At 67.7% G+C, this 56,959-nt stretch carries 54 protein-coding genes, 1 tRNA gene and 1 pseudogene (1 of these 56 running past the window's edge); 46 read left to right on the forward strand and 10 right to left on the reverse strand.

Annotated elements, in window-relative coordinates:
• The coding region (locus BLQ50_RS06030; protein WP_139185778.1) for an integrase core domain-containing protein at positions 1-321 on the forward strand (321 nt) is incomplete at its 5' end.
• Between the two features lie 24 nt (positions 322-345).
• Here BLQ50_RS06030 and BLQ50_RS06035 read toward each other — a convergent pair.
• Positions 346-969 carry a hypothetical protein gene (locus tag BLQ50_RS06035; RefSeq protein ID WP_093182073.1) on the reverse strand — a complete coding sequence of 208 codons (624 nt, stop codon included), beginning with the start codon at positions 967-969 and terminating at the stop codon, positions 346-348.
• Positions 970-1,734: 765 nt separating this feature from the next.
• On the opposite strand from BLQ50_RS06035, the gene BLQ50_RS06040 reads away from it, so the two are divergent.
• The 5 genes from BLQ50_RS06040 (at position 1,735) to mgtE (ending at position 8,910) form a co-directional block, all read left to right on the forward strand.
• A complete protein-coding gene (locus tag BLQ50_RS06040; protein ID WP_093182075.1) occupies positions 1,735-3,108 on the forward strand; it encodes an HNH endonuclease in 1,374 nt (457 codons plus the stop codon).
• A gap of 137 nt (positions 3,109-3,245) precedes the next feature.
• Entirely contained in the window at positions 3,246-4,250 is a 1,005-nt protein-coding gene (locus BLQ50_RS06045; RefSeq protein WP_093182076.1) for a phosphodiester glycosidase family protein, read from the forward strand.
• Between the two features lie 9 nt (positions 4,251-4,259).
• Positions 4,260-5,369, forward strand: a complete 1,110-nt coding sequence (locus BLQ50_RS06050) for a glycosyltransferase (RefSeq protein ID WP_093182078.1) — start codon at positions 4,260-4,262, stop codon at positions 5,367-5,369.
• A 51-nt stretch (positions 5,370-5,420) separates the two neighbouring features.
• Complete coding sequence (locus BLQ50_RS06055; protein WP_093182079.1) at positions 5,421-7,253, forward strand: carbohydrate-binding domain-containing protein; 1,833 nt, start codon at positions 5,421-5,423, stop codon at positions 7,251-7,253.
• A 280-nt stretch (positions 7,254-7,533) separates the two neighbouring features.
• Complete coding sequence (gene mgtE / locus BLQ50_RS06060) at positions 7,534-8,910, forward strand: magnesium transporter (RefSeq protein ID WP_093182081.1); 1,377 nt, start codon at positions 7,534-7,536, stop codon at positions 8,908-8,910.
• 2 nt (positions 8,911-8,912) lie between these two features.
• On the opposite strand, the gene BLQ50_RS06065 is transcribed toward mgtE, so the two are convergent.
• Positions 8,913-9,833, reverse strand: coding sequence for an AEC family transporter (locus BLQ50_RS06065; RefSeq protein WP_093182082.1), 921 nt, complete (start codon positions 9,831-9,833; stop codon positions 8,913-8,915).
• Between the two features lie 66 nt (positions 9,834-9,899).
• Entirely contained in the window at positions 9,900-10,136 is a 237-nt protein-coding gene (locus BLQ50_RS06070) for a hypothetical protein (protein ID WP_093182084.1), read from the reverse strand.
• 60 nt (positions 10,137-10,196) lie between these two features.
• On the opposite strand from BLQ50_RS06070, the gene BLQ50_RS06075 reads away from it, so the two are divergent.
• Together BLQ50_RS06075 and BLQ50_RS19000 are read left to right on the forward strand one after the other, a co-directional pair.
• Positions 10,197-11,255: a threonine aldolase family protein gene (locus BLQ50_RS06075; protein WP_093182085.1), complete on the forward strand. Its 1,059-nt coding sequence runs from the start codon at positions 10,197-10,199 to the stop codon at positions 11,253-11,255.
• A 70-nt stretch (positions 11,256-11,325) separates the two neighbouring features.
• Positions 11,326-11,577, forward strand: a pseudogene (locus tag BLQ50_RS19000) (ribosomal maturation YjgA family protein); the annotation flags it as partial.
• 58 nt (positions 11,578-11,635) lie between these two features.
• On the opposite strand, the gene BLQ50_RS06085 reads toward BLQ50_RS19000, so the two are convergent.
• Positions 11,636-13,072: a glucose-6-phosphate dehydrogenase gene (locus BLQ50_RS06085; protein ID WP_245700929.1), complete on the reverse strand. Its 1,437-nt coding sequence runs from the start codon at positions 13,070-13,072 to the stop codon at positions 11,636-11,638.
• Between the two features lie 174 nt (positions 13,073-13,246).
• Here BLQ50_RS06085 and BLQ50_RS06090 point away from each other — a divergent pair, with 174 nt between their 5' ends.
• Positions 13,247-15,304, forward strand: a complete 2,058-nt coding sequence (locus BLQ50_RS06090) for a nuclease-related domain-containing DEAD/DEAH box helicase (protein ID WP_093182090.1) — start codon at positions 13,247-13,249, stop codon at positions 15,302-15,304.
• 29 nt (positions 15,305-15,333) lie between these two features.
• Here the strand turns inward: BLQ50_RS06090 and BLQ50_RS06095 are convergent, their stop codons facing one another.
• Positions 15,334-17,958 carry a phosphoenolpyruvate carboxylase gene (locus BLQ50_RS06095; RefSeq protein ID WP_093182599.1) on the reverse strand — a complete coding sequence of 875 codons (2,625 nt, stop codon included), beginning with the start codon at positions 17,956-17,958 and terminating at the stop codon, positions 15,334-15,336.
• Between the two features lie 156 nt (positions 17,959-18,114).
• Here BLQ50_RS06095 and BLQ50_RS06100 point away from each other — a divergent pair, with 156 nt between their 5' ends.
• A complete protein-coding gene (locus tag BLQ50_RS06100) occupies positions 18,115-18,984 on the forward strand; it encodes an MYG1 family protein (RefSeq protein WP_093182091.1) in 870 nt (289 codons plus the stop codon).
• Between the two features lie 93 nt (positions 18,985-19,077).
• On the opposite strand, the gene BLQ50_RS06105 is transcribed toward BLQ50_RS06100, so the two are convergent.
• From BLQ50_RS06105 to BLQ50_RS06115, 3 genes are all read right to left on the reverse strand, one after another.
• The gene (locus BLQ50_RS06105) at positions 19,078-20,256 is read right to left on the reverse strand and encodes a TerC family protein (RefSeq protein ID WP_093182093.1); all 1,179 of its coding nucleotides are present in this window, start codon (positions 20,254-20,256) and stop codon (positions 19,078-19,080) included.
• A 138-nt stretch (positions 20,257-20,394) separates the two neighbouring features.
• On the reverse strand, positions 20,395-21,174 hold the full coding sequence (locus tag BLQ50_RS06110; protein WP_245700930.1) for a uracil-DNA glycosylase: 780 nt from the start codon (positions 21,172-21,174) through the stop codon (positions 20,395-20,397).
• A gap of 44 nt (positions 21,175-21,218) precedes the next feature.
• Entirely contained in the window at positions 21,219-22,283 is a 1,065-nt protein-coding gene (locus tag BLQ50_RS06115; RefSeq protein WP_093182094.1) for an adenosine deaminase, read from the reverse strand.
• A gap of 137 nt (positions 22,284-22,420) precedes the next feature.
• On the opposite strand from BLQ50_RS06115, the gene BLQ50_RS06120 reads away from it, so the two are divergent.
• Entirely contained in the window at positions 22,421-22,927 is a 507-nt protein-coding gene (locus BLQ50_RS06120; protein ID WP_175559042.1) for a flavodoxin domain-containing protein, read from the forward strand.
• 79 nt (positions 22,928-23,006) lie between these two features.
• Here BLQ50_RS06120 and BLQ50_RS06125 read toward each other — a convergent pair whose 3' ends face one another.
• Together BLQ50_RS06125 and BLQ50_RS06130 are read right to left on the reverse strand one after the other, a co-directional pair.
• Complete coding sequence (locus tag BLQ50_RS06125; protein ID WP_093182097.1) at positions 23,007-23,876, reverse strand: ABC transporter permease; 870 nt, start codon at positions 23,874-23,876, stop codon at positions 23,007-23,009.
• Positions 23,873-24,790, reverse strand: coding sequence for an ABC transporter ATP-binding protein (locus tag BLQ50_RS06130; protein WP_093182099.1), 918 nt, complete (start codon positions 24,788-24,790; stop codon positions 23,873-23,875). Before BLQ50_RS06130 ends, BLQ50_RS06125 begins: the two co-directional genes overlap by 4 nt.
• Positions 24,791-24,938: 148 nt before the next feature.
• Between BLQ50_RS06130 and BLQ50_RS06135 the strand changes: the two genes are divergently transcribed.
• The 35 genes from BLQ50_RS06135 to rplR all read left to right on the forward strand — a co-directional run.
• A tRNA-Trp gene (locus BLQ50_RS06135) sits at positions 24,939-25,011 on the forward strand.
• A gap of 103 nt (positions 25,012-25,114) precedes the next feature.
• A complete protein-coding gene (gene secE, locus BLQ50_RS06140; RefSeq protein WP_093182100.1) occupies positions 25,115-25,393 on the forward strand; it encodes a preprotein translocase subunit SecE in 279 nt (92 codons plus the stop codon).
• 153 nt (positions 25,394-25,546) lie between these two features.
• Positions 25,547-26,362 (forward strand): transcription termination/antitermination protein NusG, encoded by an 816-nt coding sequence (gene nusG / locus BLQ50_RS06145; protein WP_093182102.1) that lies wholly within the window; start codon positions 25,547-25,549, stop codon positions 26,360-26,362.
• Positions 26,363-26,428: 66 nt separating this feature from the next.
• A complete protein-coding gene (rplK, locus tag BLQ50_RS06150; RefSeq protein ID WP_093182103.1) occupies positions 26,429-26,860 on the forward strand; it encodes a 50S ribosomal protein L11 in 432 nt (143 codons plus the stop codon).
• A gap of 106 nt (positions 26,861-26,966) precedes the next feature.
• Entirely contained in the window at positions 26,967-27,683 is a 717-nt protein-coding gene (rplA, locus tag BLQ50_RS06155; protein ID WP_093182105.1) for a 50S ribosomal protein L1, read from the forward strand.
• 204 nt (positions 27,684-27,887) lie between these two features.
• Positions 27,888-28,517: an RNA polymerase sigma factor gene (locus BLQ50_RS06160; RefSeq protein ID WP_093182106.1), complete on the forward strand. Its 630-nt coding sequence runs from the start codon at positions 27,888-27,890 to the stop codon at positions 28,515-28,517.
• The gene (locus tag BLQ50_RS06165) at positions 28,514-29,014 is read left to right on the forward strand and encodes a hypothetical protein (protein ID WP_093182108.1); all 501 of its coding nucleotides are present in this window, start codon (positions 28,514-28,516) and stop codon (positions 29,012-29,014) included. Before BLQ50_RS06160 ends, BLQ50_RS06165 begins: the two co-directional genes overlap by 4 nt.
• A 58-nt stretch (positions 29,015-29,072) precedes the next feature.
• Complete coding sequence (locus BLQ50_RS06170; RefSeq protein WP_093182109.1) at positions 29,073-30,941, forward strand: S8/S53 family peptidase; 1,869 nt, start codon at positions 29,073-29,075, stop codon at positions 30,939-30,941.
• Positions 30,942-31,048: 107 nt separating this feature from the next.
• On the forward strand, positions 31,049-33,820 hold the full coding sequence (locus BLQ50_RS06175; RefSeq protein ID WP_093182110.1) for a CHAT domain-containing protein: 2,772 nt from the start codon (positions 31,049-31,051) through the stop codon (positions 33,818-33,820).
• A 262-nt stretch (positions 33,821-34,082) separates the two neighbouring features.
• The gene (gene rplJ / locus BLQ50_RS06180; RefSeq protein WP_093182112.1) at positions 34,083-34,613 is read left to right on the forward strand and encodes a 50S ribosomal protein L10; all 531 of its coding nucleotides are present in this window, start codon (positions 34,083-34,085) and stop codon (positions 34,611-34,613) included.
• A gap of 80 nt (positions 34,614-34,693) precedes the next feature.
• Positions 34,694-35,077, forward strand: a complete 384-nt coding sequence (rplL, locus tag BLQ50_RS06185; RefSeq protein WP_093182113.1) for a 50S ribosomal protein L7/L12 — start codon at positions 34,694-34,696, stop codon at positions 35,075-35,077.
• A 485-nt stretch (positions 35,078-35,562) separates the two neighbouring features.
• Positions 35,563-39,075 carry a DNA-directed RNA polymerase subunit beta gene (gene rpoB / locus BLQ50_RS06190; RefSeq protein WP_093182115.1) on the forward strand — a complete coding sequence of 1,171 codons (3,513 nt, stop codon included), beginning with the start codon at positions 35,563-35,565 and terminating at the stop codon, positions 39,073-39,075.
• Between the two features lie 126 nt (positions 39,076-39,201).
• Positions 39,202-43,083, forward strand: a complete 3,882-nt coding sequence (locus BLQ50_RS06195; protein WP_093182116.1) for a DNA-directed RNA polymerase subunit beta' — start codon at positions 39,202-39,204, stop codon at positions 43,081-43,083.
• Between the two features lie 491 nt (positions 43,084-43,574).
• Positions 43,575-43,949: a 30S ribosomal protein S12 gene (gene rpsL / locus BLQ50_RS06200; protein ID WP_012867951.1), complete on the forward strand. Its 375-nt coding sequence runs from the start codon at positions 43,575-43,577 to the stop codon at positions 43,947-43,949.
• 1 nt (position 43,950) lies between these two features.
• Positions 43,951-44,421 (forward strand): 30S ribosomal protein S7, encoded by a 471-nt coding sequence (gene rpsG, locus BLQ50_RS06205; protein WP_093182118.1) that lies wholly within the window; start codon positions 43,951-43,953, stop codon positions 44,419-44,421.
• Positions 44,422-44,539: 118 nt separating this feature from the next.
• Positions 44,540-46,642 carry an elongation factor G gene (gene fusA, locus BLQ50_RS06210; RefSeq protein WP_093182119.1) on the forward strand — a complete coding sequence of 701 codons (2,103 nt, stop codon included), beginning with the start codon at positions 44,540-44,542 and terminating at the stop codon, positions 46,640-46,642.
• Between the two features lie 133 nt (positions 46,643-46,775).
• On the forward strand, positions 46,776-47,966 hold the full coding sequence (gene tuf, locus BLQ50_RS06215) for an elongation factor Tu (protein ID WP_093182120.1): 1,191 nt from the start codon (positions 46,776-46,778) through the stop codon (positions 47,964-47,966).
• Positions 47,967-48,484: 518 nt separating this feature from the next.
• Positions 48,485-48,793, forward strand: a complete 309-nt coding sequence (gene rpsJ / locus BLQ50_RS06220; RefSeq protein WP_093182122.1) for a 30S ribosomal protein S10 — start codon at positions 48,485-48,487, stop codon at positions 48,791-48,793.
• A gap of 20 nt (positions 48,794-48,813) precedes the next feature.
• Positions 48,814-49,473 (forward strand): 50S ribosomal protein L3, encoded by a 660-nt coding sequence (rplC, locus tag BLQ50_RS06225; RefSeq protein WP_093182123.1) that lies wholly within the window; start codon positions 48,814-48,816, stop codon positions 49,471-49,473.
• Between the two features lie 4 nt (positions 49,474-49,477).
• Positions 49,478-50,182, forward strand: a complete 705-nt coding sequence (rplD, locus tag BLQ50_RS06230; RefSeq protein WP_093182603.1) for a 50S ribosomal protein L4 — start codon at positions 49,478-49,480, stop codon at positions 50,180-50,182.
• Positions 50,179-50,502, forward strand: coding sequence for a 50S ribosomal protein L23 (rplW, locus tag BLQ50_RS06235; protein WP_245700931.1), 324 nt, complete (start codon positions 50,179-50,181; stop codon positions 50,500-50,502). Before rplD ends, rplW begins: the two co-directional genes overlap by 4 nt.
• A 32-nt stretch (positions 50,503-50,534) precedes the next feature.
• Positions 50,535-51,374: a 50S ribosomal protein L2 gene (gene rplB / locus BLQ50_RS06240; RefSeq protein ID WP_093182127.1), complete on the forward strand. Its 840-nt coding sequence runs from the start codon at positions 50,535-50,537 to the stop codon at positions 51,372-51,374.
• A 12-nt stretch (positions 51,375-51,386) separates the two neighbouring features.
• Positions 51,387-51,668 (forward strand): 30S ribosomal protein S19, encoded by a 282-nt coding sequence (gene rpsS / locus BLQ50_RS06245; protein WP_066464673.1) that lies wholly within the window; start codon positions 51,387-51,389, stop codon positions 51,666-51,668.
• A 60-nt stretch (positions 51,669-51,728) separates the two neighbouring features.
• Complete coding sequence (gene rplV, locus BLQ50_RS06250) at positions 51,729-52,100, forward strand: 50S ribosomal protein L22 (protein ID WP_093182129.1); 372 nt, start codon at positions 51,729-51,731, stop codon at positions 52,098-52,100.
• Entirely contained in the window at positions 52,100-52,930 is an 831-nt protein-coding gene (gene rpsC / locus BLQ50_RS06255; protein WP_093182131.1) for a 30S ribosomal protein S3, read from the forward strand. The genes rplV and rpsC overlap by 1 nt, the downstream gene beginning before the upstream one ends.
• A gap of 3 nt (positions 52,931-52,933) precedes the next feature.
• Positions 52,934-53,353, forward strand: coding sequence for a 50S ribosomal protein L16 (gene rplP, locus BLQ50_RS06260; RefSeq protein ID WP_093182132.1), 420 nt, complete (start codon positions 52,934-52,936; stop codon positions 53,351-53,353).
• Positions 53,353-53,592, forward strand: a complete 240-nt coding sequence (rpmC, locus tag BLQ50_RS06265) for a 50S ribosomal protein L29 (protein ID WP_093182134.1) — start codon at positions 53,353-53,355, stop codon at positions 53,590-53,592. Before rplP ends, rpmC begins: the two co-directional genes overlap by 1 nt.
• 7 nt (positions 53,593-53,599) lie before the next feature.
• Entirely contained in the window at positions 53,600-53,902 is a 303-nt protein-coding gene (rpsQ, locus tag BLQ50_RS06270) for a 30S ribosomal protein S17 (RefSeq protein WP_093182136.1), read from the forward strand.
• 178 nt (positions 53,903-54,080) lie between these two features.
• On the forward strand, positions 54,081-54,449 hold the full coding sequence (gene rplN / locus BLQ50_RS06275; protein ID WP_066464661.1) for a 50S ribosomal protein L14: 369 nt from the start codon (positions 54,081-54,083) through the stop codon (positions 54,447-54,449).
• Between the two features lies 1 nt (position 54,450).
• Positions 54,451-54,801 (forward strand): 50S ribosomal protein L24, encoded by a 351-nt coding sequence (rplX, locus tag BLQ50_RS06280; RefSeq protein WP_093182138.1) that lies wholly within the window; start codon positions 54,451-54,453, stop codon positions 54,799-54,801.
• Positions 54,801-55,370, forward strand: a complete 570-nt coding sequence (gene rplE, locus BLQ50_RS06285; RefSeq protein ID WP_093182139.1) for a 50S ribosomal protein L5 — start codon at positions 54,801-54,803, stop codon at positions 55,368-55,370. The genes rplX and rplE overlap by 1 nt, the downstream gene beginning before the upstream one ends.
• A 1-nt stretch (position 55,371) precedes the next feature.
• Complete coding sequence (locus BLQ50_RS06290) at positions 55,372-55,557, forward strand: type Z 30S ribosomal protein S14 (protein WP_012867931.1); 186 nt, start codon at positions 55,372-55,374, stop codon at positions 55,555-55,557.
• Positions 55,558-55,633: 76 nt separating this feature from the next.
• Positions 55,634-56,032: a 30S ribosomal protein S8 gene (gene rpsH, locus BLQ50_RS06295; RefSeq protein ID WP_093182141.1), complete on the forward strand. Its 399-nt coding sequence runs from the start codon at positions 55,634-55,636 to the stop codon at positions 56,030-56,032.
• Positions 56,033-56,056: 24 nt separating this feature from the next.
• Positions 56,057-56,596 carry a 50S ribosomal protein L6 gene (gene rplF, locus BLQ50_RS06300; protein WP_093182143.1) on the forward strand — a complete coding sequence of 180 codons (540 nt, stop codon included), beginning with the start codon at positions 56,057-56,059 and terminating at the stop codon, positions 56,594-56,596.
• 2 nt (positions 56,597-56,598) lie between these two features.
• Positions 56,599-56,959, forward strand: the 5' portion of a protein-coding gene (gene rplR, locus BLQ50_RS06305) for a 50S ribosomal protein L18 (RefSeq protein WP_093182144.1). It continues 11 nt past the right edge of the window; only the first 361 of its 372 coding nucleotides appear in the window; its start codon is at positions 56,599-56,601; the stop codon falls past the right edge of the window.

The raw sequence follows: 56,959 nt of genomic DNA on the forward strand, positions 1-56,959 counted from the left end.
GCGGGATCTCAGTACACGTCGATCAAGCTCACTGAGCACCTCGCCCTAGCCGACATCCGCCCCTCCATCGGGACCGTGGGCGATGCCTATGACAACGCCCTGGCCGAGACGATCAACGGGCTCTACAAGGCCGAATGCATCCGCACCACAGTCTTCCAGAGCGGCCCCTACAAGACCATCGCGGACGTCGAATACGCGACTGCCGGCTGGGTCGACTGGTACAACAACCGGCGCCTGCACGGGAGCCTGGGCCACGTCCCACCCATCGAGTACGAACACGTCCACTACGCTTCACTCACCGAGCAGTTTCAACCCGCATAGAAGCGGCACGAAACCTGGGGCGCTTCACACCGACCCGAAGTGCGAGACCCGGTCGGCGGTGAGCGCAGCGACGGCGTTGGTTCGCACGTGGTGCTCGCACGAGAACACGAACGGCACAGGCAGCGCCTGACCGGGCTGGGCTGGCCAGACGCGCTGGACGGCCGCGGTGACCGCCAGGTTGTCGTCGGAGATCACGGTCGTCGGCGGCTTCGGTAGGTTCAGGCTCGTCAGGAGGGTGACCCAGTCTGAAGCTTGGGCCGTGTAGGAGGCGTGGATGCCCCACGCGCGTGGCCTGGGGTCGGCGGCTCCGGGTCCGGGGTGGCCGTAGGCAATGAGGACCGCGAACTCAGGTCGGCGACGGTTCGTGCGCGCGTTGGTCCACCAGAAGTCGGTCAAGTCGAGGACGAGGGTCTCGGGCCAGTCCGTCTCGGCGAGCGTCGCGATGACGATAGGAGCCCAGGCGTCGGTCCACTCCGAGACCAGATGCCCGGCGCCGGAGCCGAAGACGGGATCGCGGCCGGCCCCGACCCGCGCGCGGTTCGAAGCACGGACGTAGGAGGCACCGCCCCCGACCTGAACGAGCGCGTCCGCAACAAGTCGGAGCCGATGAAGGTAGTCGCGGCCGACGACGGGTCCGGTGTGGGCCACCAACGTCGAGTCGCACGAGTCGCATACGCCATCGTGGTTGTGCTCGCGCGGGAGCGTAGGGGCGAAGCGATGCCGGGCACCGTCTGGCGCGATGCACGCGTAGAGCTACCGCTTCGCAGGACCACCGTAGGTACCAGCCTTGCGTACCGAGTACCCATCGTGCGACACGTGCCCTCGAGGACAGAGAGGCGGATTCAACAACGACGGTCGCGGCACGACAGGCAGTCTACATAAAGCCAACGCTATCTCATCGGGGGCGCTCGCCAACGTGACGATTGAAGCGGTTGACTCTCATTAACGCTCGATCGAAATGGTCGACGCTGCGCCCAACTCAATATCGAGATCCCTTGTCGAATGGCCCCGAATTCGATAGACTGCGCAATAGGTGGTGAGGTATATATTTGCGAAGACGGGAGGCGTATCATGAGGTCGATTAATCTATTCGATCGCGATCTCGCGCCCGCCGTCGAACGCCTTGAATATGGTCCCGGCATGTGGTGCGACGTGGTCGCCGGTTCGGCGGCCACCCTTGTCGAGGACCACTTCGAGGCTGCGTTCGAGGACCTTGTCCGCTCGAACTGGTCCGCCGCTCCTGAGGGACCGTCGTTCTGGACACATGGTGCTGAGGCGACGAGGCCCGCGCTGGCCTCGTCCGCTGGTTCTTCCCCGGCGGCCGCGCGTGTCGCCCCTTCCGCCCCTTCCGCCCCTTCCGCCCCTTCCGCCCCTTCCGCCCCTTCCGCCCCTTCCGCTCCTGAGGTTTCGGACGTGCCGGAGGGGTTGTTGGCGCAGCTGGACCTGGTGGACGCGGTGACCGAGAAGATCGCCTCGACGGACCTGTCGGGGTTGGCGGGGTCGTTGGCGGCGGAGGTTTCCCAGCGGGTGCGCCGGGCGACCGACCGGTTGGCGGCGCAACGGTTGGTGTTGATCGGTCAGATCGAGGCCGAAGGGTCGTGGCGGGTGGAGACGATGCATTCCTTCAGTTCGTGGCTGGCCTGTTCGGAAGGGTTGTCGACGGCGTTGGCGAAGCGCACCGTCGCGGCGGCGCGGGCGTTGCGTGACCACCTGCCCGCGACCGCGGCGGCCGCTTGTGCCGGGGAGATCACCGCTGAGCACGTGTCGCTCATGGTGAAGGCGACGGTCACGGAGACGTTGTGTGAGGTGCTGGCCACGCCGGTGACCAGTGATACCCCGGCGGGGCCGGTGTGCACGGGTGAGCAGATGCTCCTGGGGCACGCCGGGGCGTTCAAGGTGGATGAGTTCGCCAAGCTCATCAAGAGTTTCACCGTGGTCAGTGATCCGCAGGCGCAGGAGAAGGCGTTCAAGGACGCGGTCGAGTGGGAGTTCCTGCAGATCTCCCCCACGATGGGTGGGATGCAGATCAGCGGGTTCGTCACGACCGAGCACGGCCAGGCCTTCAACGCCGCGCTCCGCGCAGTTGCTGGCGTGCCGGCCGCCGACGACCTGCGTCCGGCGGACCTGCGCAAGGTCGATTCCCTCGTGGACCTGGCCCATCTGGTCCTGGACGGCGGGATCGCCGGCAAAGGCGCCAACGTCCGCCCGCACCTCTCGGTCCACATCACCTGGGAAGAGTTCAAGAACCTCCACGCCCACGCCCACGCCCACGCCACCGACGGTGGCGGCGACGGCGACACGGACGGTTCTAGCTCCCAGACATGGTCACCAGAGGACGTGGAAGCCCGCCTTCTGGCCGGGTTCGCGACCTGGGAAGACGGCACCGGCCCCATCCCCGACGCGGTCCTGCGACGCATCGCCTGCGACGGGGAGATCACCCGGATCATCTTCGGACCCGACTCCCAAATCCTCAACATCTCCCGGACGAAACGCACGTTCACGAAGGAACATCGCCGCGCCATCGTCGCCCGCGACCGACACTGCGTCTGGGAGGGGTGCGACGCCCCACCCCACGTCTGCGAGATCCACCACGCCATCCGCCACTGGGCCGACGGCGGAGAGACCACACCCTCCAACGGCGCACTCCTCTGCCGCCACCACCACCACCGGGTCGACGGCGAGAACATCGCCATGATCTACGACGACGGCTGGCACTTCGCCGCACCCGGCAGCTACCAACCGGGTAGCGACCAGGCCGGCCGCCGACCAGGTGCCCAAGCGACCTGACTCGGCCAGACCCGATCCGCCCGATCCTGAGCTCGGATCCTGACCTACGGGTAGCGGCACCTCCACGGCATCGGGTCCACAGCAAACGCTCAACCGGCACCTGCGCGGGGCATATCTGCGCTGCATAGAACTGGGTGATGAACTCATCCATCCAGCATCTCGACAAGCCCGGGCGCCCCGCGGGGCACCGCAGCCTGCGTCGACGCATCCTGTTCGGCGCGTTGGCCCTTCTGCTCGCCATCTTGCTGGCAGTGGGCTGGGCGCTCAACCGCTACGTCTTCGAGCACGTGGCCATCTCCGACGTCGCGGCCTACGAGGCCGCGCACTCCGTCGCAACTGTCGACGCCGACCCCGACGCCGCCAGCTCTACCGCCGCCTCGACCGACGCCGTCACCACCGCGACTACCTACACCTCCGACCAAGCCGGCATCACCATCTCGACCGTGACGACCGGCACCGGCGATGCGACCGTCACGTACTACGTCGCCGACGTGACGCTCACCGATGCGACCACGTTGCGCTCGGCCTTTGCTCAGAATGCCTTCGGGCAGAACATCACTGAAGACACCTCCGACATCGCCGCGGACAACGACGCTGTATTCGCCATCAACGGCGACTACTACGGCTTCCGCGATACCGGGATCGTCATCCGCAACGGGGTGGTCTACCGCGACGACGGGGCCCGCGAGGGGCTGGCCTTCTACCGCGACGGCACGGTCAAGGTCTATGACGAGACCGCCACCACCGCGACCGACCTGGTGGCCGCAGGGGTGTGGAACACGCTCTCCTTCGGGCCCGCCCTGCTCGCCGGCGGGCAGGTCGTCAGCGGGATCGACGACGTCGAGGTCGACACGAACATCGGCAACCACTCGATCCAGGGGGACCAGCCGCGCACCGCGATCGGCGTCGTCGACGACAACCACCTCGTCTTTGTCGTCGTCGACGGCCGCAGCCCCGGCTACAGCGCAGGCGTGTCGCTGACCGGCCTCGCCGAGATCATGCAGGGGCTGGGCGCCACGACCGCCTACAACCTCGACGGCGGCGGCTCCTCGACCATGTACTTCGACGGCGAGCTCGTCAACGACCCGCTCGGCAAGGGCCAGGAGCGTGGCACCTCCGACATCCTCTACATCGGGAGCTGAGGGGTCACCATGATCGTCCTCATCCCCTCCTACGAACCCGACGCGCGCCTCGTCGACCTGGTCCGGGCCCTGCGCACGGCCGACGCCGGGCTCACCGTCCTCGTTGTCGACGACGGCTCTGGCCCGGCCTACCGCGCAGTGTTCGACGCCGCGCGCGCCTTGGGCGCCGAAGTCCTGACCCAGCCCAGGAACGTCGGCAAGGGACACGCGCTCAAGGCCGGCTTTGCCCACATCGAGGCCAACCACCCCGGAGCCGGTGTCGTGTGCGCCGACTGCGACGGGCAGCACAGCGTCGTCGACATTCTCCGGGTGGCGACCCGGGTGCGGGACTCACAAGCAGCGATGGTGCTCGGCGCCCGCCAGTTCAGCGGGAGCGTCCCAGCCCGCAGCCGCGCGGGCAACGCCATCACCCGGCGGATGTTCGCCCTCGCCACCGGCCACCGCCTCCACGACACCCAGACCGGCCTGCGAGGCTACCCCGCGTCGGCGCTCGAGTGGTTGCAGACCGTGCCGGGGGACAGGTTCGAGTACGAGCTGAACCTCCTGCTCGAGGCGACATCCACCCACCGCGAGATCGAGGAGATCGCGATCGCGACGATCTACCTGGACGGAAACACCTCCTCCCACTTCCGCCCGGTCGCGGACTCGGTGCGGATCTACGCGCCGCTGCTGAAGTTCGTGGGCTCATCCCTCGCCGCCTTCACCGTGGACACCGTGGCGCTCCTCGTACTTCACGCGCTCACCGGATCGCTCCTGGTCTCCGTGCTCGGGGCGCGGGTCGTGAGCTCGGCGGTCAACTTCGCCATCAACCGGTCGTTCGTCTTCGACCACGGCAGGTCGCGGCGCCTGGGTGCGGCCGCGCTGCGCTATTACGCGCTGACGCTCGCCCTGCTGACCGCAAACCTGGCATCGCTCTGGGTGCTCACCGCGGCGGGGGTGCCGCTGCTCGGGGCGAAGGTGGCGACCGAGGCAGTCCTGTTCGTCGCGAGCTATCGCGTGCAGCGCGCCGTCGTCTTCGCCGCGCCGCACGCGCTTGCGGCGCCGACCGGACCCACCTCCGTCTCGCCAGGCACGCCAGCCTCACAGGAATCTCACAAGCGACGGCGATCCCACGCATAGCCGTTCCGCGTAGACCTGACACATACAGTCACCGACCTCTGGAGCAACACCATGCGACGTCCGACCCGCACCGCCCTACTGGCCCCGGTCCTTGCCCTCGCGCTGCTGGCCGGCTGCGCCTCCGAGGAGGCTGGCAGCACCGGCACATCCACCACCAGCTCGACGACCAAGACCGAACAGGTTGCCGACGCCGCCGAGGCGACCAGCGACAACGCCGCCGACCACGACGAGGATGCCGACTACGTCTGGGACGCAGCCGACGAGGTGGCGGTCACACTGACCGGCGACTCCGCGACGTCCGCCAGCTCGGACGTCACGATCGACGGCTCGACCGTGACGATCACTGCGGCCGGCACCTATCGGCTCTCCGGCACGCTGACCGACGGGCAGGTCGTCGTCGACTCCGCCGACGACGCCATCGTCCGGCTGATCTTCGACGGCGTCGACCTGACCAGCTCGACGACCGCACCGATCGTGATCACCAACGCCGCGAAGGCGATGATCGTCCTGGCCGACGCCACGACCAACACCGTCTCGGACGCGAGCACCTACGTCTACCCCGACGCCGAGACCGACGAGCCGAACGCCGCGATCTTCTCCACGACCGACCTCACCATCACCGGCTCCGGCGCGCTCACGGTCGAGGGCAATGCCAACGACGCGATCACGAGCAAGGACGGCCTCGTCGTCTCCGGCGGGATCATCACGGTCACCGCGGCCGACGACGGCATCCGCGGCAAGGACTACCTCGTCATCAAGGAACGCGAGTCCGCCCCGCAGATCACCGTGACCGCAGCCGGCGACGGCCTCAAGTCCGACAACGACGACGACGCCACCAAGGGCTACGTCTCCGTCAGCGCCGGCGAGGTGACCGTCACCGCAGGCGACGACGGGATCCAGGCGCAGACCGATGTGATCGTCTCCGCCGGCACCGTGACGGCCACCTCCGGCGGCGGCGTTGGCGCGACGATCTCCGAGGACGCCTCGGGCAAGGGCATCAAGGGCGACGTGAGCGTCGTCGTCACCGGCGGCGCGATCACGGTCCGCTCGGTCGACGACGCGGTCCACTCCAACGGCCTCGTCTCGATCTCTGGGGGCACGCTGACCCTCGCTGCGGGAGACGACGGCGTGCATGCCGACGCCGTCCTGACCATCACCGGCGGGACGGTCGACGTCACAGAGTCTTACGAAGGCCTCGAGGCAGCCCAGATCACGATCGACGCGGGCGACATCCGGGTGGTCGCCTCCGACGACGGCATCAACGTCGCGGGCGGGACCGACTCCTCCGGGATGGGCGGCCCTGCCGGTGGCGGCGGCCAGGGTGGCGGCCCTGGTGGCGATGGGGGAGGCGCCCCCGGCGGCATGGGCGGCGAGGAAACCTTCACAGCCGACGCCGACTACTTCATGGCCATCTACGGCGGAACGATCGTCGTGGACGCGGGCGGCGACGGCCTCGACGCGAACGGGTCGATCGAGATCGCCGGCGGCACCGTCGTCGTCTCCGGCCCTACGGACAACGGGAACGGTGCGATCGACGCAGACGGCGGGGTGCTCATGACCGGGGGCGTCCTCGTGGCCGCCGGCAGCGCCGGGATGGCAGTCTCGCCGGCCGCCTCCTCGCCGCAGGCCTCGGTCCTGGTGAGCTTCGACTCCGTCCAGAAAGCGGGGACGATCGTCCACCTGGTCGCCGCGGACGGCACCACGGTCGCATCCTTCGAGTCCTCCAAGGACTTCCAGACGATCGTCGTCTCCACCCCGCAGATCATCAGCGGCCAGACGTACACGATTACCGTGGACGGCACGGTGACCGGCGACCTCGTCGGTGGGCTCTCGCTCACCGGGGACTCGACCGGCAGCCGGGAGGCCGGCTCGGTGACCGCGTGAGCCTATAGTGGGCTGTGCCCCAACGGGCCCCGACCTCAGGAGGTGACGACCATGGACCCAGCGAGTAGCTATCCGCCTGACCCACCCATGGCGTCGGTGCTCCTCGGCTCGTCCCGAGCCTGAACCCGGTTCTGCCCTGCTCGCGCGGGGCACCCAGCAGTGCGCTGGCGCCTGACCGATCCCGTCCGTCACCGCGCCCGCGCGGCGGCTCCTCTCACCCGCGACCAGGGGGAGGGGAGCAAGTCGTTGTGCCCGGTGGCTGCCCGCACGAGGGAGCGCCATGCGCCAGAACCTGCCTACCCGCTCGAACACGCCCGACCTGCGCGACGTCATCGCCGCCGGGACACTGACCGCCGTCGACCGGTGGCTGCACGAGATCCCCGGCTCGTGGCGCCGCTCGGAACAGGTCGACGACCTGACCGACGCCGAGATCCGCCGGCTCGTGGCCCTGCTCACCCCGCAGACTGCCCGCGAGCTCTTCGACTCGATCGACACCCCGGCCGTCGTCGGCGTCCTTGAGGTCCTGCCCCCGGTCGTCGCCGCGGGTCTGCTCGACGCCCTCGACGACGACCGGTCCGCGGAGATCCTGCGTGGGCTTGACGACGACCATCGCCAGCAGGTCCTCGCCGGCACGGGTGCGGTGCGCTCGGCGACGCTTCGCGGTCTGCTGTCCTGGCCCCAGGACAGCGCCGGATCCCGGATGAACCCCGACGTCGCGTCGGTCAGTGCATCGATGACGGTCTCTGACGCGATCGAGGCGATCCGCGCCCGGGCCGCCGAGACGACGCTGGGCGAGGGGGACGTCCTGGTCACCGCATCGCCCGACCACCGCCTGGTCGGCGTCGTCTCCTACCTCGACCTCGTGCTGTCCCAGCCGCACACCCTCATCGCCACGATCATGGACCCGGAGGTGGTGAGCGTCAGCGCGCTCGAGGACCAGGAGGTCGCGGCCCGGCTGCTCGCCGACCACGACCTCTCGGCCGTTCCCGTCGTGCACGACGGCGCGCTGCTGGGCATCATCTCTGCGGACGACGTGGTCGACATCCTCGAGGCCGAGGCGACCGAGGATGCGGAGCGTCAGGGCGGTTCGGCCCCGCTCGAGGTCCCGTACCTGCGCGCCTCCCCGTTCCTGCTCTGGCGCAAGCGCATCGTCTGGTTGCTGGTGCTGTTCCTCGCCGAGATGTACACGGGGACAGTGCTGCGGATGTTCGAGGACGAGCTCTCGACCGTCGTCGCGCTGACGTTCTTCATCCCGCTGCTCATCGGCACGGGCGGCAACACCGGCACGCAGATCACCACGACGATGATCCGCGCCATGGCGATGGGCCAGGTCGAGATGCGCAACATCCTGCGGGTCGTGCGCAAGGAGGTCGCGACCGGCGTGCTCATCGCGGCGACCATCGCGGGCATCGCGTGGGTGCGGGCGCTGACGCTCGGGGTGGGGGAGGAGGTAGCCATCACGGTCGCGATCTCGGTCGTGGTGATCGTGCTGTGGACCTCGCTCGTCGCCTCGGTCCTGCCGCTGCTGCTCAATCGCCTGGGCGTCGACCCGGCCGTGGTCTCCGGGCCGATGATCACGACCGTGGTCGACGGGACCGGGCTGATCATCTACTTCACGGTCGCGCGCCTGGTCATCACCCAGCTCGGTGCTGGGTAGCGCTAGCGCAGGAGGGCCGCGACGACGATGAGCACGGGGACCGCGCCGATGGTCGTGACGAAGATCGCGTCGCGGGCCAGCGTCTCCCCGCGCCGGTAGCGCTGGGCGTAGTTGAAGACGTTCTGGGCGGTGGGCAGCGCGGCGAGGGCCACGACCACAAAGAGGTCGTGGCCGGTGAGCCCGAAGACGAACCGTCCGCACAGCCAGGCGACGGCTGGCATGACCAGGAGCTTGAGCGCCGACGCGAGCACGGCGTCACGGCGTTCGACGCCCGGCTCGAGGATCTTCTGACCGTGCAGGGACATGCCGTAGGTGATGAGCATGAGCGGGACCGCGGCCGCGCCTATGATCCGGAACGGTTCCATGACCGAGTCCGGCACCTGCAACCCGGTGAGCGTGACCACCAGGCCGAGCGCGGAGCCGATGATGATCGGGTTGCGCAAGGGCTGGCTGATCAGGCGGCCCACCGAGGCGCGGCCCTGCTGCTGGACGTCGAGCACGGCGAGCCCGAGCGGGGCGAAGAGCAGCAGCTGGACGAGGATCACCGGCGCGGAGTACGCGGCGTCACCGAGCACGTAGACGGCGACCGGGATGCCGATGTTGTTCGCGTTCACGTACCCGGCGGACAGCGCGCCGATCACGGCGTCGGACGCGTCCCGGTGCCACGCCACCCTCGCAACCGCGATGTAGACGGCGAACGTCACCGACGCCGCGATCAGGGAGACGACCATGAGCGGGGAGAAGAGCTGGGCGACCTCGGCGTCGGCCAGGATCGTGAACAGCAGGCTGGGTGCCAGGACGAAGAAGACCAGACGCGCGATGACCTGCCTGGCGTCGGGTCCCAGCAGGTTCACCCGGCCCACGACGTACCCGACGGCGATGATGGCGGCGATGATCGCAAACCCGGTAAGGACTCCTGTCACGGTGCCATCGTGCGCCGATCCGGCGGGATCCGGGTCACCGTCTCACGCCAGCCTGCGCTGAGCGCCTCAGCGCACCTCGGTGACCTCGACCTCGTACATGTACCCGTCCAGCAGCTCGGCGGCGTGCTGGGATGCGGCGATCTCCGCAGTGGTCGAGTCCGGGGCCTCCCCGGGCACCACGAAGACGATTCGGTCGACGTGGACCTCTGGGTCACCGAACGCGCCGAGGGCGTCAGCCATCCCGGTGACCTGGTCGTCGTCGAGATCGTCGCGGACGGTGATGTGGGCAAGATAGGCGGCCATGGTCCCATCCAACACGAGCCCACCGACATCTGCGTCCGCCGTCGGACGTAGGCTGATTCTGTGCCCCATCACTCCTTTGCCTCAGACAACTACGCCGGCGCCCACCCCGAGGTCCTCGCTGCGCTCGCGGCCGCGAACACCGGCCACGCCCGCGCCTACGGCGCCGATCAGTGGACCAGTCGCCTCCAGGACGTGATCAAGACGCACTTCGGCGACCAGGCGAGCGCCTATCCGGTCTTCAACGGGACGGGTGCGAACGTCGTCGCGCTGATGTCGATGCTGCCGCGCTGGGGGGCCGTGATCACGAGCCGCTACGCCCACATCCACAACGACGAGAACGCCGCACCCGAGCGGGTGGGCGGCATGAAGCTGCTCACGGTCGATGCCCCGGACGGCAAGCTCACCCCTGCCGCGATCGACGAGCACGCCTGGGGCTGGGGCGACCAGCACCGGGCGCAGCCGCTTGTCGTCTCGATCACCCAGTCGACCGAGCTCGGCACCGTGTACACACCCGACGAGGTGCGGGCGATCGCCGACCACGCGCACTCCCTCGGCATGAGGGTCCACATGGACGGTGCCCGGCTGGCCAACGCGGCCGCCTACCTCGGCGTGCCCCTCGCCGCCATCACGACCGACGCCGGCGTCGACGTGCTCTCCTTCGGCGGCACCAAGAACGGCCTCGTGTTCGGGGAGGCCGTGATCGTCCTGGACCCCGCCGCGGTCGAAGGTATCGACTACGTCCGCAAGATGACCATGCAGCTCTCCTCGAAGATGCGCTTCGTCTCCGCACAGCTTCTTGCGCTCCTTGACGGCGGACTCTGGTTGCGGTCCGCCTCGCACGCCAACGCGATGGCCTCCCGGCTGCGTTCAGGGCTCGACGAGCTCATCGCGGCGGGTGCGGCACCTGGCCTCGCCTTCACCCAGGAGACCCAGGCGAATGGAGTCTTCGCGATCCTGCCGCCCGCCTCCGTCGAGCCCCTGCGTGAGCAGTTCGGCTTCTACGACTGGAACGCAGCCCGCGGGGAGGTCCGGTGGATGTGCTCCTTCGACACGACCGAGCGCGACGTGGACGCTTTCGTGGCGGGCGTAGGGGCCGAGCTGGACCCGCGCGGTGCCTGACGCCGCGCGCCGGGTCAGGCGCCTACCGCTCGCCGCCGCGGCTGCAGTCACCACGGCCGCTGGCCTCGCCGTGGCCACGGCCGGCAGCGGCACGCTCGCCGACGCCGCCGGCGACGTCCTCTACGCGGTCCTCGTCTACCTGGTCCTGGCGTTCTGCGTGCCCGGTCAGCGCAGGGCCGTCCTGACCGTCGTCGCCTTCGGTCTCTGCGCGGTCATCGAGCTCTCCCAGCTCACCGGCGTCCCGGCTGCGCTCGCGGGCGCCTGGGAACCGCTGCGGTTCGTGCTCGGCACGACCTTCAATGCCGTCGACCTGGTGGCCTACGCGCTCGGAGCGGTTCTGGGCGCACTGGTCCACCGGCTGCTCGGTCGCCGAGCACCCGTCAGTCCCCGAGCACCCAGCCCCCCGGAGCGGCCAGCGCACGAGCCTCAGCCGGCCCCCATGACCCGGGCCGATACGGGAGCGGCTGCGGGCGATCCGGCCCGAGCAGGGGGGCAAAGGCCCGCCACGCGTCTCTGAGTCCGGCCGGGGTGGTGAACAGGCTGCGATCACCGATGATCACGTCGTGCACGAGTGAGGCATAGGGCGACAGCGGTTCTCCGGGTGCGACGTCGTCCAGCGCGAGCCGGGCGGTCCCAGTTCCGAGCGTGAGGTCGGGTCCTGGGCGTTTGACGGTCGTCGTGATCTCGATCGCTCCGTCCCCGCTCAACGACAGGCTGATCCGGTCGGGCCCCACCTCCTCGCCGAAGAGCTCCTTCGGTGTGCGCAGCACAAGCGTCACCCGCTGGGCCGAGACCGCCATCCGCTTGCCGGTGCGCAGCAAGAACGGCACGCCTCGCCACCGGTCGTTGTCGATCCACAGGCGGGCCGCCACGAAGGTGTCGGTCGTCGAGCCATCCGCGATGCCCGCGACGGCCTGGTAGCCGTCGAACTGCCCCAGCACCACGTCGTGAGCGAGGTCGAGCGGACGGAAACAGCTGATCGCGGCCTCGCGCGCGGGCGAGACGTGATCGGCGTCGAGCCCGTGGGGTGGCTCCATCGCGACCTCGGCGGCTACCTGGAACAGATGGGTGACCAGCATGTCCAGAGCCGCGCCGGTCGCGTCGTAGAACTCCGCGCGGTCGGTGATGTCGAGCGTCTCCGGCACGTCGATCTGCACCTGTTCAACATGCTCACGGTTCCAGACGCCGCCGAACAGCTCGTTGGCGAAGCGCAGCACGTGCAGGTTCTGGGTGGCCTCCTTACCGAGGAAGTGGTCGATGCGGAACACCTGCTCCTCCTTGAGGACACCGTGCACGACGTCGTCAAGCTCGCGGAAGGAGTCCGGAGACGTGCCATAGGGCTTCTCGTAGACGACCCGCGACCCCTTGGTGAGGCCGTGCTCGCCCAGTGCGCGCGTGATCGACACGAAGGTGGTCGGCGGCACGGCCAGGTAGTGGATGACCAGGACGTCGTCCGGAGTGTTGTCGCCCGTGGCGAGGGTGTGGCGCAGGGCTGCGACCGCGCCGGTGAGCGCGCCGTCGGGCTCACCTTCGACGACCTCCTGGGCGTAGCTGGCGCGAGCCGTCAGGGCGTCTGCCGCCTGGGTGGCGGCGGCCTTGTCCGCAGGTCCGAATGTCTCGAGCGAGCTACGGACGATCTGGGCGAAGTCTGCGGAGTCGATCGCGGCGCGACCTGTCCCTAGCAGTGCCCACCGCTCGGGCAGCAGGCCACGGGCGCTGAGCTCGGCCAGTCCGGGGATCACCATGCGTTTGGCGAGGTCACCGCGGGCGCCGTGCAGGACGAAGATCACGGGACGCTCAGGTGCGGTGGTGGTCACGATGGCCTCTTGACGTCGGCGGTGGCTGGTCACCCACGCTACGACCGTCTGCGGGGCGTCGCGCGAGGAGCAGGCCGGCGCGGACCCGCCATTGTTCATCCTCTGCGCGCCGTCGACGTCCTCAAGGGCGCGGTCGCCCCTGCCGATATCCCCGGCAGAGAGCGAGGGGATCACATGCCAGCGGGACGGTCAGCAGGCGTAGGGGCGCGCCGCGAGGCCTTGCTCGCTGGCGCCCACGCGGCCGAGGTCTCGGAGAAGGCGACCGTCGCGGCGCTCGGACGGCTCGCCGGGGTGGGTTACCACCTCCTGGCAGACCGCCGATGGCCGGGCAGCCGGACGGCCAACGTCGACCTCGTGGTTGTGGGGCCAGGCGGAGTGTTCATCGTGGACACCAAGTGGTGGGCCGACGTGTCCGTCGCGCAGGGACGCATCTTCCGTGGTCAGGACGACGTCACCGAGGAGCTCTATGCCCTCGCCGACCTGGGCCAGACCGTCGAGGCGGACCTTGCCGACGTGGGCCTCTCGCCCAACGAGATCCACCCGGTCGTCGTCCTGCACGGACGGTCCGGGATCAGCGAGACGGTGGCCAGCGTGCGCGTCCTCGGGGAGGGTGACGCGCTGCGCTTCATCGCCGGTCACGGCCAACGACACACCCCCGCCGCGGTCGACCTGCTCCTCGCCCGCTGCCTCGACCTGTTCCCCGCGATGGGCAACGCCGACGCCGCGGCACACGCTGTCGCCGTCGACCCCGTCCGCCCGGCCGACCGCGCGTGGGAGGAACCGCTGCTCTCCGATCGGGAGATCGACGCGGCCCTCTTCGACTCGCTGCTAGCCAGCCCGGTCGAGGACTGGATGGCGTTCCTGCACCCGGCCCAGGCCAAGCTCGTCCGGCGCAGCTTCAACGGGCCGTCGCGGATCCGCGGGTCGGCCGGCACCGGAAAGACCGTCGTCGGGCTGCACCGGGCCGCCTATCTCGCGCGGATGAACCCTCACGGGAAGGTGCTCGTGACGACCTTCGTCAACACCCTCCCGGGCGTCATGGCCCAGTCGCTCGCGCGCCTGGCCCCCGAGGCCGTCGACCGGGTCATCTTTACGAGCGTGCATCGCTTCGCGCGCCGGGTGCTCGACGCCCGCGGGGTCACAGTCCGCGTCGACCCCGGCAAGGCGCTCACCGCATTCAACCTCGCGTGGGTGCGCACCGGCCGCCACAGCGTGCTCGGTGGGATCGACCTGCCGGTCACCTACTGGCAGGAGGAGGTGGTGGTGGTGCTCCGCGGGCGGGGGATCACGGACTTCGACGCCTACGCCGACCTCGCGCGCACCGGACGCAAGCACCGCCTGTCCCTCGAACAGCGCCGCGGCGTCTGGGAGCTGCACCTCGCCTACGACGCGCAGCTGCGCGCCCTCGGGATCACCGACTTCGCCGGCAGCATCCTGCTGGCCGAGGCGGCGCTGCAGTCAGTTCCCTACGGCAGCGCCCCGGGCGAGGAGTCGATCGCGGCGGTCATCGTCGACGAGGCCCAGGACCTTACCTGCGCCCAGATCCGGCTGCTGCACGCCCTCACCGGCGACGCCCCCGACGGCCTGACCCTCATCGGCGACGGCCAGCAGTCCATCTACCCCGGTGGGTACACCCTCGCCGAGGCGGGCGTCTCGCTCGCGGGGCGCGGCGTCGTCATGGATGTGAACTACCGCAACACGGCCCAGATCGTCGAGTTCGCGAGCCGGCTCGTCGACGGTGACGAGTTCGCTGACATCGAGGGTGCGACCAGCCGAGCCGACCGCACCGACCGGGTCACCCGCACCGGTCCGGAGCCAGTGCTCTGGCGTGGTCCCCAGCCCGACGCCGCGGCCGCCCTGGTCGCCCGGGTGCGCGAGGTGCTGACCGGGGTCGGGACGGATGCCGCCGACATCGGCGTTCTCAGCCCCACCCATGCGGGCGTGCAGGGTGCCCTGCGCGCCCTCGCGGCCGCGGGCATCCCCACGATCAACCTTGCCGACTACGAGGGCGTTCCGGTCGACGCGGTCAAGGTCGGGACGATCAAGAGGGCCAAGGGCCTGGAGTTCAAGCAGGTCCTTGTGTGTGCGGTGCCCGCAGCGCTCGTCGCGGCAGACGCCCAGCCGCCCGCGGCCGACGCCGACCGCGAACGCTGGGACCGGGACCGCCGCGAGCTCTTCGTCGCGATGACCCGGGCCCGTGACGGACTGTGGGTCTCGACCACGGGGACCTGACCATCGCCCTCAGACCACCCTGCCTCAGATCACCCTGTGTTCTGCAGGCCGGCGGCCACCCCGTTGACGGAGAGCAGCAGCAGTCGCTGCAGCTCGGGGATGTCCTCGGCCGGTGCGCCGCGGCGCAGCGCCCGCAGCGCGCGAAGCTGGATGAGGGACAGTGCGTCGACGTAGGGGCTGCGCAGCTGCACGGCCCGCCCGAGCACCCGCATGTCCGCGAGCATCCGCGTCTTGCCGGTCACCTTGAGCACCCACTCCTTGGTGATGGCCATCTCGGCCAGCACGAGGGTGGCGAGGTCCTCCCGGTCGCCCAGGGCGAGGTAGCGCTCGGCGATCCGGTCGTCCGTCTTGGCCAGCGACATCTCGACGTTGTCGATCATCGTGGAGAAGAGCGGCCACTCACGGTAGGCGGCCTGGAGCTCGTCGAGGTCGCCCACGCCGGCCAGCGCGGTGCCGAGGCCGAACCAGCCGGTCAGGTTGATCCGCGCCTGGGTCCAGGCGAACACCCACGGGATGGCGCGCAGGTCGTCGAGGGAGTTGACCGACAGCCCACGCTTGGCCGGACGGGAGCCCAGGGGCAGCAGCCCGATCTCCTCCTGCGGGGTGACCTGGGCGAACCACTTCGGGAAGCCCTCGGCGTGCACCAGCTCGAAGAAGCGTTCCCGGGACACGGCGTCCAGCGTCGCGGCCACGCCGGAGAAGCGTTCGGCGGCTGCCGCGTTGTGCTCCCCGACCGACGGCAGCGACTGCAGCAGGGTCGCCGCGGCGACCTGCTCGATGTGCCGGGTGGCGATCACCGGGTCGCCGTAGCGGGCCGCGATGACCTCGCCCTGCTCGGTGAGCTTGAACCGGCCGTCGACCGAACCCGGCGGCTGGGCGAGCACCGCGCGGTTGGCGGGGCCGCCCCCGCGTCCGAGCGCACCGCCGCGACCGTGGAACAGAGTCAGCGTGATGTTGTTGTCCTGCGCCCACTTCGAGATCCGGCTCTGGGCGTCGTACAGGGCCAGCGTGGCCGAGACCGGGCCGACGTCCTTGGAGGAGTCGGAGTACCCGAGCATGACCTCCATGCGCCTCTCGGTCTGGGCCAGGCGAGCGACCACCCGCGGATGGTCGACGATCTCGGTGAGGATCTCCGTGGCGGCCTGCAGGTCGGCGAAGGTCTCGAAGAGCGGGACGACGTCGAGCACGGGCATCTTCTCGGGGGACCCGAGGGCGTGGTCGGCCAGCGTGTAGACGTTGGCGAGGTCGTCCGCGCACTGGGTGAAGGACACGATGTACCGGCGCGCGGCGGGGGTCCCGTAGCGCTGCTGGATCGAGGCCATCGCCCGGAAGGTGTCGAGGACCTCGACGGTCCGTTCGCTCAGCGCGGGGCTGTCGGCCCCGTGCTCGGCGATCTCCGCGAGGGCCTCGCGGTGCACCTGGGAGTGCTGGCGCATCTCCATCTCGGCGAGGTGGAAGCCGAAGGTCTGCACCTGCCAGAGGAACTGCTGCAGGTCGGAGTAGGCGACGCGCTTGGCGCCCGCAGCGACGAGGGAGTCCTGGACGACCATGAGGTCGTCCAGCAGGCCGTCGGCCCCGGCGTAGGCCAGGTCGGCGTCGCGCAGGCGGGTCGCCTCGATGCGTCTGGCGATGACGAGAAGTGCCCGGCGGTGCGGCTCGTTGGGGGACCGCAGGGCGATCTCCGTGGTGAGCTCGGGGGCCAGCTGGCGCTGGCTCAGCCAGAGCTCGTCGAGGGCAGGGGAGGCCGGCGTCGTGGCGGCGTCGAGGGTCATGGTCCGCCCGACCCGCAGGGCCACGTTCTCGAGCGCGCGCAGCACGTGCTCGTTCGCGATCGCGGCGGCCTGGCGGGTGATCGCGGCCGTGACGTTCGGGTTGCCGTCCCGGTCACCGCCGATCCACGTCCCGAGCCGCACGAAGGCGGGTGCGACGGGTGCGGTCAGGCCTGCGCCGTCGACGTTGACCCAGTTCTCCAGCCGCCGGTAGACCTCCGGGAGCACGGTGAACAGGGTCTCGTCGAAGACGCCCATCGCGGTGCGGACCTCGTCGAGGGGCGACGGCTTGGTCATCCGCAGCGGGGAGGTGCGCCACAGGCCGTCGATCTCGGCGAGCAGCTGCTCGGTGTTCTCCCGCAGCGCGACGCCGCCCAGTCCGTGGTCGTCGCGGGCGGCGAGCAGCACGGTGATGCGGCGGATCGCGGAGGCGATCGCGCGGCGTCGGGCCTCGGTGGGGTGCGCGGTGAGCACCGGGCGGAACTCCAGGCCGGCCACGCGGGCCCGGGCGTCCTGGGCGCCGACCTCCTCCTCGAGCGCCCGCAGGGCGCTCGGCAGGGAGTCCTCCGGGTGAGACTGCGACGGCGTGAGCGCGGACTCTCGCTCGCGCAGCACGCGCACCCGGTGGTGCTCCTCGGCGAGGTTGACGAGGTGGAAGTAGCAGCTGAAGGCGCGTGCCACGTCCTCGGCGCGCTGCGGGGTGAAGGAGTCTACGAGAGCCTCGGCCTCCTGGAGCGCGCTGGACTCAGGGGACGTGGCAGCGAGGATGACGAGTGCGCGCAGGCACTCGACGTCCTCGAGCAGGTCGGCCCCGACGGCTTCGCTGAGGATCTGGCCGAGCAGGTCGCCCAGGAGGCGGACATCCCTGCGCAGCTGCTCGGGCATGTCCTCGCGGGCGCCGTCGCGCAGGCGCTCGGGCGCGGCGGGCTGCTCCGGTGTGTTCAAGTGGTCTGTCACCCCAACAGGTTATCGGGCCAATGTTGACCGCGTGTTTCGTGCTCACGGAGTGGAGACCGACGCCGGGCCACGTAGGGTTGAGCGGTGATCATCGCAACCCACAACGGCAAGTTCCACGCCGACGACGTCTTCGGCGTCGCGCTCCTGACGCACCTGTTCCCCGACGCCGAGGTGATCCGCACGCGCGATCCCGAGCGGCTTGCCGGCGCGGACATCGTGCTGGACGTCGGGGGGGTATACGACGTCGATGCCAAGCGCTTCGACCACCACCAGCTGAGCTCGGGCGCCCGCGACAACGGGATCCTCTACTCGGCCTTCGGTCTGCTGTGGCAGCACTACGGCAAGGACTACTGCGAGGGCGACGACGCCGTCTGGCAGCGCGTGGACTCCCGGCTGGTCCAGGCGATCGACGCGGTCGACAACGGGCAAGACCTCTACAGCCTCACCGACCTGGGCGCGGTGCCCCTCGACATCTCCGAGGTGCTGGGGCTGTTCAACCCAATCGGCGACGACGAGGACTTCGACTCCCAGTTCCTCGTGGCTGTGGCCCTGGCCGGTCAGCTGCTGGCCCGCCTGCGGCGCAAGTACCAGACGTCGCTCGCGGCCGAGCGGGACTTCCTCGCGGCGTACAAGGCCAGCCCGAGCAAGGCCTACGTCGTGCTCGACAAGTTCATCCCGCACGGCGGGATCGCGACCAAGCAGTCCAAGCTGCTGTTCACGGTGTTCCCCGGCGCCACGGGTCACTGGACCCTGCAGACCGTGCGCCCCGAGAGCTCGCAGTTCGGCTCGCGCAAGGCCTTCCCCGAGGCGTGGCGTGGGCTCAACGGCGCGGAGCTGGCCGAGGTGACCGGCGTGCCGGACGCCGTGTTCTGCCACAAGGCCGGGTTCATCGCCGCCGCGGAGTCCCGCGAGGGCGCCCTGGAGATGCTCAAGCAGGCCCTCGCGAGCAAGTAGCAAGCACCGCGCACGAGCGCACCGCACACAAGAACGCACCGGATGCCCGACGACGGGCATCCGGTGCGTTCTTCGTCTACCGGTGGGTGCTTCCTATCGGTGGGCGGCGTGCTCCGCGTGGGCCCGATCGAGGAGCTCGGTGAGCTCGGCGTCCGCCGAGTCGGTGAACTTCGCGTCCAGCCCCCGCAGGACCTTCTCGTTCTCGAGCATGACGGCGTACAGACGGTGGCGCTCGTTCGGGTCCTCGGTGTAGTCGTGGTCGAGGTAGTGGGCTGCGCTGGCGCGAGCCGACGAGATGACGTTGTGGGCCTTGCCACGCGGGCTGAGCAGCGAGGCGATCACGGTCACCGCGAGGACCCCCACGATCACCGAGAGGGACAGTGCCGTGCTGATCTCGACGATGTCGACGTGCTCACCCCCGTTGATGAACGGCAGGTTGTTCTCGTGCAGGGCGTGCATCACGAGCTTGACGCCGATGAAGCCGAGGATCGCCGCGAGACCGTAGGACAGGTAGATGAGCCGGTCGAGCAGGCCGTCCACAAGGAAGTACAGCTGGCGTAGGCCCATGAGCGAGAACGCCGTCGCGGTGAAGACGATGTACACGTTCTGCGTCAGGCCGAAGATCGCCGGGATCGAATCGAGGGCGAAGAGGATGTCCGTCCCGCCGATCGCGACCATGACGAGCAGCATCGGGGTCAGGGCACGCTTGCCGTTGTGGATCGTGAAGAGCTTGTCGCCGTCGTACTGGTCGGTCGTGTGGAAGATCTTCTTCGCCGTCCGGATGATGAAGTTGTTCGCCTCGTCACCGTCCCCCTCGCCCTCGGGCTTGAGCAGCTTGATCGCGGTGAAGAGCAGGAACAGACCGAAGAGGTAGAACAGCGCCGAGAAGCGGTTGATGAGCGCGACGCCGACGAAGATGAATGCCGTGCGGGCGATGAGCGAGAAGACGATGCCGAAGAGCAGCACCTTCTGCTGGTCTGCGCGCGGCACCTTGAAGCTCGCCATGATGATGAGGAAGACGAAGAGGTTGTCGACCGACAACGCCTTCTCCGTGATGTACCCCGCGAAGTACTCCGAGCCCATCGTCGCGCCGCCGAAGGCGAGCACGCCGAGACCGAAGATCAGCGCCAGGCCGACGTAGATCGACGACCAGATTGCGGCCTCGCGCAGCGTAGGGGTGTGGGCTTTGCGGACGTGGAAGAAGAAGTCGAACGCGAGCAGCGCCGCGATCCCCACGATCGTCAGTGCCCAGACGAGTCCTGAGACCTCCATGCATGTCCTCCAGCTGTCGCCGACCGCGCGGGATCCCGGGGCCGGTGGCGGTGCGCCCGATGATCATCGGGCGCAGTACGTTATGTCGTGTCAACGACGGGCGAGGCCCGGTGGTTCCCGGGCGGCTGCTCGGCTGCGTCACACGCGCGCGAGCGTGCGCGCCCGCTCGAGCACGGCGTCGAGCATGGCGGGGGTCAGCCGGCCGGTGTTCGTGTTGCGCTGGCTCACGTGGAAGCATCCGAGCATCGTCAGGTGGCGGCCGTCCGGGTGGGTCAGGCTGAGCTCCGCGCCGTGGCCGAAGGTGGGCCTCGGGCGGGGGACCGCCCAGCCCTGGTCGGCGAGCGACCCGAGCAGAGCGAGCCACCCGAACGCCCCCAGCACGACCGCGACCCGCGCGGTCGGGGCCGCCAGCTCGAGCTCGCGGCCCAGGTAGGGCGCGCACCGATGACGCTCTTCGGGTGTGGGCTTGTTGTCCGGGGGTGCGCAGTGCACCGGGGCTACCATCCGCAGGCCCCGCAGGATCAGCCCGTCGTCGGCGCTCACGGACGTCGGCTGGGAGGCGAAGCCGGTCCGGTGCAGCGCCGCGACGAGGAAGTCCCCGCTCGGGTCGCCGGTGAACATCCGACCGGTCCGGTTGCCGCCGTGCGCGGACGGAGCGATCCCGACGACGAGCACGCGGGCCCGCTCGTCGCCGAAGCTCGGCACCGCGCGGGCCCAGTACGTCTCGTCGGCGAAGGCCGCCCGGCGGACCCGTCCGACCTCCTCCCGCCAGGCGACCAGGCGCGGGCAGGCGAAGCAGGCGATGACGTGGGTGTCGACCTCGGTGAGGGTCGTGGCGGATCGGGCGCCCAGCGGCCAGTCGGGCGCGTCGGCCCCGGGCATCTTAGGGGGTGCGGCCCCCGCAGCTGAGTCGGCCATCTGGCCAGTCTGCGCGGTCGGCGCGGGGGCCGCCAGCAGGGCCGTCACGGCAGGGGCTGCTCGATCCACCGGTCGACGCCGGCGAGCAGCCGGGCCTTCGTGCCCGACCGCGCCAGGCTCGCCCGGATCGACCCGCGGGCGAGGTCGGCGAGCTCGGCGTCGCTGAAGCCGTGCACCCGGCGGGCGCTGGCGTACTGGTCGACCAGGCGGGAGCGGAAGAGCAGCGGGTCGTCGGCGCCGAGCGCGACCCGCGCGCCGGCGTCGACCAGGGTCCGCAGCGGGACCTGGGCGTCCTCGGGATAGACCCCGAGGGAGACGTTGGAGGCGGGGCACACCTCGAGCGCGATCTCCTGGGCGGCGAGGCGGTCGAGCAGCCGCGGGTCCTCGCAGGCGCGCACGCCGTGACCGAGCCGGTCCGGGTGCAGGGACTCGAGCACGTCGTGGACGTGGCTGGGCCCGAGCAGCTCCCCGCCGTGGGGGAGGGAGGCCAGGCCGGCCCGCCGGGCGATCGCGAAGGCGGGGGCGAAGGTCTGGGTGTCCCCGCGGCGTTCGTCGTTGCTCAGGCCGAAGCCCACGACCTCGCCCGGGCCGTCCCCGGCATGGCGGGCAGCGAGCCGCGCGAGGGTGCGCGCCTCGAGGGGGTGGCGCATGCGCGACGACGCGACGATCACGGCGACCTCGGTCCCGGTCGCCGCGCTCGCGGCCCTGGCCTCGTCGAGCACGATCTCGAGCGCGGGGGTGATCCCACCGACGAAGGGGGCGTAGGACGTCGGGTCGACCTGGATCTCCAGGCGCCCGGACCCCTCCGCGGCGTCGTCCTCCGCGGCCTCCCGGACGATCCGGCGCATGTCGTCGGCGTCGCGCACGCACGCTCGGGCGGCGTCGTAGAGGCGCTGGAAACGGAACCAGCCGCGCTCGTTGGCGGGGACCCGCAGCGGGTCGGCGTCGAGCAGGGCGGACGGCAACCGGACGCCGTGCTTGGCCGCGAGGGCGGCCAGGGTCTCCTGCCGCATCGATCCGGTGAAGTGCAGGTGCAGATGGGCCTTGGGGAGGTCGGCGAGGTCCCTGCCGGTGGGACCGGGCCGGTCGCTGTGTCTCTTGTCGTGCATCGCCCGATTGTGTCAGGGACCACGCTCAGCGAGGGACTTCTGACCTACGGGGCGCGAAGACTCGCAGGCAATGATGGAGAAGTCGGACATTCACGCTTCGACGTCGGGTTGCGGACCAGATCGAGGAGGGCAGCGAGATGCGCGTCTTAGTGAGTGCGGCGTCCAAGCACGGCGCGACGAGGGAGATTGCGGCGTTGATCGCGGCGACGCTCAACCACGCTGGCTTCGACTGCGACCACATCGATCCAGCCGACATCGCCAACGCCGGCCACTACGACGCCGTAGTGATCGGCTCGGCGGTGTACCTCGGGCAGTGGCTCCCCGAAGCCCGTGACCTCGTCGACCGGATCACCACCCAGCTCCAGGACACGCACGTGTGGCTGTTCTCCTCGGGCCTGGCCGACGCCCCGAGCAAGGACGCCAACGCCACCCCGGCCACGGCCGCGCGGATGGCGGCTCTGCAGGCCAAGGGACACCGGCACTTCCCCGGCAAGCTCGACGTCCTCGAGCTCAGCCTCGCCGAGCGCGCGGCGATCCTCGCCGCCCGCGGCAAGTACGGCGACAACCGCGACATGGACGCGGTCAAGGCATGGGCCGAGCAGATCGCTGCGGCCCTGGCGCAGGAGCCGGCGCGCACCGCCTGAGGTGCACGGCTCCGTCTTCGTGGCGCCGTGGCGCCTGGTGACCCCAGGCGTCACGGCGCCCACAGGACCCCGCGCGAGGTCAGCCGTCGTCACGACGACGCCAGCGGAACGTCCGCACACCCACGACCAGACCCGCGATCAACCATGCACCCAGGATGAACGCTGTGGCTCCGTGCTGCCAGGACCCCGACGCCTCCCACGCGGCGGCCTCGGGCGGCAGGAAGACCGATCGCATGCCCTGCGCCATCCATTTCAGCGGGAACACCTCGGCAACCTTCTGCATCCAGGTGGGCAGGTCGGTGAAGACGAAGAACACCCCGGAGACGAACTGCAGCACAAGCACGACGGGGGTCACGACCGCGCTGGCCGACTTCCCGGAGCGCGGCAAGGAAGAGAAGCCGATGCCGCAGACCGTCCCGGTCGCCGTCCCCAGCAGGAACACCCAGGCGAAGGTGAGCCACGCCGTGGACGAGGTCGGCAGGTCGATGCCGAACATGACCGAGCCGACGGCCAGCAGCAGGGCGATCTGCACGCCGGACACGAGGAGCGTCTGGAAGATCTTCCCGGCGAAGTAGCTCACGGGCGGCAACGGCGTGGCGCGCAGCCGCTTGAGCGAGCCCTCGTCGCGTTCCACGGCGATCGAGATCGCGAGCGACTGAAAGCTCGTGAGCATGACGCCGGTCGCGACCATCCCGGGCAGGAAGTACTGCGCGAAGGGGATGGCCCCGGCGCCGGCCGCGTCGCCGTCCACCATGGCGCCGTCCTGGCCGAACACCGTCGCGAAGATCGCGAGCATGATGATCGGGTAGGCGAAGATGAAGATCACCGCGTCGCGCTCGCGGAAGAACATCGTCATCTCCACCCGGGCGCGTTCGACGCTCAGGCGCAGCGCGCCGGGCAGGGGTCGGCCGGGACTCGGCTGGGTGGTCCGGGTCGCCTGAGTGCTCATCGGTTCGTCTCCTCGGTGGTCGCGGCGTCGGCGTCGGTCCCGGTGATGAGCGAGAGGTAGATGTCCTCCAGGCTCGGGCGCGCGACCAGCAGCCCGGGGATCTCGCCGCCGGCTCCCGCCAGCTCGCCCGCCAGCCTGGCCACGAGCGCGGTCGGCTGCGCCGTGCGCTCGCTGAAGTGCTGCCCCCCGCTCTCCCAGTGCACGACGGGCAGGCGGGCCTCAGCCCCGCCGAGCGTGTCCGGGGCGCCCAGGGCCACGACCCGCCCGTCCTGCACGACGGCGACCCTGTCGGCCAGGTGGGCCGCCTCGTCCAGGTAGTGGGTCGTGAGCAGGATCGTGGTGCCGCCCTCCCGCAGGGACAGCACCAGCTCCCAGAAGCTGCGCCGCGCCTGCGGGTCGAAGCCTGTCGTCGGCTCGTCGAGGAACAGCAGCTCAGGGTTCCCCACGATCCCGAGCGCCACGTCGAGGCGCCGCCGCTGTCCGCCGGAGAGCTGGCGGCCCCGGACCTTCGCCTTCTCGCGCAGCCCGACGGCCTCGATCACCTCGTCGGGATCGCGCGCGGCCGGGTAGTACGTCGCGTAGTGGTGCACCAGCTCGGAGACGGTCAGCTCAGGTTGGTCGCGGGAGTCCTGCATGACGACGCCTATCCGGGCGCGCCAGGCTCGCCCGGCATTCGCGGGGTTCTCGCCGAGCACCCGGACGACCCCGGAGTCCGGGCTGCGGAATCCCTCCAGGATCTCCACGGTCGTTGTCTTGCCGGCCCCGTTGGGCCCGAGGATCGCGAAGATCTCACCGGTCTCGACCCGCAGGTCAAGACCGTCCACGGCGGCGTGCGACCCGTAGGTCTTACGCAGGTCGGTCACGGAGATCGCGGGCGCCGGGGCGCCGGGGGAGTGCGCGGTCGTGGGATGCATGGGTCAAGCATCGTCCAGAGGTGGCCCCGGACGTGCCGGTTCGACCCACGCCATCCTGTCGCGTAGAGTACTCATTCGGTGGTTCACGTCCACCCGGATCGGACGCGCCCAGCAGGTCGCGGAGGAATCGGGGGTGACATGACCTCGAAGGGTAGTGGCGCAATTGGTAGCGCAGCGGTCTCCAAAACCGCAGGTTGCAGGTTCGAGTCCTGTCTGCCCTGCAAGGCGCCGCCGTCGACGCGAGTCGACGAGGGTGTTTCCTCGGTCACGAGGGTGATCGGTCATAGGCACACGAGAAGGCAAGCCACGACGTAGGGACGAACAGTGAGCGATTCCGCATCAGGTGCCGCCAGCGCCGAGGGCGTCAGTGTCAGCGGCGGGAAGAGCGGAAAGAAGGCCGAGCAGAAGAAGGCCAACTTCTTCGCCCGCGTCGCCCTCTTCGTGCGCCAGGTCGTTGCTGAGCTGAAGAAGGTCGTCGTCCCGACCCGCCCTGAGCTGATCAACTACGTTGTTGTCGTCATCGTGTTTGTGCTCGTGGCCATGGCGTTCGTGCTTGTGCTCGACTTCCTCATCGGCAAGGGCGTCTTCGCGCTCTTCGGCTGACGCCGCCAGGTCCTCGGAGCCGGATCACCGCTTCGGTATGGGCCGGTGGGCCCCACGTGCAACAGCTCGGCACCGGCCGCAGGCCAGGATCGAGCATCCATTCAGAAGTAGTCCGGGCTGGTCTCGGAAAGTCAGTAGAAAGCAGGTTGGCCCGTGTCTCAGGAGTCGTTCGAACCGACGGAGGAGATCGTCGACGCCGTCGCTGGCGACGCCGCGAGCACGGAAGCGGACACCTCCGCAGAGAACCTGCCGGTCGAGGCTGACGAGGTCGAGGACGAGTCTGCAGACGAGGGGTCCGCAGACGAAGAGTCCACCGACGAGGTCGACGCCGACTCCGTCGAGGACGCTGAGGCCGACTCTGACGAGGAGGAGGAAGAGGACCCGGTCGAGGTGTTCAAGCGGGAGCTGCGCTCCAAGCCTGGCGACTGGTTCGTGATCCACTCTTACGCTGGCTACGAGAACCGCGTCAAGGCGAACCTCGAGAACCGCATCCAGAGCCTCAACATGGAGGACTTCATCTTCCAGATCGAGGTCCCGATGGAAGAGGTCACCGAGATCAAGAACGCCCAGCGCAAGATCGTGCGCCGCGTCCGGATCCCCGGTTACGTCCTCGTCCGCATGGACCTGACCGACGAGTCGTGGGGTGCGGTCCGCCACACTCCCGGTGTCACAGGCTTCGTCGGCCACACCCACCAGCCCGTTCCGCTCACGCAGAACGAGGTCTTCGGAATGCTCGCGCCGCTCATCGCCCCCAAGGCGGAGGCTGGCGCGAAGGGCGCTTCGGCGCCCGTCATCGAGGTCGACTACCAGATCGGTGAGTCGGTCACGGTGACCGACGGGCCGTTCGACACGTTGCCCGCCACGATTTCGGAGATCAACGCCGAGGGCCAGAAGCTCAAGGTGCTGGTATCAATCTTCGGCCGGGAGACCCCGGTTGAGTTGTCGTTCAGCCAGGTCGCCAAGATCTGATACTGAGCGAGCCGACGGCGTCAGAGGGCGTCGTCAATCACTGAGTCAGAACACGAAGGACCCGATATGCCTCCCAAGAAGAAGGTATCTGGGCTTATCAAGCTCCAGATCAAGGCCGGCGCTGCCACGCCGGCACCCCCGATCGGCCCCGCGCTCGGTCAGCACGGCGTCAACATCATGGAATTCTGCAAGGCCTACAACGCGGCGACCGAGTCGCAGCGCGGCAGTGTGGTTCCGGTGGAGATCACGGTCTACGAAGACCGTTCCTTCACCTTCATCACCAAGACCCCGCCGGCAGCAGAGATGATCAAGCAGGCCGCAGGCGTGGACAAGGGTTCGCCCACCCCGCACACGGTCAAGGTCGCCTCGCTGACCGCGGCTCAGGTGCGAGACATCGCCCAGACCAAGTTCGAAGACCTCAACGCGAACGACCTCGACGCTGCGTCGAAGATCATCGCCGGCACGGCTCGTTCCATGGGCATCACGGTTCAGGTCTGATCCAGCCCTGATCATTCATCTTTCGCTGACAGGTCCTTGATCTGTCAGACAGTGGCAGGGTCCGCGCGGACCCGCAGACCACGACTGCTCTAAGGAGAACAAGCAGATGGCAACGCGCAGCAAGGCATATCGCACCGCGGCCGAGAAGATCGACCGCGACAACCTGTACACCCCCCTCGAGGCCGTGCGCCTCGCCAAGGAGACCTCGGTCACCAAGTGGGACGCGACCGTCGAGGTCGCCTTCCGTCTGGGCGTCGACCCCCGCAAGGCGGACCAGATGGTCCGCGGAACGGTGATCCTCCCGCACGGAACCGGCAAGACCGCCCGCGTCCTCGTCTTCGCGACCGGTGAGCGTGCCGAGCAGGCCCGCGCGGCCGGCGCCGACGTCGTCGGTGGTGACGAGCTCATCGAGCGGGTTGCCGCCGGCTTCACCGACTTCGACTCGGCTGTCGCTACCCCTGACCTCATGGGCAAGGTCGGTCGCCTCGGTAAGGTGCTTGGCCCCCGTGGCCTCATGCCGAACCCGAAGACCGGAACCGTGACCATGGACGTGGCCAAGGCCGTGTCCGAGATCAAGGGCGGAAAGATCGAGTTCCGCGTCGACAAGCACTCGAACCTCCACTTCATCATCGGCAAGGCGTCCTTCCCCGAGACCTCGCTCGTGGAGAACTACGCCGCGGCGATCGACGAGGTTCTTCGGTTGAAGCCCTCGTCCTCAAAGGGCCGCTACATCAACAAGGCGACCATCGCGACGACGATGGGCCCCGGCGTTCCCGTGGACCCGTCCAAGACGACGAAGCTGCTCGGCGAAGACGAGTCCTGATCGTCTCTCTCCCCGCATAGCGCACACACGACTCGAGCCGGATCCCGTCAGGGGTCCGGCTCGAGTCGTCTCTGATGTATCAGGATCGGTTCCTCGTTCTCTTCTCAGGTGTGAGCGGCAGCCGTGCGCGACCTCACACAGGTCATATGGTGCAATCGGTCCCAGCGTTCTATGATCAGCCCGATCCCGAGGGAGCGCTGACAGATGGACATGATCGAAGACGACACGCCGGCGACCGGCTACGTGGGCAGCGGGATCGCCGACCGTGCCGCGCGTGCGCTGATCGCGTACCGGGCCGGGTTCCCCACCCTCATGGGTGAGGCCGTCAGGGAGATCACACCGCTGCTGTGGTACGCGGTGCGGTCCCAAGGAGTGGGTCGGGACAGGGCCGAGGACGTGGTGCAGGGTGTCTGGGTGTCCTTCGTGGGGGGCATCGACACGATCCGAGAGCCCCAGGCCCTGCTGCAGTGGCTCCTCGTCGCTGCGCGCCGGGCCGCGTGGGCCTCCGTCCGGGCAAGCAGAGCCGACGCCGTGAAGCAGGCGCCCGTCCAGGATTCCGACGCCGACCGGCTCCAGGCCCTGGTCACAGTGCCGGAGGTCGACGCTCAGGTTCTTCATGACGAGCGGGACCGTGTCCTGTGGGCCAGGTTCGCGCTGCTCCCGGAACGGTGCCAGGCACTCTTGCGGTTGATCTCCCTCGCAGAGCGACCGGACTATCAACAGATCTCGGCGGCCCTTGACATGCCGGTCGGCAGCATCGGCGCCACCCGAGGCCGCTGCCTTGCCAAGCTCCGCACACTGCTCGCCGACGATGACGTCAGGGGTTTCTCATGACCGAGAGCTGGATGGAAGGCGCACGCGCCGATGAACCGATGGATGAGGCGGACCAGGAGATCCTGCGCTCGCTCGGCGCGGCCGTCGTCCTCGTGGACCCGGTGCCCGACGGGCTGGTCGACCGCATCTTGTTCGCGATGACCCTCGAGCGGCTCGATGCTGACGTCGCCGAGATGATGGAGCAGGTCAGCACCGAGCCGGTCTCGATCCGCGGGGACGCTGCGGCGGTCGCCGAGACGATCACCTTCACCTCGTCCGAGCTGAGCGTGATGATCACTCTGTCGGAGGTCGCGGGGGGCGTGCGGATAGACGGCTGGGTGGCGCCGGGCGGCGCCTTCCGGATCGAGGTCCATCGTTCCGCTGGAGTGGACGTCACGGAGACTGATCCCGACGGACGGTTCGTCTTCACGGCTGTGCCGCGAGGCCAGGCGAGCCTGCTGATCCATTGCGAGGAACCGCACCGACGGTCGCTGAGGACACCGACGTTCGAGCTGTGAGGCAGGACCGATCCACCGGTGAACCACCACCTGAGCTCTGACCGACCAAGGAGTACGGATGACGACCGACGACACGCGCCCAGGACAGGCCGGCCAGCCGGCCGATGATGGTGGCGAGAGCCACCTGTCGTTGGTCTGGCGGACGAGCTTCCTCGATCCGAGCGGCGCCGACCGTACCCCGACGGACCGCACCCTCCACCCGACCTGGTACGTGAGCGACCGGATCCTCGTCTCGGGTCCGGCCCCCGTACCCGGGGTGGCCGTCGAGCAGGACCCGGGGCTCGCGGAGCTCGCTCGGGTGGCCGCGGAGGCCGGCTATGCCGTCGAGGTCGACCCGCGTGCCGTCCGGGACATCGCGCTGCTCCGGGGCGGCCGGCTCTCCGAGGAGGCGGCACACAGCCTCCTTGCGAGCTACGCCTACGCCGTGACCCTCGTGCCGGAGCCCGGACGGGTCGAGGCGCCCGTGGACGCGTGGGACATTCTGCAACGTGTGCAGTCCGACGTGCAGTCCCCCGGACTGGACGGCTCGGCCAGCAGGGTCGGCGGCAGAGATCCCGGCAGCTGGGTCGAGGGACCCGTGTACGGGCTCGACCACGTCATCAGCGCGACGACCCCGGCGCAGTCCCACCCGTTCTCTCAGCCGCATCCTTTCTCCCAACCACATCCGTTCTCCCAGTCGCACCCGTTCTCTCAGCCGCACCCCTTCTCCCAACCACATCCGTTCTCGCAGCCGCATCCGTTCTCCCAGCCTCACCCCTTCGACCAGCAGAGCCCGGCGGCCGGCCTCGACGAGTATGCGGTCCCGGGTTCAGGGGGACGCCAGCCCGTCGCGTGGGTGGGGCCGGCCCCGGTGCGTCGCCACGACGACGGCGCATCGGCATTCATGACGTCGTCGGGCGTGCGGCGCCCGGTGATCGCGGTCTTCGACACGGGGACGGGGGAGCACCCCTGGCTCGGCCCGGAGGCGGTCGTCCGGGACCCGCGGGTCCTGGACATCCCGATCGGGTCCTTCATCGCGCCCGCGCACCCGGTCGAGGACTCCGAGGTCGGGGGCATGTCGCTGTCACCCCTGACAGGTCCGCTCGACCCGGTCGCGGGCCACGGAACCTTCATCGCGGGGATCCTGCGTCAGGTCTGCCCCGACGCCGTGGTGCTCTCCTGCCGCGTATACGGCGGAGCGGGCGCGGTCGCCGAGTCGGACCTGCTCGGCTCGCTGAACCGGTTGCTGGCATTTCACCTGCTCGGGCTCTCGGGGGAGGACGGGCATCAGCCGGTCGACGTCTTGTCGCTGTCTATGGGCTACTACCACGAGCGCCCCGAGGACGAGGCCTTCGACGAGCCGCTCGGCCGGGCTTTGCGGCTGTTGCGCAGATGGGGGATGACCGTCGTGGTCTCGGCGGGGAACGACGGGCAGACCAAGCCCAGCTTCCCCGCGGCCTTCGCGCCGCTGGTGGACCGTCGCGTGTCACCGCCGGTGTTCACGCACCCCTCGGAGGTGGACCCCTCCCTGGCCCCGATCATCGCGGTCGCCGCCCTCAACCCCGACCAGAGCACCGCGCTGTTCAGCAACGACGGACCGTGGGTCACGACAGCCCGAACCGGTGCAAGCCTGGTGAGCACCGCCCCGGTCACGCTCGACGGGGCGTGGGCGCCCCATCGTTCGCTCGCGGGGATGTGGGATGCGACGCCGCGTCGCACGATCGACCCGGAGCGGTTCGCGGGCGGCTTCGCGGTGTGGAGCGGCACGTCCTTCTCGACTCCCGTCGTCGCCGCTGAGCTCGCCCAGGCGGTGCTCGCGGAGAAGTCCACGCGACGGGCGGCGGAAGAACGGGTCGAGGACAGGCGATCGGACCTGGTCCGGCGGGCGTGGGCGGCCGTCACGGCCGTCCTTGGGCTCGTGCCGGTGAGCGGGAGTCGGACGGGCTGACCCGACCTCGCGCGGGCCGCCGTCGGATCGGGTGAAATGCCGGGTAGGCACGGCTCGACGGGGTGGGAGTGCGTAGAGTCGATGGGTCCCCCGGATTTGGAGGCTCCGTGTCTGACCGCCCGGATCTGCTGAGCGTCGGCGGCGCGCCCACGGGCGACGCCGACGTCGGGCAGGAAGCCGCCCGGACACGTGACGAGCCGGACTCGGTCCGCCTGGACGATCTCACCCGCCGCTTCGATGAGGCGCTGGCGCTCACCGCCGCGAGCCTCCCGGCGCAGGTGCTCACGATCGGGTCTGCCGCGCTGGAGGAGGTCGAGAAGATCTTGGCCAGCCCGGGGCTCCGCGCGGCGGACGAGACCCGAGGGCTGGTGCTGCGAGCCCGGCTGCTCCTGACGACGAGCGGTGCATCCTACGACCTGGACGCCGATCGGGCGGCGAGCCTCGACCGGCTGGACCGCGCCGCGGACAGCGCCCGTCGGGCTGGCGCCGACGACGTCGTGATGGCGGTCCACGGCCAGCGGGCCTACATCGCCATGCGCGCGGGGGACGCGGAGACCGCGACCGCCGAGTACGACCGGGCTGTGGCCCTGATCGCGGCGGCAGAGCCGCGCGACGCGTGCGTCCTCCTGCTCAACCGCGGGTGCCTGAGCCTCGAGCAGGGCCGCCTCGCCCAGGCCCGCCACGACTTCGAGGACTGCGTGGACCGCGCGCGGTCGGCCGGGCTCCCCGGGCTCGTCCACCGGGCCTCCCACAACCTGGCCTACGGGGAGTTCCTCGGCGGTGACCTGCCGCGCGCCTTCGCGATGTTCGACGCGGCCGAGGAACTGCTCACGTATGAGGGCGCGAGCGAGGACCAGCCCGTGGTCGCCCTCGATCGTGCCCAGGTGTTCGTCGAGGCGGGGCTGCTGAGCGAGGCGGACGCCCAGCTGCGCAGCGCCCGGGCCTCCTTCGAGGAGCGGGGGTTCGGCCACGAGCGGGGCGAGGTGGATCTGCTGCGCGCCCGGGTCGCGTTGTTGCTGGACGACCCGGGGCAGGGCTTGGCGCTGGCTCGGGCTGCGAGGCTCACGTTCGCCAAGCGCCAGAACGCCGTCTGGAAGGTCCGGGCGGACCTGGTCGTCCACCAGGCGCTCGTGGCGCTGCACGAGGCACGGGAGCCGGTCCGGACCCGATCGCTCCTGGCGGTCGCGGCGCGGGTCGAAATTCTGGCCGCCGAGGCTGGGGCCCTCGCCCGGTCCGCGGGCGCCGAGGTGGCCCGTGATGCTCGGGTGCTGGCGGCGCAGGCCTACGTGCGTGGCGGCGCGCTGCGGCGCGCCCAGAGTCTCCTCGAAGGTATCGACAGCAGCTACAGCACCGACGGCGACGGCCCTCTGGCGCTCCCGGGGCGGGGGTCCCTGCCTCGTCAGCTGCATCGCGTGCTCGTGGGCGCCCACCTCGCCTTCGCCCAGGGGGATCGATCGGGCGGGCGGAGCCAGGTCGCCGCGGGCCAGGCGCTGCTCGGCGGGTACCGGGCACAGTTCGGCTCGGTCGACGCTGTCACCGCCAGCTCGATCCATGGCCTCCGGCTGATCGAGGCCGACCTGGCGGACGCGCTCGCGAGCGGCTCGGCGGACCTGGTGCTCGAGACGGTCGAGCGCGGGCGGGCGGCCTTCGCCGGTCCCGCGGGCGTGCGGCCCGACGTCGACCCGGCGGTCGCGGAGGCCACCTCCCGTCTGCGTCAGCTGAGCGAGCAGCTCCGCCTTCTGCCGGCTGACGCCGACCCGCACGAGTCGGCGCGCCTGAGCGCGGAGGCGTCCGGGGTCAGACAGGAGGTCCGTGCGATGGGCTGGCGCAGGGGGAGCGGTCACGAGGCACCGACTGCCATGACCATGGACCAGGTTCAGGCTCAGGTCGCCGCGCGAGGCGACCTCACGGTGATCAACTTCATGGCGCTGCACGGGGTGCTCCATGCGGTCGTCGTCGACCGCCTCGGCGCCCGACTGGAGGTCGTGGGCCCCGCAGCGGCGATCGACGAGCAGGTGCGCAGGGTGCGCGGTGACCTGGCCGCGATGGCCAACACGCTGATTCCCGAGGGGCTGCGTGCGACCGCCGTCCGGTCCCTGCGCAGCGGGGCCGCGCGGCTGGACGAGGTGCTGCTCGCCGGTGTGCGCGAGCGGGGACCGCTGCACGTCGTCGCCCCCGGCTTCCTGCTCGCCCTCCCGTGGCAGGAGCTGCCCTCGCGGCGCGGTCTCGCGACGAGCGCGGGATCACACCTTCTTGACCTGCCCCCGGAACCCGGCCCTCGGCGCCGGGCCGCGGTCGGCGGAGTCACCGCAGTCGCTGGGCCCCAGGTGCGGCTCGCCGGCCGGGAGGCCGAGGCCGTGGCGGGTCTCTGGCCGGGGGCAGAGGTGCTCGACGGCGCGGCGGCCACGACCACGGCGCTGGTCCGTGCCCTGGGCGCCCGGGACGTCGTCCACCTCGCCGCGCACGGGACGCACGTGGTGGCAAACCCGCTGTTCTCGAGCGTCCGGCTCAGTGACGGCCCGCTCTTCGCCTACGAGCTGGAGGGCATGCGCCTGCACCCCACGGTCGTGGTCCTGTCGGCCTGCGAGGTGGGTCAGGTGACGCCGACGCCGGGCGGTCAGGTGCTGGGCTTCGCGAGCGTCCTGCTCCGGCTCGGCGTGCAGACCGTCGTCGCGGCCGTAGGGCCCGTCGATGACGCCGTGGCGCATGCGGCCATGTCCCGTTTTCACGAGCGCTTGAGGGGCGGGGCGACCCCGCAGGATTCGCTCGCGGACGCCGCCGCAGCATCCGACGTCCCGTTGCCGTTCGTCTGCTTCGCCTCCACCTTGCACATCGGACCGGCGGGTGTGAGCACCGGTGATGCCCTGGCGTCGCGCTAGCGGCATTCGACGGCGATGTTGGCCGCACCCAGAAGATGGCGTACAGTATCGGTGTTACCAAAGACCGCAGGTCGTTGGCTGCTGCTCTAGGGCAGTGGGTCAGCCGAAGCTCCGCATAGACGGGGACCAGCGCAGGTGAGAGACATGGCATGCGGGCCCGCCCGCTGTGACACGAGCTCCGCACCTGTGCGGGGCTCTTTTTCTTTGTCCTGGCTCGGCTCCCTCGGGAACGTCTAGCGGTACCACCATCGGAAGGATTGCCATGGCGAGGCCGGACAAGGCAGCCGCAGTCGCAGAGCTCACGGACCTGTTCCGCGAGTCGAACGCTGCCGTGCTGACCGAGTACCGCGGGCTCACCGTCGCGCAGCTCAAGCAGCTGCGTCGGTCGCTCAGCGGCAACGCAACCTTCGCAGTGGTGAAGAACACGCTGACCGCAATCGCGGCCAAGGAGGCCGGCGTCGAGGGACTTGACGCCGCGCTTGCTGGGCCGTCGGCAATCGCCTTCATCACCGGGGATCCGGTTGAGGCTGCCAAGGGTCTGCGTGACTTCGCCAAGGCGAACCCCCAGCTCGTCATCAAGGCGGGTGTCCTTGACGGACGCCCGTTGACGGCCGCGGACATCACGAAGCTCGCGGACCTCGAGTCCCGCGAGGTTCTGCTGGCCAAGGCAGCTGGCGTTTTCAAGGCGTCGCTCTACCAGGCGGCGTACCTGTTCACGGCCCCCGCATCACAGGCTGTGCGCACCATCGACGCCCTTCGCGAGAAGCAGGCTTCGCAGGAAGTCGCTGCCTGAGTCTTCCTTCGGGAAGGTAAGGCAACGCACACACATCACTTTTCTGCTTCACGCAGGACAACTAGGAAGGAACGCCGACCATGGCGAAGCTCAGCACCGAAGAGCTCATTGCAGCTTTCAAGGACCTGACCCTCATCGAGCTCTCGGAGTTCGTCAAGGCATTCGAGGAGACCTTCGAGGTCACCGCGGCAGCCCCCGCCGCAGTTGCAGTTGCCGGTCCGGCAGCCGCTGCCGCTGAGGTCGAGGAAGAGAAGGACGAGTTCGACGTCATTCTCGAGTCGGCTGGCGAGAAGAAGATCCAGGTCATCAAGGAGGTCCGTGCCCTCACGAGCCTCGGCCTGAAGGAGGCCAAGGACCTCGTTGACGCAGCTCCGAAGGCAGTCCTCGAGGGTGCAAACAAGGAGACGGCCGAGAAGGCCAAGGCTGCCCTCGAAGGCGCCGGCGCGACCGTCACCGTCAAGTGATCTGAGCCCTCTGGGCTCGGGCCGACAGCAGTGATCGCCAGCGATCGCGGTAGCCGGTCCACATCAGTGCGATGAGGCCCGCACCCTGTCAAGGGTGCGGGCCTCATCGTCTCTCCTCTGAGATTTCCGGCGGTCAGCCGCTCCGGAGCTCTCTGGCGGAACGCCCGCCCGGCGACTTCGCCCGGGCTGGTTCGCACATGCACAAACGACCGTGTTGCGTTTTCTTGACTCGGTCGGCTATGCTAACGCTTTGCGCTGGCGTGTGCCTGCAAAACCCATCCATGGTGTCGTACGGCTTGACGGTCTGAACTCTCGGGGCGACCTCCGAGCAGGTTCCCGCCCAGGGTCTGACGGCAGGTGAGCCCAGTGAATCCCGTCTTGTGACGGTGGATCTGGGGTCGCGGGGTGTCCATGACACCACAAGGGTGAACGAGCAGGCCACAAAACGCAACAGCGTGCACTCGATCCGCAGGGAAGGACCCCTCTTGGCTGCCTCGCGCACCCCTTCTGCTCCGTCCGCCGACGCAATCGCGAACCGCACCGCCTCCCGGCGCGTTTCCTTCGCCAAGATCTTTGAGCCACTCGAGGTCCCTGACCTCCTTGGCCTCCAGACTGAGAGCTTCGACTGGCTCCTGGGCAACGACAAGTGGCGCGCACGCGTCGCGGTTGCCAATGAGTTCGGTCGTCAGGACGTCCCCGAGACGTCCGGTCTGGAAGAGATCTTCGAAGAGATCTCGCCGATTGAGGACTTCGGCTCCTCGATGTCCCTCTCGTTCTCCAACCACCGCTTCGAACCACCGAAGCACACGGCTGAAGAGTGCAAGGAGAAGGACTTCACCTTCGCAGCACCGCTGTTCGTCACGGCGGAGTTCTTCAACTACAACACCGGTGAGATCAAGAGCCAGACGGTCTTCATGGGTGACTTCCCGCTCATGACCGAGCGTGGCACCTTCATCATCAACGGGACTGAGCGCGTCGTCGTGTCGCAGCTCGTCCGCTCCCCGGGCGTCTACTTCGAGCGCACCGCCGACAAGACGAGCGACAAGGACATCTTCTCCGCGAAGATCATCCCTTCTCGCGGTGCTTGGCTCGAGTTCGAGATCGACAAGCGCGACGCCGTCGGCGTGCGCGTCGACCGCAAGCGCAAGCAGTCCGTCACAGTGCTCCTCAAGGCGCTGGGCGTGACCGAGTCGGAGATCCGCGAGGAGTTCGCGGACTTCCCCTCGATCCTGGACACCCTCGAGAAGGACCACGTCACGACGGAGGAAGAGGCGCTCGTCGACCTCTACCGCAAGATCCGTCCGGGTGAGCCGCCCACGGTCGAGGCCGGTCGCTCGCTCCTGGAGAACTTCTACTTCAACCCCAAGCGCTACGACCTCGCGAAGGTCGGCCGCTACAAGGTCAACAAGAAGCTCGGCATCGACGCGCCGCTGGCCGACTCGGTCCTGACCGTCACCGACATCGTCGCGACGATCAAGTACCTCGCGGCTCTGCACGCCGAAGCCGCGACGATCCCGGGCAAGAAGAACGGCGAGGCCATCGAGGTCCGTGTCGAGACCGACGACATCGACCACTTCGGCAACCGTCGTATCCGCGCCGTGGGCGAGCTCATCCAGAACCAGGTCCGCACGGGTCTGTCCCGGATGGAGCGCGTCGTGCGCGAGCGCATGACCACCCAGGACGTCGAGGCCATCGCCCCGCAGACCCTGATCAACATCCGCCCCGTCGTGGCGTCGATCAAGGAGTTCTTCGGAACGTCCCAGCTGTCGCAGTTCATGGACCAGAACAACCCGCTCGCCGGCCTGACGCACAAGCGTCGCCTGTCCGCGCTGGGCCCAGGTGGTCTGTCCCGTGACCGTGCCGGCATGGAGGTCCGTGACGTCCACCCCTCGCACTACGGACGCATGTGCCCCATCGAGACCCCTGAAGGCCCGAACATCGGTCTGATCGGCTCGCTGGCCTCCTTCGGCCGGATCAACCCCTTCGGCTTCATCGAGACGCCGTATCGCAAGGTCGAGAACGGCAAGGTCTCCGACGAGGTCACGTACCTCACGGCCGACGACGAGGACCGTTTTGTCATCGCCCAGGCCAACACCGGGCTCAACGTCGACGGGTCGTTCCAGCAGGAGCGTGTCCTCGTCCGCCTCAAGGGTGGCGAGACCGACGACGTGCTCGGTACGGCCGTCGACTACATGGACGTCTCCCCGCGCCAGATGGTGTCGGTCGCGACCGCCCTCATCCCGTTCCTCGAGCACGACGACGCCAACCGCGCACTCATGGGTGCCAACATGCAGCGTCAGGCGGTGCCCCTGGTTCGTTCCGAGGCGCCTCTCGTTGGAACCGGCATGGAGCGTCGTGCCGCGATCGACGCCGGTGACGTCATCGTCGCCACCAAGCCCGGCGTGGTCACCGAGGTCTCCGCAGACCTCATCGTCGTCGCCAACGACGACGCGACCACCACGAGCTACCGCGCAGCCAAGTTCCGCCGCTCGAACCAGGGCACCTCCTACAACCAGCGTGTGCTGGTCGACGAGGGCGCACGTGTCGAGGTCGGTTCGGTCCTGGCTGACGGTCCCGCCACGGACGAGGGAGAGCTTGCTCTCGGCCGCAACCTGCTCGTGGCATTCATGTCATGGGAAGGCCACAACTACGAGGACGCGATCATCCTCAGCCAGCGTCTCGTGCAGGACGACGTGCTCTCCTCGATTCACATCGAGGAGCACGAGGTCGACGCCCGCGACACGAAGCTTGGCCCTGAGGAGATCACCCGGGACATCCCGAACGTCTCCGAGGACGTCCTGGCTGACCTCGACGAGCGTGGCATCATCCGGATCGGCGCCGAGGTCACCTCGGGCGACGTGCTGGTCGGCAAGGTCACGCCCAAGGGCGAGACCGAGCTCACCCCGGAGGAGCGCCTGCTCCGCGCCATCTTCGGCGAGAAGGCCCGCGAGGTCCGCGACACGTCGCTCAAGGTTCCCCACGGGGAGTCCGGCACGGTCATCGAGGTCCGCACGTTCAACCGTGAGGACGGCGACGAGCTTCCCGCTGGCGTGAACGAGCTGGTCCGGGTCTACATCGCCCAGCGACGCAAGATCACCGCGGGTGACAAGCTCGCCGGCCGTCACGGCAACAAGGGTGTCATCTCCACGATCCTCCCGATCGAGGACATGCCGTTCCTCGAGGACGGGACGCCGGTCGACATCATCCTCAACCCGATGGGTGTTCCGGGACGAATGAACGTCGGCCAGGTGCTCGAGGTCCACCTCGGGTGGATCGCCGCGCAGGGTTGGAACATCAACCTGGCGACCGAGGGTGACCTCTCCTGGAAGGAGAACGTCCCCGCTATCGCGGCGACGTCCGAGCCCCGCAACCCGGTGGCGACGCCGGTGTTCGACGGTCTCCAGGAGAACGCGCTGAGCGGGCTGCTGCAGTCCACCCTGCCTAACCGGGACGGCCAGCGCATGGTCCAGCCCGACGGCAAGGCGCGTCTCTTCGACGGTCGCTCCGGCGAGCCGTTCCCCGAGGCCGTCGCTGTGGGCTACATGTACATCTTGAAGCTCCACCACCTGGTGGACGACAAGATCCACGCTCGTTCCACGGGCCCGTACTCGATGATCACGCAGCAGCCGCTCGGTGGTAAGGCGCAGTTCGGTGGACAGCGCTTCGGCGAGATGGAGGTATGGGCGCTCGAGGCTTATGGCGCCGCGTACACCCTCCAGGAGCTGCTGACGATCAAGTCCGACGACGTCCCCGGACGTGTGAAGGTCTACGAGGCGATCGTCAAGGGCGAGAACATCCCCGACTCGGGCATCCCGGAGTCCTTCAAGGTGCTCCTCAAGGAGATGCAGTCGCTGTGCCTGAACGTCGAGGTGCTCTCGAGCGACGGCGTCTCCATCGAGATGCGTGAGTCCGACGACGACGTGTACCGCGCCGCCGAAGAGCTCGGGATCGACCTGTCACGTCGCCCCAACGCAGCATCCAGCATCGACGAGATCTGATCTCGGAGGTGACGGGGCGCCGCGCGAGCGCGGCGCCCCGTCACCATTCGACACTCTGTAGCACCTCCACCGCGCCGGCCGGGAAGACTCCCGGGCAGGCCGGCAGACGAAGGAAGTAGGACCACCTTGCTCGACGTCAATGTCTTCGACGAGCTGCGCATCGGACTGGCCACGGCTGACGACATCCGCACCTGGTCGCATGGCGAGGTCAAGAAGCCTGAGACCATCAACTACCGCACGCTCAAGCCTGAGAAGGACGGACTCTTCTGCGAGAAGATCTTCGGCCCGACCCGGGACTGGGAGTGCTACTGCGGCAAGTACAAGCGCGTCCGCTTCAAGGGCATCATCTGTGAGCGTTGTGGCGTTGAGGTCACCCGCTCCAAGGTGCGCCGCGAGCGGATGGGCCACATCGAGCTCGCCGCCCCCGTCACCCACATCTGGTTCTTCAAGGGTGTGCCCTCACGCCTGGGCTACCTGCTGGACCTCGCGCCGAAGGACCTCGAGAAGGTCATCTACTTCGCCGCGTACATGATCACGTCGGTCGACGTGGACGGTCGCCAGGAAGACCTCCCCAATCTCCAGAACGAGATCGACCTGGAGAAGAAGGAGATCACGGACCGCCGCGACAACGAGATCGAGAACCGGGCCAAGCGCCTGGAGACCGACCTCGCCGAGCTCGAGGCCGAGGGCGCCCGCGCCGACGCACGCCGCAAGGTGCGCGACTCGGCCGAGCGCGAGATGGCGCAGATCCGTAAGCGGAGCGACGCCGAGCTCGAGCGCCTGGACCAGGTCTGGGACAAGTTCAAGAGCCTCAAGGTCGCTGACCTCGAGGGCGACGAGATGCTCTACCGCGCCCTGCAGGACCGGTACGGCAACTACTTCGAGGGCTCGATGGGCGCCGCGGCGATCCAGAAGCGCCTCCAGGACTACGACCTCGAGGGCGAAGCGACAAGCCTGCGCGAGATCATCAAGACGGGCAAGGGCCAGCGCAAGACCCGGGCGCTCAAGCGCCTCAAGGTCGTCAACGCCTTCCTCACCACGACCAACTCGCCCACGGGCATGGTCCTGGACGCCGTCCCGGTCATCCCGCCGGACCTGCGCCCGATGGTTCAGCTCGACGGTGGACGTTTTGCGACGTCGGACCTCAACGACCTGTACCGCCGCGTCATCAACCGCAACAACCGTCTCAAGCGTCTGCTCGACCTGGGCGCTCCGGAGATCATCGTCAACAACGAGAAGCGCATGCTTCAAGAAGCTGTCGACTCCCTCTTCGACAACGGTCGTCGTGGCCGTCCGGTCACCGGACCGGGCAACCGCCCGCTCAAGTCGATCTCCGACATGCTCAAGGGCAAGCAGGGGCGTTTCCGTCAGAACCTGCTCGGAAAGCGCGTCGACTACTCGGGCCGTTCGGTCATCGTCGTCGGCCCGCAGCTCAAGCTGCACCAGTGCGGTCTTCCCAAGCAGATGGCGCTCGAGCTCTTCAAGCCCTTCGTCATGAAGCGTCTTGTCGACCTCAACCACGCCCAGAACATCAAGAGCGCCAAGCGCATGGTGGAGCGCGCGAAGCCGGCCGTGTGGGACGTCCTCGAAGAGGTCATCACCGAGCACCCGGTCCTGCTCAACCGTGCACCGACGCTGCACCGCCTGGGTATCCAGGCCTTCGAGCCGATGCTCGTCGAGGGCAAGGCCATCCACCTGCACCCGCTCGTCTGTGCGGCGTTCAACGCCGACTTCGACGGTGACCAGATGGCTGTGCACCTGCCGCTGTCCGCAGAGGCGCAGGCCGAGGCCCGCATCCTCATGCTCTCGAGCAACAACATCCTCAAGCCGTCCGACGGACGTCCGGTCACCATGCCCTCACAGGACATGATCATCGGCCTGTTCCACCTGACGAGCGACAAGGAAGACCCGATCGGGTCCGGACGGGCATTCAGCTCCGTGTCCGAGGCGATCATGGCCTTCGACGGTGGATCCCTCGACCTCAACGCCGTCGTGATCATTCGCATGGAGGACCTGGTTCCTCCGACGACGGACTTCACGGCCCCCGAGGGCTGGGAGCCGGGCAAGGCGATCCTCTTCGAGACGACCCTCGGTCGTGCGCTGTTCAACGAGCTGCTGCCCGTGGACTACCCGTACGTCAACAAGGTCGTGGACAAGAAGGTCCTCTCCCAGATCGTCAACGAGCTGGCCGAGACCTACCCCAAGGTCGAGGTGGCCGAGTCGCTCGACGCGCTCAAGGCTGCCGGCTTCCGCTGGGCGACCCGCTCGGGCATCACGATCGCGATCTCCGACGTCGCGACGCCGGCGCACGAGAAGGCCGAGATCCTCGAGGCTCACGAGGCCCGGGCGCTCAAGGTCCAGCAGCAGTACGAGAAGGGCCTGATCACCGACGACGAGCGCCGCCAGGAGCTCATCGAGATCTGGACCCAGGCCACGGACAAGGTCGCCAAGGCGATGCAGGAGAACTTCCCTGCTCGCAACACGGTCTACCGCATGGTCGGCTCGGGTGCTCGTGGTAACTGGATGCAGGTTCGCCAGATCGCCGGTATGCGTGGGCTGGTGGCAAACCCCAAGGGTGAGATCATCCCGCGTCCGATCAAGTCGAACTACCGTGAGGGCCTCTCGGTCCTCGAGTACTTCATCGCGACCCACGGTGCCCGTAAGGGACTGGCCGACACCGCGCTGCGCACCGCCGACTCGGGGTACCTGACCCGCCGTCTGGTGGACGTGTCGCAGGACGTCATCGTCCGCGAGGACGACTGCGGGACCGAGCGCGGCCTGACCCTGCCGGTGGGGGAGGACCTCGGAGACGGGCGTCTGGTCCGCCACGACAAGGTGGAGCAGAGCATCTACTCCCGCACCCTCGCCTCCTCGGTCGAGGTCGACGGCAAGGTGCTCGGGACTGCTGGTGAGGACGTCGGCGACGTGCTCATCGACGCGCTGCTCGCGGCTGGGGTCACCCAGCTCAAGGTGCGTTCCGTGCTCACCTGTGAGTCGCACGTCGGCACGTGCGCCAAGTGCTACGGCCGTTCGCTGGCCACCGGCAAGCTCGTCGACATCGGTGAGGCCGTCGGTATCATCGCGGCCCAGTCGATCGGTGAGCCCGGAACCCAGCTGACCATGCGTACGTTCCACACCGGTGGTGTGGCCTCGGCAGACGACATCACGCAGGGTCTGCCCCGTGTGACCGAGCTCTTCGAGGCCCGCACCCCCAAGGGTGAGGCGCCCATCGCGGAGTACACCGGACGGATCACGATCGATGACTCCGAGCGCACCCGTCGGATCGTCCTCACCCCCGAGGACGGCTCCGAGGAGATCGCGTACCCGGTCACCAAGCGGTCGCGTCTGCTCGTCGAGGACGGCCAGGAGGTCGTCGTCGGCACGCAGCTCGTCCAGGGTGCTGTCGACCCCAAGAAGGTCCTGCGCATCCTCGGCCCCCGCGCCACCCAGAAGCACCTGGTGGACGAGGTCCAGGACGTCTACCGCTCGCAGGGCGTGGACATCCACGACAAGCACATCGAGGTCATCGTGCGGCAGATGCTGCGTCGCGTGACCGTGCTCGACTCGGGTGACTCCATCCTGCTCCCGGGCGAGCTGGCCGCACGTGGCCGCTTCGAGGACGCCAACCGCCGCGCCGTGGCGGAAGGCGGCCAGCCGGCCTCGGGTCGCCCCGAGCTCATGGGCATCACGAAGGCGTCGCTCGCGACCGACTCGTGGCTGTCCGCGGCGTCGTTCCAGGAGACCACCCGCGTGCTCACGGAGGCCGCCATGAGCGGTCGCCGCGACCCGCTGCTGGGCCTCAAGGAGAACGTCATCCTCGGAAAGCTCATCCCGGCCGGAACGGGTCTGCCTCGCTACGGCAACGTCGAGGTGGAGCCGACCGAAGAGGCCAAGGCCGAGCTGTACCCGAGCTTCGGGTACGACGAGATCGACTTCCCGCCGCTCGGTATGGGCTCCGGCGAAGCGATCCCGCTCGAGGACATCGACTTCGGTCCGGACTTCCGCTGAGCGGTGTCCACCGAGGCCGACCGACCTGATCGGGTCTGATCAGTCGCAGCGACTGCGGGGCGGTTCCCTTCCGGGGGAGCCGCCCCGCAGTCGTTGATTCGGTGAGCCCAGCCCCGCTGAGCCGCTGCTTTGACCTCACCGCTGATCCCGAGTAGGGTTAGCAACCGTGCCCGTGCTGTCGGGCTTTCGTCTGTCCCACCAGCTACCGACCACCGGTCGCCGAGGAGCGCAAGCTGCTCAGGCTCGATGGTGGTGGGTGCATGGACAAGGACCGGAATCATCTGGTCCCGTGACGAAGGCCCCGCAAGCTGGCGGGCTTCTCTGGTTCGACGCTGTGAAGCGACGAGCTGGACCATCGAGCCGGTGGTACGTGGCGTATTGCAGCGAAGCTGCGGTGCCCTTGTGCACCCAGCCCGGACACAGACCAGCAATACATACCAGTAGCCGTCGTCGAGAACTTCTTGGCGGGCTCGAGTAGACACGGAGACGCAGTGCCCACGATTCAGCAGCTCGTCCGCAAGGGGCGGACATCAAAGGTCTCAAAGTCCAAGACGCCGGCCCTCAAGGGCTCCCCTCAGCGTCGCGGTGTGTGCACCCGCGTTTACACCACCACCCCGAAGAAGCCGAACTCCGCGCTCCGCAAGGTTGCTCGCGTGAAGCTCTCCAGTGGCGTTGAGGTCACCGCCTACATCCCCGGCGTCGGCCACAACCTCCAGGAGCACTCGATCGTGCTCGTTCGCGGCGGTCGTGTGAAGGACCTCCCCGGTGTGCGTTACAAGGTCATTCGCGGCGCGCTCGACACCCAGGGTGTCAAGAACCGCAAGCAGGCTCGCAGCCGTTATGGCGCGAAGAAGGAGAAGAGCTGAGATGCCTCGTAAGGGTCCGGCCCCGAAGCGGCCACTTATCGTCGACCCGGTCTACGGATCGCCGGTCGTCACGCAACTGATCAACAAGGTTCTTCTCGACGGCAAGAAGTCGACCGCGGAAGCGATCGTCTACGGCGCCCTCGAAGGTGTTCGCGAGAAGACCTCGGGTGACCCCGTCGTCGTGCTCAAGCGCGCGCTCGAGAACCTCCGCCCCGCCCTCGAGGTTCGTTCACGCCGTGTTGGTGGAGCGACCTACCAGGTCCCCGTCGAGGTTCGCCCGGTGCGGGCGACGACGCTCGCGCTGCGCTGGCTCACCGACTACTCGCGTGCTCGTCGCGAGAAGACGATGACCGAGCGCCTCATGAACGAGATCCTCGACGCGAGCAACGGCCTGGGTGCCGCGGTCAAGCGTCGCGAGGACATCCACAAGATGGCCGAGTCGAACAAGGCATTCGCTCACTACCGCTGGTAGTGAAGGCTGGGTGCCCCGGGGGCGGTTTCCCCGGGGCACCTCCTCATCTTTCGACGCACGGGTTGCGTCACTGCTGTTCTTCGTGCTCCATCCACTCATCAGTAAGAGGTAAACCACCGTGGCACTTGACGTGCTGACCGACCTGAACAAGGTCCGCAACATCGGCATCATGGCCCACATCGATGCCGGAAAGACGACTACCACCGAGCGGATCCTGTTCTACACCGGGGTCAACTACAAGATCGGTGAGACGCACGACGGCGCGTCAACGATGGACTGGATGGAGCAGGAGCAGGAGCGCGGCATCACGATCACGTCGGCCGCGACGACCTGCTACTGGCACGAGAACCAGATCAACATCATCGACACTCCCGGCCACGTCGACTTCACGGTCGAGGTCGAGCGTTCGCTGCGCGTCCTCGATGGCGCGGTCGCGGTCTTCGACGGCAAGGAAGGTGTCGAGCCTCAGTCCGAGACCGTCTGGCGCCAGGCCGACAAGTACGACGTCCCCCGCATCTGCTTCGTCAACAAGATGGACAAGCTGGGCGCGGACTTCTACTTCACCGTCTCCACGATCATCAACCGCCTCAAGGCGAAGCCGCTCGTCATCCAGCTGCCGATCGGCTCCGAGGGCGACTTCATCGGTGTTGTCGACCTCGTCGAGCAGAAGGCCCTCGTCTGGCACGGCGAGACCGCTCTGGGTGAGGCTTACGCAGTCGAAGAGATCCCGGCCGACCTCGTCGAGAAGGCCGCGCAGTACCGCGCAGAGCTCATCGAGGCCGTCGCCGAGGCGAACGACGAGCTCATGGAGAAGTACCTCTCCGGTGAAGAGTTCACGGTCGCCGAGCTCAAGGCCGGCATCCGCCAGCTGACGATCCGGTCCGAGGGCTACCCGGTCCTGTGCGGCTCGGCGTTCAAGAACAAGGGCGTCCAGCCCATGCTCGACGCTGTCATCGACTACCTGCCGACGCCGCTCGACGTGCCCGCCATCGAGGGCCACGACGTTCGCGACGAAGAGAAGATCGTCGTGCGCCACCCCAGCGCCGACGAGCCCTTCTCGGCTCTCGCGTTCAAGGTCGCCACGCACCCGTTCTTCGGTCGCCTGACCTACGTCCGCGTGTACTCCGGCCACGTCAGCCAGGGCGCCCAGGTGCTCAATGCGACGAAGGGCAAGAAGGAGCGCATCGGAAAGCTGTTCCAGATGCACTCCAACAAGGAGAACCCGGTCGAGAGCGCGACCGCGGGTCACATCTACGCCTTCATCGGGCTCAAGGACGTCACGACCGGTGACACCCTCTGCGACCTGGCGAACCCGCTGGTTCTCGAGTCGATGACCTTCCCCGACCCCGTCATCTCCGTCGCCATCGAGCCGAAGACGAAGGGCGACCAGGAGAAGCTCTCGATCGCCATCCAGAAGCTCTCCGACGAGGACCCGACCTTCCAGGTCTCCCTCAACGAGGACACCGGCCAGACTGTCATCGCCGGAATGGGCGAGCTGCACCTGGACATCCTCGTGGACCGCATGCGTCGCGAGTTCCACGTCGAGGCGAACGTGGGCAAGCCCCAGGTCGCCTACCGTGAGACGATCCGCCGCATCGTCCCCAAGATCGACTACACGCACAAGAAGCAGACCGGTGGATCTGGCCAGTTCGCCAAGGTGCAGATGTCCTTCGAGCCTCTCGACCCGTCGGGCGAAGAGCTCTACGTCTTCGAGAACAAGGTCACGGGTGGACGTATCCCTCGTGAGTACATCCCGAGCATCGACGCCGGTATCCAGTCCGCGATGCAGCTCGGCGTGCTCGCCGGCTTCCCGCTGGTCGGGATCAAGGCGATCCTGCTCGATGGCGCCTACCACGACGTCGACTCCTCGGAGATGGCGTTCAAGATTGCCGGCTCGATGATCCTCAAAGAGGGCGTCCGGCAGGCGGACCCGGTTCTGCTCGAACCGGTCATGGCAGTCGAGGTGCGTACCCCTGAGGAATACATGGGCGACGTGATCGGCGACATCAACTCACGCCGTGGCATGATCCAGGCCATGGAAGACGCAACCGGCGTGAAGGTCATCCAGGCAACCGTGCCTCTTTCCGAGATGTTCGGGTACATCGGCGATCTGCGGTCCAAGACCCAGGGTCGTGCAGTGTACTCGATGCAGTTCGACAGCTACTCCGAGGTTCCTCGGAACGTTGCCGAAGAAATCATCAAGAAGACCCGGGGCGAGTGAGTCCCCAACAGGTCGAACTGTAGTATCAACACCATCAACCTGTAGCGACCCGCACGCCCCGCAGCTCCTCTCTCGCGAGGGGGAGGAACTGCATCGTTCGGCACAACTACCCAAAGTCCCAGGAGGACCCCCAGTGGCTAAGGCCAAGTTTGAGCGGAACAAGCCCCACGTCAACATCGGTACCATCGGTCACGTCGACCACGGTAAGACGACGCTGACGGCAGCGATCTCGAAGGTGCTGCACGACAAGTACCCGGACGTGAACCCTGAGTTCAAGTTCGACGAGATCGACAAGGCGCCGGAAGAGAAGCAGCGCGGTATCACGATCAACATCGCGCACATCGAGTACGAGACCGAGAAGCGTCACTACGCGCACGTCGACGCTCCCGGCCACGCTGACTACATCAAGAACATGATCACCGGTGCCGCGCAGATGGACGGCGCTATCCTCGTCGTCGCCGCGACCGATGGTCCGATGGCTCAGACCCGCGAGCACGTTCTGCTCGCCCGCCAGGTTGGTGTCCCCTACCTGATGGTCGCGCTGAACAAGTCCGACATGGTTGACGACGAGGAGATCCTCGAGCTCGTCGAGATGGAGGTGCGCGAGCTCCTCTCCGCACAGGGCTTCGACGGCGACAACGCTCCCGTCATGCGCGTCTCCGGCCTCAAGGCTCTCGAGGGCGACCCCGTCTGGGTTCAGTCCGTCTCGGACCTCATGGACGCTGTTGACGAGAACGTCCCGGACCCCGTCCGCGACCTCGACAAGCCCTTCCTGATGCCGATCGAGGACGTCTTCACGATCACCGGTCGTGGAACCGTCGTCACCGGCAAGGTCGACCGTGGGCGTCTTGCGCTCAACTCTGAGGTCGAGATCGTCGGAATCCGCCCCGCGCAGAAGACGACCGTCACGGGCATCGAGACCTTCCACAAGTCGATGGACGAGGCTCAGGCCGGCGACAACACCGGTCTCCTCCTTCGTGGCATCAAGCGTGAAGACGTCGAGCGCGGCCAGGTTGTCGTCAAGCCCGGCTCGATCACGCCTCACACGAACTTCGAGGCTCGCGTCTACATCCTGGGCAAGGACGAGGGCGGGCGTCACAACCCGTTCTACTCCAACTACCGCCCGCAGTTCTACTTCCGCACCACGGACGTCACCGGCGTCATCACGCTGCCCGAGGGCACCGAGATGGTCATGCCTGGTGACAACACCGAGATGTCGGTCGAGCTCATCCAGCCGATCGCCATGGAAGAGGGCCTCGGCTTCGCTATCCGTGAGGGTGGCCGCACCGTTGGATCGGGTCAGGTCACGAAGATCGTCAAGTGATTTTCTGACTAGCTGATCCAGCTCGCGCACGAGGGCCCGGTGACCACACGGTCACCGGGCCCTCGTGCGTCCGGAGCCGGCGTCGCGGGGCTGTGTCCGACGCGATGTTCGGCGTGGGGCCAGGATGCGGTAACCTAAGGGACCGGAGACATCCTCCACGCGCGGCTGGCTTTTGTGGCCGAGGCGTGGCAGACTATCCAGGTTGCCTGTTGCAGGCGCGCTCATTCTCATTTCGAACAGTGTGTTGAACATCGGGCCCCTCGAGGGGGGTCGTTCCGTGTGTTGAACTCTCTGTGAGACATCAGATCGAGGCACCGCGGGACCATCGGTTCAGCACAGGCGAGAAGACGTTGTGACGTTGTTCTGCGTCGTCGGGCATCTACGCCCACGTACGCGGTTCGCATCGCATATCCAACGACTCCGCACCACAGAGTGGTGCAGCGCAGAGACGTGTCACGCATAGCGACACGCCCGAGCGCGGGGGTCGGACAGTTCGAGAGAAAGAGTCAGACGACGCCATGGCGGGACAGAAGATCCGCATCCGGCTCAAGTCCTACGACCACGAGGTCATCGACAGCTCGGCGCGCAAGATCGTCGACACGGTGACACGCGCTGGTGCGACGGTCGTGGGCCCGGTGCCGTTGCCGACGGAGAAGAACATTTTCTGCGTCATCAGGTCGCCTCACAAGTACAAGGACAGCCGCGAGCACTTTGAAATGCGCACGCACAAGCGGCTCATCGACATCATCGATCCCACGCCGAAGGCAGTTGACTCGCTCATGCGACTCGACCTGCCCGCGGACGTGAACATCGAGATCAAGCTCTGAGACTGGGGGAGGACATACACATGGCTACCCAGCAGAACGAGCGGCCCGTCACGGCCGTACTCGGAACCAAGCTCGGTATGACTCAGGTCTGGAACGAAGCAGGACTTCTCGTTCCCGTGACTGTGGTCGAGGTCGGCACCAACGTGGTGACCCAGATCCGCTCCGCAGAGGTCGACGGCTATGCAGCCGTCCAGCTCGCGTACGGGCAGATCGACCCGCGCAAGGTGTCGCAGCCTCTCAAGGGTCACTTCGAGAAGGCCGGGGTCACCCCGCGCCGTCACGTGACCGAAATCCGTACGTCCGACGCTGGCGAGTTTGCGCTCGGCCAGGAGATCACGGCCGACGCCTTCGTGGCCGGCAGCCTCGTGGACGTCATCGGAACCACCAAGGGCAAGGGCTTCGCCGGTGTCATGAAGCGTCACGGCTTCCACGGCGTCGGTGCCTCCCACGGTGCACACAAGAACCACCGCAAGCCTGGCTCGATCGGTGGGGCTTCAACCCCGTCGCGAGTGTTCAAGGGCATGCGGATGGCCGGTCGGATGGGCGTTGACCGTCAGACCACCCAGAACCTGACCGTTTACGCGGTCGACGCTGCGAAGGGACTGCTGCTCGTCAAGGGCGCCGTTCCGGGCCCCAGGGGTGGCGTCGTCCTCGTGCGTAGTGCCGCGAAGGGTGCGTGACAGCATGTCTGAAACGCTGACTGTCGACGTCATCGACGCCACAGGCAAGAAGGCCGGCACTGCCGAGCTTCCCGCCGAGGTGTTCGACGTCCAGACGAATATTCCATTGATCCACCAGGTCGTTGTCGCGCAGCTTGCTGCAGCCCGTCAGGGTACGCACAGCACCAAGACCCGCGGTGAAGTCCGCGGTGGTGGACGCAAGCCGTACAAGCAGAAGGGCACCGGCCGGGCTCGTCAGGGCTCGATCCGTGCACCTCAGTTCGCCGGTGGTGGAGTCGTTCACGGCCCCAAGCCGCGCGACTACAGCCAGCGCACCCCCAAGAAGATGAAGGTTGCCGCCCTGCGCGGTGCCCTCTCTGACCGGGCACGTGCCGGCCGCATCCACGTTGTGACGGGATTCGGGATCGATGGCTCGCCGTCGACCAAGCAGGCGATCAACTCGCTCGCGAACCTCTCACCCCGTAAGCACGTGCTCGTCATTCTCGAGCGCGGCGACGACGTGACTGTGAAGTCTCTTCAGAATGCTGAGCAGGTCCACCTTCTGGTTGCCGACCAGCTCAACACCTACGACGTGCTCGTCTCCGACGACGTGGTCTTCACGCAGGGTGCACTCGCTGCATTCCTCGCGGGCCCCGCCAAGGGCGCTTCGGCCAAGGCCGTGGCGACCGAGTCCGAGTTGGCTGAGCTCGTGAAGGAGGACGCCAAGTGACTACTCCAGTGACTTCGACGCCAGCTGTTCAGAAGAACCCGCGCGACATCGTGATCGCACCGGTTCTCTCTGAGAAGAGCTATGGCCTGCTCGACGAGGGTAAGTACACCTTCCTCGTCGACCCGCGGGCGAACAAGACAGAGATCAAGATCGCGATCGAGAAGATCTTCGACGTCAAGGTCTCCTCCGTCAACACGATCAACCGCAAGGGTAAGACCAGGCGGACCCGTTTCGGTATCGGCAAGCGCAAGGACACCAAGCGTGCAATCGTCTCCCTCCGTGAGGGTTCGATTGACATGTTCGGTGGACCAGTCGGCTGAGCCGGCCGAGAGCAGATTGAGGATAGATCCCCATGGGAATCCGTAAGTACAAGCCGACTACGCCCGGACGCCGCGGCGCCAGCGTGGCCGACTTCGTCGAGATCACGCGCTCGGAGCCGGAGAAGTCGCTTATCCGTCCGCTCCACAAGACCGGTGGGCGTAACAGCTCCGGTCGGATCACCACCCGTCACAAGGGTGGTGGACACAAGCGTGCGTACCGCGTCATCGACTTCCGTCGCCACGACAAGGACGGCGTGCCCGCCAAGGTCGCTCACATCGAGTACGACCCGAACCGGACCGCCCGCATCGCGCTGCTGCACTACGCAGACGGCGAGAAGCGCTACATCATTGCACCGAACAAGCTGCACCAGGGTGACTCGATCGAGAACGGCGCCGGGGCTGACATCAAGCCCGGCAACAACCTGCCTCTTCGCAACATCCCGACCGGTACGGTCATCCACGCCATCGAGCTCAAGCCCGGTGGCGGCGCGAAGATCGCACGTTCGGCTGGTGTCTCTGTTCAGCTCGTCGCCAAGGACGGCGCATTCGCCCAGCTGCGTATGCCGTCCGGTGAGATCCGCAACGTCGACCTGCGCTGCCGCGCCACGGTCGGCGAGGTGGGCAACGCCGAGCAGTCCAACATCAACTGGGGCAAGGCCGGCCGCATGCGTTGGAAGGGCAAGCGCCCGACCGTCCGTGGTGTCGCCATGAACCCGGTCGACCACCCGCACGGTGGTGGTGAGGGAAAGACGTCCGGTGGACGTCACCCCGTCAGCCCGTGGGGACAGGCCGAAGGCCGTACCCGTCGTCCCAACAAGGCGAGCGACAAGCTGATCGTTCGTCGCCGTCGTTCCGGCAACAAGAAGCGTTGATAGGAGCCTGACATGCCACGCAGCCTGAAGAAGGGCCCCTTCGTCGATGGACACCTCCAGAAGAAGGTGGACGTCCAGAACGAGAAGGGGACCAAGAACGTCATCAAGACATGGTCCCGTCGGTCGGTCATCACGCCCGACTTCCTCGGTCACACTTTTGCCGTGCACGACGGTCGTAAGCACACCCCGGTGTTCGTCACCGAATCGATGGTCGGACACAAGCTCGGCGAGTTCTCGCCGACGCGTACGTTCCGTGGCCACGTGAAAGACGACAAGAAGGGTCGTCGCCGCTGACCCGCGGGTCAGTAGCGACAGGACCTCTTGGTCATGACGAGACAAGAAGGCAGGACAGCAATGGAAGCCAAGGCGCAGGCACGGTTCGTCCGTGTCACGCCTCAGAAGGCCCGGCGCGTCGTGGATCTTATCCGTGGCAAGCAGGCAACTGAGGCCGTCGCGGTGCTGAAGTTTGCACCGCAAACGGCGAGCGAGCCGATCCTCAAGGTCGTGCAGAGCGCGATCGCGAACGCACGGGTCAAGGCGGACCGTGCGAGTGTCGCATTTGATGAGCACCAGCTCTTCATCTCTGAGGCGTTCATCGACGAGGGACCAACCCTCAAGAGGTTCCGTCCCCGTGCGCAGGGGCGAGCCAGCCAGATCCTCAAGCGGACGAGCCACATCACTGTGGTCGTCGCTCCGCGCGAAGACACGAAGGGAAGGGCCCGATAGTGGGACAGAAGGTTCACCCTACCGGGTACCGTCTCGGGATCACCACCGACCACCGTTCGCGTTGGTTCGCCGACAGCACGAAGGTCGGTCAGCGCTACCGTGACTACGTCCGCGAGGACGTCCAGATCCGCAAGCTCATGGGCACCGGCCTCGAGCGCGCTGGAATCTCGAAGGTTGAGATCGAGCGCACCCGCGACCGCGTCCGCGTCGACATCTACACGGCCCGTCCGGGCATCGTGATCGGTCGTCGTGGCGCCGAGGCAGACCGCATCCGCGGCGAGCTTGAGAAGCTCACCGGCAAGCAGGTTCAGCTCAACATCCTCGAGGTGAAGAACGCTGAGATCGATGCTCAGCTCGTGGCCCAGGGGATCGCCGAGCAGCTCGCTAGCCGCGTGTCCTTCCGACGCGCCATGCGCAAGGGCATGCAGTCCGCTCAGCGCGCCGGAGCCAAGGGCATCCGTGTCCAGTGCTCCGGTCGCCTCGGCGGCGCCGAGATGAGCCGTAGCGAGTTCTACCGCGAAGGCCGTGTGCCCCTGCACACGCTCCGCGCGAACATCGACTATGGGTTCTTCGAGGCACGCACCTCCTTCGGCCGTATCGGCGTCAAGGTGTGGATCTACAAGGGCGACATGACCGAGAAGGAGTTCGCCGCACAGCAGGCGACGCAGGCGCCTCGTGCGCCCCGCGGCGCACCGCGTGGTGGCGAGCGTCCGGCTCGCGGCGGTCGTCGGAACGAGCGTCCGGCTTCCGCCGAGGCGCCCGCCCAGGCCGAGCCGGCTCCTGCAGCTGCAGAAGCCGCACCGGTCGCTGAGTCCGGAACGGAGGCCTGAGCGATGCTTATCCCGCGCAGGCTCAAGCACCGCAAGCAGCACCACCCCGGGCGCTCCGGCGCCGCAACGGGTGGCACCACGATCGCTTTCGGCGAGTACGGCATCCAGGCTCTTGAGCCTGCATACGTGACGAACCGTCAGATCGAAGCTGCTCGTATCGCCATGACCCGCCACATCAAGCGTGGTGGCAAGGTCTGGATCAACATCTACCCTGACCGTCCGCTGACCAAGAAGCCGGCGGAGACCCGAATGGGTTCAGGTAAGGGTTCCCCCGAGTGGTGGATCGCCAACGTCAAGCCCGGTCGAATCGTTTTCGAGCTCGCCGGTGTTCCGGAGCCCCTGGCTCGGGAGGCTATGCGTCGCGCAATCCACAAGCTCCCGATGAAGTGCCGTTTCGTGGTGCGCGAGGGTGGTGGCAGCTGATGGCTTTCGGAACCAAGGACCTGGCTCCCAGTGAGCTGGACGGGTTCGACGACGAGAAGCTCGTCGCCGAACTCGAGAAGGCGAAGAAGGAGCTCTTCAACCTCCGCTTCCAGTCGGCCACCGGCCAGCTGGAGAGCCACGGTCGGCTCAAGGCTGTTCGTCGTGACATCGCGCGGATCTACACGATCCTGCGTGAGCGCGAGCTCGGCATCCGTACCGCACCGAGCGTGAGTGAGTGAGGCTGACATGAGCGACAAGACAACTGCTGAGGCAGCTGCAGAGCAGGACGTCACCGCCAACCGGGCGAACCGCAAGACGCGGCGCGGCTACGTTGTCAGTGACAAGATGGACAAGACGATCGTCATCGAGGTCGAAGATCGGGTCAAGCACCCGCTCTACGGTAAGGTGATCCGACGTACGAGTAAGGTCAAGGCGCACGACGAGCAGAACTCTGCTGGCACCGGCGACCTCGTCCTCATCATGGAGACCCGCCCGCTGTCCGCTACCAAGCGGTGGCGACTGGTGGAGATCCTCGAGAAGGCCAAGTAGTACCTGCACGCCAAGAAGTACCAGCACTTGGAAGTAGAGCTCGCACGACCTGAGGGGCGGATCCGTGGGAACATGGTCCGCCCCGCAGGGGTGAGAGCAGCTACTACAGTGCTTGACAGCTATCCGTTCGGCAAGGCTCGCACAGGCGAGAACCAGCTCGACGACAGGAGTTCATTACATGATCCAGCAGGAGTCGCGACTTCGGGTCGCCGACAACACGGGTGCCAAGGAAATTCTCTGCATCCGCGTTCTCGGTGGGTCGGGCCGTCGCTACGCCGGAATCGGCGACGTCATTGTCGCAACAGTCAAGGACGCGATCCCAGGCGGCAACGTGAAGAAGGGCGATGTGGTCAAGGCTGTCATCGTTCGGACCACCAAGGAGCGCCGTCGTCCCGACGGTTCCTACATCAAGTTCGACGAGAACGCGGCGGTCATTCTCAAGAATGACGGCGAGCCTCGTGGAACCCGCATCTTCGGCCCGGTTGGCCGCGAGCTGCGCGACAAGAAGTTCATGAAGATCATCTCGTTGGCTATGGAGGTGCTCTGATATGGCGAAGATCAAGAAGGGCGACACGGTGATTGTCATCGCCGGTCGCGACAAGGGTAAGACGGGCCGCGTCCTGTCGGTGCTCACGGACTCTGACCGTGTCATCGTCGAAGGCGTCATGCGCGTCACCAAGCACGTCAAGGTCGGTCAGACCCAGCGGGGGACCACCACGGGCGGGATCGAGACCGTTGAGGCCGCGATCCACGTCAGCAACGTGGCGTTCTACGATGCTGAGGCTAAGCGCGCCAAGCGTCTCGGTGTCCGCACCGAGCAGGTCGAGCGCGATGGCCGTACTCGTACGGTTCGCGTTCGCGTGACCCGTGGCCACGGCGACGCCGAGAAGGACATCTGATGAGCACTGAGACGTACGCGAAGGCACAGCCTCGCCTCAAGGCCCGCTACGCCGAGGAGATCATCCCCGGCCTGCGCGAAGAGTTCTCTCACGAGAACATCAACCAGGTTGCCGGCCTGACCAAGATCGTGGTCAACATGGGTGTTGGTGACGCAGCCAAGGACTCCAAGCTGATCGAGGGCGCTATCCGCGACCTCACCGCGATCACCGGTCAGAAGCCGCAGGTCACGAAGGCCCGCAAGTCGATCGCCCAGTTCAAGCTGCGTGAGGGTATGCCCATCGGCGCCCACGTCACGCTGCGTGGCGACCGTATGTGGGAGTTCGCTGACCGGCTCCTGTCGATCGCGCTGCCGCGTATCCGTGACTTCCGCGGACTCTCGCCCAAGCAGTTCGATGGTCACGGCAACTACACCTTCGGTCTGACCGAGCAGGCGATGTTCCACGAGATCGACCCCGACAAGGTCGACCGCGTTCGTGGTATGGACATCACCGTCGTGACCTCCGCAACCACCGACGCTGAGGGCCGTTCGCTTCTGAAGCGTCTCGGCTTCCCCTTCAAGGAGAACTGACATGGCGAAGAAGGCCCTGGTCAACAAGGCAGCCGCAAAGCCTAAGTTCGCGGTGCGCGCCTACACCCGGTGCCAGAAGTGCGGTCGCCCGCACTCTGTCTACCGCAAGTTCGGACTCTGCCGTATCTGCGTGCGCGAGATGGCGCACCGCGGCGAGCTTCCCGGCGTCACAAAGAGCAGCTGGTAACAACTACGTCGAAGGTCCCGACCGTGTCGTCTGACGACACGAGCTGGATACCCCGTCGAGGAAGGGCAGAAGCCCAATGACGATGACCGACCCGATCGCAGACATGCTTACGCGTCTGCGTAACGCGAACTCGGCTTACCACGAGACGGTTCAGATGCCGTTCTCAAAGCTGAAGTCGCACATTGCTGAGATTTTGCAGGCTGAGGGATACATCTCTGGCTGGACCGTTGAGGACGCGCCCGTGGGCAAGTACCTCACCCTCCAGCTGAAGTTCGGCCAGAACCGCGAGCGTTCGCTCGTCGGTATCCGCCGCATCTCCAAGCCTGGCCTGCGTGTATACGCAAAGTCCACGAACTTGCCCAAGGTTCTCGGCGGACTGGGAGTGGCTATCTTGTCCACGTCCTCAGGCCTCCTGACCGACCGGCAGGCCGCAAAGAAGGGCGTGGGTGGGGAAGTCCTCGCCTACGTCTGGTAATCGGAAGACGGAGAGGAGATAGCCATGTCCCGTATCGGCAAAGTCCCCGTCCCGGTTCCCTCCGGAGTGGACATCACCATCAGTGGCGCACTCGTGACGATCAAGGGCCCCAAGGGGTCTCTTGAGCACGTCATCCCCGCCCCTATCGAGGTCGCTCACGCTGAGGATGGTGCTCTTGTAGTCACCCGCCCCAACGACGAACGCACCTCACGTGCACTGCACGGCCTCACTCGTACGCTGCTCGCCAACATGATCACTGGTGTGACGGACGGCTACGAGAAGAAGCTCGAGATCGTCGGTACTGGTTACCGCGTCACGGCGAAGGGCTCCGAGCTGGAGTTCGCGCTCGGCTTCAGCCACCCGGTTGTCATCCCGGCACCCGAGGGCATCACCTTTGCTGTCGAGGCACCGACCAAGTTCTCGGTCCAGGGCATCGACAAGCAGCAGGTCGGTGAGGTCGCTGCGAACATCCGCAAGATCCGCAAGCCTGAGCCTTACAAGGGCAAGGGCGTGCGTTACGCCGGCGAGATCGTCCGCCGCAAGGCCGGAAAGGCTGGTAAGTAACCATGGCTCTCAAGATCATGGGCAAAGGAAAGGCTGTCGCGCGTAAGCGCCGTCACCTTCGCCTGCGCAAGAAGGTCTCAGGCACGCCTGCTCAGCCGCGCCTGGTGGTTACGCGTTCCGCTCGCCACATGACCGCTCAGGTCGTCGATGACACCATCGGCAAGACCATCGCATCAGCGTCGACCCTTGAGGCCGACCTGCGTGCATTCGACGGTGACAAGACCGCCAAGGCACGCAAGATTGGCGAGCTCGTTGCAGAACGTGCGAAGGCAATCGGCGTCTCGGCGGTCGTGTTCGACCGCGGGGGTAACAAGTACCACGGCCGAGTGGCAGCAGTCGCTGACGGAGCCCGCGAAGGCGGTC

Source organism: Sanguibacter gelidistatuariae, assembly GCF_900096585.1.
GTDB classification, from domain to species: domain Bacteria; phylum Actinomycetota; class Actinomycetes; order Actinomycetales; family Cellulomonadaceae; genus Sanguibacter; species Sanguibacter gelidistatuariae.

What these genes read in the sequence shown, in the direction of transcription:
- BLQ50_RS06095 (WP_093182599.1), bottom strand. Translation starts at nt 17,958, where the DNA reads ATGCCCGAGCAGCTGCGCAGGGATGTCCGCCTCCTGGGCGACCTGCTC.
- rplB (WP_093182127.1), top strand. Translation starts at nt 50,535, where the DNA reads ATGGGAATCCGTAAGTACAAGCCGACTACGCCCGGACGCCGCGGCGCC.
- BLQ50_RS06125 (WP_093182097.1), bottom strand. Translation starts at nt 23,876, where the DNA reads ATGAGCACTCAGGCGACCCGGACCACCCAGCCGAGTCCCGGCCGACCC.
- BLQ50_RS06105 (WP_093182093.1), bottom strand. Translation starts at nt 20,256, where the DNA reads ATGGAGGTCTCAGGACTCGTCTGGGCACTGACGATCGTGGGGATCGCG.
- BLQ50_RS06070 (WP_093182084.1), bottom strand. Translation starts at nt 10,136, where the DNA reads ATGGCCGCCTATCTTGCCCACATCACCGTCCGCGACGATCTCGACGAC.
- BLQ50_RS06055 (WP_093182079.1), top strand. Translation starts at nt 5,421, where the DNA reads ATGCGACGTCCGACCCGCACCGCCCTACTGGCCCCGGTCCTTGCCCTC.
- rplV (WP_093182129.1), top strand. Translation starts at nt 51,729, where the DNA reads ATGGAAGCCAAGGCGCAGGCACGGTTCGTCCGTGTCACGCCTCAGAAG.
- rpsJ (WP_093182122.1), top strand. Translation starts at nt 48,485, where the DNA reads ATGGCGGGACAGAAGATCCGCATCCGGCTCAAGTCCTACGACCACGAG.
- BLQ50_RS06290 (WP_012867931.1), top strand. Translation starts at nt 55,372, where the DNA reads ATGGCGAAGAAGGCCCTGGTCAACAAGGCAGCCGCAAAGCCTAAGTTC.
- rplD (WP_093182603.1), top strand. Translation starts at nt 49,478, where the DNA reads ATGTCTGAAACGCTGACTGTCGACGTCATCGACGCCACAGGCAAGAAG.
- BLQ50_RS06120 (WP_175559042.1), top strand. Translation starts at nt 22,421, where the DNA reads ATGCGCGTCTTAGTGAGTGCGGCGTCCAAGCACGGCGCGACGAGGGAG.
- rplL (WP_093182113.1), top strand. Translation starts at nt 34,694, where the DNA reads ATGGCGAAGCTCAGCACCGAAGAGCTCATTGCAGCTTTCAAGGACCTG.
- BLQ50_RS06130 (WP_093182099.1), bottom strand. Translation starts at nt 24,790, where the DNA reads ATGCATCCCACGACCGCGCACTCCCCCGGCGCCCCGGCGCCCGCGATC.
- rplP (WP_093182132.1), top strand. Translation starts at nt 52,934, where the DNA reads ATGCTTATCCCGCGCAGGCTCAAGCACCGCAAGCAGCACCACCCCGGG.
- rplX (WP_093182138.1), top strand. Translation starts at nt 54,451, where the DNA reads ATGGCGAAGATCAAGAAGGGCGACACGGTGATTGTCATCGCCGGTCGC.
- BLQ50_RS06050 (WP_093182078.1), top strand. Translation starts at nt 4,260, where the DNA reads ATGATCGTCCTCATCCCCTCCTACGAACCCGACGCGCGCCTCGTCGAC.
- BLQ50_RS06115 (WP_093182094.1), bottom strand. Translation starts at nt 22,283, where the DNA reads ATGCACGACAAGAGACACAGCGACCGGCCCGGTCCCACCGGCAGGGAC.
- BLQ50_RS06090 (WP_093182090.1), top strand. Translation starts at nt 13,247, where the DNA reads ATGCCAGCGGGACGGTCAGCAGGCGTAGGGGCGCGCCGCGAGGCCTTG.
- BLQ50_RS06170 (WP_093182109.1), top strand. Translation starts at nt 29,073, where the DNA reads ATGACGACCGACGACACGCGCCCAGGACAGGCCGGCCAGCCGGCCGAT.
- rplE (WP_093182139.1), top strand. Translation starts at nt 54,801, where the DNA reads ATGAGCACTGAGACGTACGCGAAGGCACAGCCTCGCCTCAAGGCCCGC.
- rpsG (WP_093182118.1), top strand. Translation starts at nt 43,951, where the DNA reads ATGCCTCGTAAGGGTCCGGCCCCGAAGCGGCCACTTATCGTCGACCCG.
- mgtE (WP_093182081.1), top strand. Translation starts at nt 7,534, where the DNA reads ATGCGCCAGAACCTGCCTACCCGCTCGAACACGCCCGACCTGCGCGAC.
- rpsH (WP_093182141.1), top strand. Translation starts at nt 55,634, where the DNA reads ATGACGATGACCGACCCGATCGCAGACATGCTTACGCGTCTGCGTAAC.
- BLQ50_RS06045 (WP_093182076.1), top strand. Translation starts at nt 3,246, where the DNA reads ATGAACTCATCCATCCAGCATCTCGACAAGCCCGGGCGCCCCGCGGGG.
- BLQ50_RS06165 (WP_093182108.1), top strand. Translation starts at nt 28,514, where the DNA reads ATGACCGAGAGCTGGATGGAAGGCGCACGCGCCGATGAACCGATGGAT.
- rplA (WP_093182105.1), top strand. Translation starts at nt 26,967, where the DNA reads ATGGCAACGCGCAGCAAGGCATATCGCACCGCGGCCGAGAAGATCGAC.
- rplC (WP_093182123.1), top strand. Translation starts at nt 48,814, where the DNA reads ATGGCTACCCAGCAGAACGAGCGGCCCGTCACGGCCGTACTCGGAACC.
- rpmC (WP_093182134.1), top strand. Translation starts at nt 53,353, where the DNA reads ATGGCTTTCGGAACCAAGGACCTGGCTCCCAGTGAGCTGGACGGGTTC.
- rplN (WP_066464661.1), top strand. Translation starts at nt 54,081, where the DNA reads ATGATCCAGCAGGAGTCGCGACTTCGGGTCGCCGACAACACGGGTGCC.
- rplK (WP_093182103.1), top strand. Translation starts at nt 26,429, where the DNA reads ATGCCTCCCAAGAAGAAGGTATCTGGGCTTATCAAGCTCCAGATCAAG.
- rplJ (WP_093182112.1), top strand. Translation starts at nt 34,083, where the DNA reads ATGGCGAGGCCGGACAAGGCAGCCGCAGTCGCAGAGCTCACGGACCTG.
- rplF (WP_093182143.1), top strand. Translation starts at nt 56,057, where the DNA reads ATGTCCCGTATCGGCAAAGTCCCCGTCCCGGTTCCCTCCGGAGTGGAC.
- rpsQ (WP_093182136.1), top strand. Translation starts at nt 53,600, where the DNA reads ATGAGCGACAAGACAACTGCTGAGGCAGCTGCAGAGCAGGACGTCACC.
- BLQ50_RS06160 (WP_093182106.1), top strand. Translation starts at nt 27,888, where the DNA reads ATGGACATGATCGAAGACGACACGCCGGCGACCGGCTACGTGGGCAGC.
- rpsS (WP_066464673.1), top strand. Translation starts at nt 51,387, where the DNA reads ATGCCACGCAGCCTGAAGAAGGGCCCCTTCGTCGATGGACACCTCCAG.
- BLQ50_RS06110 (WP_245700930.1), bottom strand. Translation starts at nt 21,174, where the DNA reads ATGGCCGACTCAGCTGCGGGGGCCGCACCCCCTAAGATGCCCGGGGCC.